This is a genomic window from Gemmatimonadaceae bacterium (genome assembly GCA_020852815.1).
Lineage (GTDB): Bacteria > Gemmatimonadota > Gemmatimonadetes > Gemmatimonadales > Gemmatimonadaceae > SCN-70-22.
Window position 1 is genome coordinate 173,015 of sequence record JADZAN010000010.1, and the last position, 57,671, is coordinate 230,685.

52 protein-coding genes and 1 tRNA gene (2 of these 53 running past the window's edge) are annotated in these 57,671 nt (G+C 69.3%); 50 read left to right on the forward strand and 3 right to left on the reverse strand.

What is annotated here, in order from left to right:
* The 22 genes from IT359_06085 to recG form a co-directional block, all read left to right on the forward strand.
* On the forward strand, positions 1 to 581 hold the 3' portion of the coding sequence (locus tag IT359_06085) for a tetratricopeptide repeat protein (protein MCC6928547.1). Its footprint begins 322 nt before the window's first position; 581 of the gene's 903 nt are visible here — the last part of the coding sequence; the start codon falls outside the window, past its left edge; the stop codon is at positions 579 to 581.
* A 62-nt stretch (positions 582 to 643) separates the two neighbouring features.
* Positions 644 to 1,609, forward strand: coding sequence for a hypothetical protein (locus tag IT359_06090; GenBank protein MCC6928548.1), 966 nt, complete (start codon positions 644 to 646; stop codon positions 1,607 to 1,609).
* Positions 1,610 to 1,673: 64 nt separating this feature from the next.
* A complete protein-coding gene (locus tag IT359_06095) occupies positions 1,674 to 1,844 on the forward strand; it encodes a hypothetical protein (protein MCC6928549.1) in 171 nt (56 codons plus the stop codon).
* A 17-nt stretch (positions 1,845 to 1,861) separates the two neighbouring features.
* Positions 1,862 to 1,935, forward strand: a tRNA-Val gene (locus tag IT359_06100).
* 67 nt (positions 1,936 to 2,002) lie between these two features.
* On the forward strand, positions 2,003 to 3,721 hold the full coding sequence (locus IT359_06105) for a hypothetical protein (protein MCC6928550.1): 1,719 nt from the start codon (positions 2,003 to 2,005) through the stop codon (positions 3,719 to 3,721).
* Between the two features lie 239 nt (positions 3,722 to 3,960).
* Positions 3,961 to 4,911 (forward strand): 16S rRNA (cytosine(1402)-N(4))-methyltransferase RsmH, encoded by a 951-nt coding sequence (gene rsmH / locus IT359_06110; protein MCC6928551.1) that lies wholly within the window; start codon positions 3,961 to 3,963, stop codon positions 4,909 to 4,911.
* Positions 4,912 to 4,925: 14 nt separating this feature from the next.
* Positions 4,926 to 5,201, forward strand: a complete 276-nt coding sequence (locus IT359_06115; GenBank protein MCC6928552.1) for a hypothetical protein — start codon at positions 4,926 to 4,928, stop codon at positions 5,199 to 5,201.
* 3 nt (positions 5,202 to 5,204) lie between these two features.
* Entirely contained in the window at positions 5,205 to 7,262 is a 2,058-nt protein-coding gene (locus IT359_06120; GenBank protein ID MCC6928553.1) for a hypothetical protein, read from the forward strand.
* 5 nt (positions 7,263 to 7,267) lie between these two features.
* Positions 7,268 to 8,809, forward strand: a complete 1,542-nt coding sequence (locus IT359_06125; protein MCC6928554.1) for a UDP-N-acetylmuramoyl-L-alanyl-D-glutamate--2,6-diaminopimelate ligase — start codon at positions 7,268 to 7,270, stop codon at positions 8,807 to 8,809.
* Positions 8,806 to 10,191 carry a UDP-N-acetylmuramoyl-tripeptide--D-alanyl-D-alanine ligase gene (gene murF / locus IT359_06130; GenBank protein MCC6928555.1) on the forward strand — a complete coding sequence of 462 codons (1,386 nt, stop codon included), beginning with the start codon at positions 8,806 to 8,808 and terminating at the stop codon, positions 10,189 to 10,191. The genes IT359_06125 and murF overlap by 4 nt, the downstream gene beginning before the upstream one ends.
* Positions 10,082 to 11,386 (forward strand): phospho-N-acetylmuramoyl-pentapeptide-transferase, encoded by a 1,305-nt coding sequence (locus IT359_06135; protein ID MCC6928556.1) that lies wholly within the window; start codon positions 10,082 to 10,084, stop codon positions 11,384 to 11,386. The genes murF and IT359_06135 overlap by 110 nt, the downstream gene beginning before the upstream one ends.
* Positions 11,383 to 12,762, forward strand: coding sequence for a UDP-N-acetylmuramoyl-L-alanine--D-glutamate ligase (gene murD / locus IT359_06140; GenBank protein MCC6928557.1), 1,380 nt, complete (start codon positions 11,383 to 11,385; stop codon positions 12,760 to 12,762). The genes IT359_06135 and murD overlap by 4 nt, the downstream gene beginning before the upstream one ends.
* Positions 12,762 to 13,919, forward strand: a complete 1,158-nt coding sequence (locus tag IT359_06145) for a cell division protein FtsW (GenBank protein ID MCC6928558.1) — start codon at positions 12,762 to 12,764, stop codon at positions 13,917 to 13,919. Before murD ends, IT359_06145 begins: the two co-directional genes overlap by 1 nt.
* Positions 13,920 to 13,938: 19 nt before the next feature.
* Positions 13,939 to 15,042: a glycosyltransferase gene (locus IT359_06150; GenBank protein MCC6928559.1), complete on the forward strand. Its 1,104-nt coding sequence runs from the start codon at positions 13,939 to 13,941 to the stop codon at positions 15,040 to 15,042.
* Positions 15,043 to 15,126: 84 nt separating this feature from the next.
* On the forward strand, positions 15,127 to 16,512 hold the full coding sequence (gene murC / locus IT359_06155; protein ID MCC6928560.1) for a UDP-N-acetylmuramate--L-alanine ligase: 1,386 nt from the start codon (positions 15,127 to 15,129) through the stop codon (positions 16,510 to 16,512).
* A 32-nt stretch (positions 16,513 to 16,544) separates the two neighbouring features.
* Positions 16,545 to 17,255 (forward strand): FtsQ-type POTRA domain-containing protein, encoded by a 711-nt coding sequence (locus IT359_06160; GenBank protein ID MCC6928561.1) that lies wholly within the window; start codon positions 16,545 to 16,547, stop codon positions 17,253 to 17,255.
* Positions 17,252 to 18,511 carry a cell division protein FtsA gene (ftsA, locus tag IT359_06165; GenBank protein MCC6928562.1) on the forward strand — a complete coding sequence of 420 codons (1,260 nt, stop codon included), beginning with the start codon at positions 17,252 to 17,254 and terminating at the stop codon, positions 18,509 to 18,511. The genes IT359_06160 and ftsA overlap by 4 nt, the downstream gene beginning before the upstream one ends.
* Before the next feature lie 367 nt (positions 18,512 to 18,878).
* Positions 18,879 to 20,177, forward strand: a complete 1,299-nt coding sequence (ftsZ, locus tag IT359_06170; protein ID MCC6928563.1) for a cell division protein FtsZ — start codon at positions 18,879 to 18,881, stop codon at positions 20,175 to 20,177.
* Positions 20,178 to 20,245: 68 nt separating this feature from the next.
* Entirely contained in the window at positions 20,246 to 21,418 is a 1,173-nt protein-coding gene (locus IT359_06175) for a M23 family metallopeptidase (GenBank protein ID MCC6928564.1), read from the forward strand.
* Between the two features lie 55 nt (positions 21,419 to 21,473).
* Entirely contained in the window at positions 21,474 to 23,312 is a 1,839-nt protein-coding gene (locus tag IT359_06180; protein ID MCC6928565.1) for a hypothetical protein, read from the forward strand.
* A gap of 68 nt (positions 23,313 to 23,380) precedes the next feature.
* Positions 23,381 to 24,313, forward strand: a complete 933-nt coding sequence (ftsY, locus tag IT359_06185; protein MCC6928566.1) for a signal recognition particle-docking protein FtsY — start codon at positions 23,381 to 23,383, stop codon at positions 24,311 to 24,313.
* A gap of 64 nt (positions 24,314 to 24,377) precedes the next feature.
* Positions 24,378 to 26,480 (forward strand): ATP-dependent DNA helicase RecG, encoded by a 2,103-nt coding sequence (recG, locus tag IT359_06190; protein ID MCC6928567.1) that lies wholly within the window; start codon positions 24,378 to 24,380, stop codon positions 26,478 to 26,480.
* A 90-nt stretch (positions 26,481 to 26,570) separates the two neighbouring features.
* Here recG and IT359_06195 read toward each other — a convergent pair whose 3' ends face one another.
* Positions 26,571 to 27,125 (reverse strand): hypothetical protein, encoded by a 555-nt coding sequence (locus tag IT359_06195; protein ID MCC6928568.1) that lies wholly within the window; start codon positions 27,123 to 27,125, stop codon positions 26,571 to 26,573.
* Positions 27,126 to 27,223: 98 nt separating this feature from the next.
* Positions 27,224 to 28,717 carry a HAMP domain-containing protein gene (locus IT359_06200; GenBank protein ID MCC6928569.1) on the reverse strand — a complete coding sequence of 498 codons (1,494 nt, stop codon included), beginning with the start codon at positions 28,715 to 28,717 and terminating at the stop codon, positions 27,224 to 27,226.
* 2 nt (positions 28,718 to 28,719) lie between these two features.
* Between IT359_06200 and asnS the strand changes: the two genes are divergently transcribed.
* Entirely contained in the window at positions 28,720 to 30,171 is a 1,452-nt protein-coding gene (asnS, locus tag IT359_06205) for an asparagine--tRNA ligase (GenBank protein MCC6928570.1), read from the forward strand.
* A gap of 10 nt (positions 30,172 to 30,181) precedes the next feature.
* Entirely contained in the window at positions 30,182 to 30,724 is a 543-nt protein-coding gene (locus IT359_06210; protein MCC6928571.1) for a DUF1572 family protein, read from the forward strand.
* A gap of 170 nt (positions 30,725 to 30,894) precedes the next feature.
* Here the strand turns inward: IT359_06210 and mazG are convergent, their stop codons facing one another.
* Complete coding sequence (gene mazG / locus IT359_06215; protein MCC6928572.1) at positions 30,895 to 31,683, reverse strand: nucleoside triphosphate pyrophosphohydrolase; 789 nt, start codon at positions 31,681 to 31,683, stop codon at positions 30,895 to 30,897.
* A 59-nt stretch (positions 31,684 to 31,742) separates the two neighbouring features.
* Here mazG and alr point away from each other — a divergent pair, with 59 nt between their 5' ends.
* The 26 genes from alr to IT359_06345 all read left to right on the forward strand — a co-directional run.
* The gene (alr, locus tag IT359_06220) at positions 31,743 to 32,813 is read left to right on the forward strand and encodes an alanine racemase (GenBank protein ID MCC6928573.1); all 1,071 of its coding nucleotides are present in this window, start codon (positions 31,743 to 31,745) and stop codon (positions 32,811 to 32,813) included.
* Positions 32,814 to 32,839: 26 nt separating this feature from the next.
* The gene (locus IT359_06225; protein MCC6928574.1) at positions 32,840 to 34,024 is read left to right on the forward strand and encodes a phosphopentomutase; all 1,185 of its coding nucleotides are present in this window, start codon (positions 32,840 to 32,842) and stop codon (positions 34,022 to 34,024) included.
* Positions 34,021 to 34,434, forward strand: coding sequence for a cytidine deaminase (cdd, locus tag IT359_06230; protein ID MCC6928575.1), 414 nt, complete (start codon positions 34,021 to 34,023; stop codon positions 34,432 to 34,434). Before IT359_06225 ends, cdd begins: the two co-directional genes overlap by 4 nt.
* Positions 34,431 to 34,718, forward strand: a complete 288-nt coding sequence (locus IT359_06235; protein MCC6928576.1) for a EutN/CcmL family microcompartment protein — start codon at positions 34,431 to 34,433, stop codon at positions 34,716 to 34,718. The genes cdd and IT359_06235 overlap by 4 nt, the downstream gene beginning before the upstream one ends.
* 4 nt (positions 34,719 to 34,722) lie before the next feature.
* Positions 34,723 to 35,982 carry a hypothetical protein gene (locus IT359_06240; protein ID MCC6928577.1) on the forward strand — a complete coding sequence of 420 codons (1,260 nt, stop codon included), beginning with the start codon at positions 34,723 to 34,725 and terminating at the stop codon, positions 35,980 to 35,982.
* Positions 35,982 to 37,139 carry a hypothetical protein gene (locus IT359_06245; GenBank protein MCC6928578.1) on the forward strand — a complete coding sequence of 386 codons (1,158 nt, stop codon included), beginning with the start codon at positions 35,982 to 35,984 and terminating at the stop codon, positions 37,137 to 37,139. The genes IT359_06240 and IT359_06245 overlap by 1 nt, the downstream gene beginning before the upstream one ends.
* Positions 37,140 to 37,145: 6 nt before the next feature.
* Positions 37,146 to 38,339 (forward strand): hybrid sensor histidine kinase/response regulator, encoded by a 1,194-nt coding sequence (locus IT359_06250; protein ID MCC6928579.1) that lies wholly within the window; start codon positions 37,146 to 37,148, stop codon positions 38,337 to 38,339.
* Positions 38,336 to 39,577 (forward strand): MiaB/RimO family radical SAM methylthiotransferase, encoded by a 1,242-nt coding sequence (locus tag IT359_06255; protein MCC6928580.1) that lies wholly within the window; start codon positions 38,336 to 38,338, stop codon positions 39,575 to 39,577. Before IT359_06250 ends, IT359_06255 begins: the two co-directional genes overlap by 4 nt.
* A complete protein-coding gene (gene miaB / locus IT359_06260) occupies positions 39,574 to 40,914 on the forward strand; it encodes a tRNA (N6-isopentenyl adenosine(37)-C2)-methylthiotransferase MiaB (GenBank protein MCC6928581.1) in 1,341 nt (446 codons plus the stop codon). Before IT359_06255 ends, miaB begins: the two co-directional genes overlap by 4 nt.
* A 162-nt stretch (positions 40,915 to 41,076) precedes the next feature.
* Positions 41,077 to 41,373 (forward strand): late competence development ComFB family protein, encoded by a 297-nt coding sequence (locus tag IT359_06265; GenBank protein ID MCC6928582.1) that lies wholly within the window; start codon positions 41,077 to 41,079, stop codon positions 41,371 to 41,373.
* A 22-nt stretch (positions 41,374 to 41,395) separates the two neighbouring features.
* Positions 41,396 to 43,645: a DNA internalization-related competence protein ComEC/Rec2 gene (locus tag IT359_06270; protein MCC6928583.1), complete on the forward strand. Its 2,250-nt coding sequence runs from the start codon at positions 41,396 to 41,398 to the stop codon at positions 43,643 to 43,645.
* A 90-nt stretch (positions 43,646 to 43,735) separates the two neighbouring features.
* On the forward strand, positions 43,736 to 44,131 hold the full coding sequence (locus tag IT359_06275) for a hypothetical protein (GenBank protein MCC6928584.1): 396 nt from the start codon (positions 43,736 to 43,738) through the stop codon (positions 44,129 to 44,131).
* A gap of 2 nt (positions 44,132 to 44,133) precedes the next feature.
* A complete protein-coding gene (fbp, locus tag IT359_06280) occupies positions 44,134 to 45,159 on the forward strand; it encodes a class 1 fructose-bisphosphatase (protein MCC6928585.1) in 1,026 nt (341 codons plus the stop codon).
* Positions 45,160 to 45,246: 87 nt separating this feature from the next.
* A complete protein-coding gene (locus IT359_06285) occupies positions 45,247 to 46,884 on the forward strand; it encodes a methylmalonyl-CoA mutase (GenBank protein MCC6928586.1) in 1,638 nt (545 codons plus the stop codon).
* Between the two features lie 77 nt (positions 46,885 to 46,961).
* On the forward strand, positions 46,962 to 47,363 hold the full coding sequence (locus IT359_06290) for a hypothetical protein (protein ID MCC6928587.1): 402 nt from the start codon (positions 46,962 to 46,964) through the stop codon (positions 47,361 to 47,363).
* Positions 47,360 to 49,003, forward strand: a complete 1,644-nt coding sequence (locus IT359_06295) for an arginine--tRNA ligase (GenBank protein ID MCC6928588.1) — start codon at positions 47,360 to 47,362, stop codon at positions 49,001 to 49,003. The genes IT359_06290 and IT359_06295 overlap by 4 nt, the downstream gene beginning before the upstream one ends.
* Before the next feature lie 153 nt (positions 49,004 to 49,156).
* Positions 49,157 to 50,074: a sugar kinase gene (locus tag IT359_06300; protein ID MCC6928589.1), complete on the forward strand. Its 918-nt coding sequence runs from the start codon at positions 49,157 to 49,159 to the stop codon at positions 50,072 to 50,074.
* Positions 50,071 to 51,120, forward strand: a complete 1,050-nt coding sequence (locus IT359_06305) for a phosphoribosylformylglycinamidine cyclo-ligase (protein ID MCC6928590.1) — start codon at positions 50,071 to 50,073, stop codon at positions 51,118 to 51,120. Before IT359_06300 ends, IT359_06305 begins: the two co-directional genes overlap by 4 nt.
* A gap of 76 nt (positions 51,121 to 51,196) precedes the next feature.
* Complete coding sequence (locus IT359_06310) at positions 51,197 to 52,225, forward strand: hypothetical protein (protein MCC6928591.1); 1,029 nt, start codon at positions 51,197 to 51,199, stop codon at positions 52,223 to 52,225.
* Positions 52,226 to 52,227: 2 nt separating this feature from the next.
* A complete protein-coding gene (gene ribD / locus IT359_06315; protein ID MCC6928592.1) occupies positions 52,228 to 53,436 on the forward strand; it encodes a bifunctional diaminohydroxyphosphoribosylaminopyrimidine deaminase/5-amino-6-(5-phosphoribosylamino)uracil reductase RibD in 1,209 nt (402 codons plus the stop codon).
* Positions 53,436 to 54,044 (forward strand): riboflavin synthase, encoded by a 609-nt coding sequence (locus IT359_06320; GenBank protein MCC6928593.1) that lies wholly within the window; start codon positions 53,436 to 53,438, stop codon positions 54,042 to 54,044. The genes ribD and IT359_06320 overlap by 1 nt, the downstream gene beginning before the upstream one ends.
* Positions 54,045 to 54,133: 89 nt before the next feature.
* Entirely contained in the window at positions 54,134 to 55,342 is a 1,209-nt protein-coding gene (locus IT359_06325; protein MCC6928594.1) for a bifunctional 3,4-dihydroxy-2-butanone-4-phosphate synthase/GTP cyclohydrolase II, read from the forward strand.
* A gap of 19 nt (positions 55,343 to 55,361) precedes the next feature.
* Positions 55,362 to 55,841: a 6,7-dimethyl-8-ribityllumazine synthase gene (locus IT359_06330; GenBank protein ID MCC6928595.1), complete on the forward strand. Its 480-nt coding sequence runs from the start codon at positions 55,362 to 55,364 to the stop codon at positions 55,839 to 55,841.
* Positions 55,822 to 56,271 carry a transcription antitermination factor NusB gene (gene nusB / locus IT359_06335; GenBank protein MCC6928596.1) on the forward strand — a complete coding sequence of 150 codons (450 nt, stop codon included), beginning with the start codon at positions 55,822 to 55,824 and terminating at the stop codon, positions 56,269 to 56,271. Before IT359_06330 ends, nusB begins: the two co-directional genes overlap by 20 nt.
* Positions 56,272 to 57,381: a glycosyltransferase family 4 protein gene (locus IT359_06340; GenBank protein ID MCC6928597.1), complete on the forward strand. Its 1,110-nt coding sequence runs from the start codon at positions 56,272 to 56,274 to the stop codon at positions 57,379 to 57,381. It begins immediately after the preceding gene.
* A 5-nt stretch (positions 57,382 to 57,386) separates the two neighbouring features.
* A protein-coding gene (locus IT359_06345) for an HPF/RaiA family ribosome-associated protein (GenBank protein ID MCC6928598.1) crosses the window boundary here: on the forward strand, positions 57,387 to 57,671 show its 5' portion. The gene runs 27 nt beyond the window's last position; 285 of the gene's 312 nt are visible here — the first part of the coding sequence; it begins with the start codon at positions 57,387 to 57,389; its stop codon lies beyond the right edge, outside the window.

Here is a 57,671-nt window from a genome sequence, read left to right on the forward strand (position 1 = left end):
ACCTCGAGAAGGGGTGGAGCCTGATGTCGTTAGGCGATCATGCCGGCGCCGAGGCGGCCCTCACCCGCGCGCTGGAACTCGCCCCCAACGATCCGCACGGCGAGTCGCTGCTCGGGTGGGCGCAGATGCTCCAGGACAAGCACGACGACGCACTCCTCAACTTCCAGAAGGTCCTCATGCGCCAGCCGCAGAACTCGCTCGCGCGCATCAACGTGGGCTACATCTGCCTCAAGAAGAAGATCTTCGGCGAGGCGATCGAGCACCTGTCCAAGGCCATCCGGCTCGACAACGATCGCAAGGCCACGCTCTACGCCCACTACTACCTCGGCCTCCTCTACCTCGAGCGCGAGATGTACGAGGATGCGCAGAACTTCCTGCGAAAGGCGATCGCCCTCGGCCCAAACCTCATCGAGGCCTATTACGAACTGGGGCGCGCCATCTTCTTTGCCGGCGATCGCGACGGGGCGCTCGGCGCGTGGCGCGACGGCGCGCGCCAGAACAAGTTCAATCCATGGGGGAAGCGCTGCGCCGAGCTGTTGCAGCACGTGGAGGGTGGCGGCGTCCCGCCGCGCTCCGCGTAGTCCGTCGATTCGCCGGTCGCCCGGGGAGCCTTGGCCGGGGCGGCGGTAGCGGTTGGAGCGTCATGGCCGTCCTGATCGCCGTCGCGCTCGCCGTTTGTGCCCGGAGCGCGGCGACCCAATCGCCCCCCGATCGCCTCGAGCGCGGGCGTGTGACCGTCGAGTCCTACCCGCAGGACGCCGCCCTCGCCCGGTCGCTCCTGAACGAAGCCATCCGGTTCGACACCTTTCCCGGTCTCCCGCGCCCCCAGTCGCCCCTCCTCATCCAGGTGGCGCCGGACCGGGAGACGTTCCGGTCATGGATAGGCCCGGGGGCGCCGGAATGGGGGGCGGCGTTTGCCATCCCCGGCGAGCGGCGCATCATCCTGCAGGGGCGTTCCGCCCCGTCGGATGCCGGCGATCCGCTGCGGGCGCTGCGGCACGAGTTGGCGCACCTCGCCCTGCATGAATACCTGGGCGATCTGGCGCCGCGGTGGTTCGACGAGGGGTATGCGTCTTATGCGGCGGGCGAGTGGGACCGGGAGCAGGTGATCGCGACCAACGTGGCGCTCGCTTGGCGTGGCGTGCCGTCGCTCGAGGCGCTCGATTCGGGCTTCTTTGCCGGCCCGTCCCGCGCCGATGCGGCCTACGCGCTGGCGCACCGCGCCGTCGCGGAGTTGGCGGCGCTGGACCCGCAGCGCGGACTCACGCTCCTCCTTGAGTATTGGAAGGAGGAAGGGGCGTTCGAGCCGGCGCTGCGCCGCGCCTACGGGATGACGCAGGGGCAGTTCGAGCAGCGGTTCCGGGCGCAGACGCGACGGCGCTACGGCGTGCTGGCACTGGCCGCCGACGTCATGATCGCCTCGACCCTGGTGGTGTTCTTCGTCGGGCCGTTCTGGCTGATTCGCCGGCGCAGGGACAAGGCGCGGCTGGCGGCGATGCGCGTCGCCGACCAGGAGGCCGAGCGTCGCGAGCGGGAAAGCGCGCTGGAACTGCTCCTGCGCGACGCGGCGCCGACCTCGTCGGAGGGACCAACATTGAAGGACGATTAAGCGTAAGCGCCGCGTAGATATTCGCTTGACACTGGGACTTGGGCGTCCGTATCCTTCCGGCCTTATGGCACAACCCAGCCCGGCGCCGCGTTCGCGGCCACTTTTGTTTTGGGGCATTGCACTCGCGGCCATCGTTGCAGGATTTGTGGACCTGTGGCGCGGTGGCGAGACGATCGCTCCGATTCTCCTGGTGATCGGCTACTGCGTCCTGGTGCCGATCGCAATCCTCAAGTAACGCGCACACCCGTCGGCGGGCGAATAGCTCAGTTGGTTAGAGCGCCTGCCTTACACGCAGGATGTCGGGGGTTCGAGTCCCTCTTCGCCCATTTCTGCAGGTATCCACGGACCCTGGTTTTCGGGGTGGTGTAGGCAATGAATAACCCCTTGGAGGACATGAGAGTGTCGGCTCGGCAGCGCCACGGTCGCTTCGTTGCGGCTATCCTGGTTGGATTGGCGATTCAGGGCTCCGTTTCGGAGCTCGGCGCCCAGCAGCAGACGTTGCAGCGCGGCCAGACCCCTGGCCCGCGCTTCATGGTCCCCGTACTTCGGAGCAATGAACGCGCGCTGGGGGCGCAGATCGCCGACCAGCTCCGCGAGCGCATGGGGGGCGACTTCATGATGCGCACCCTGTGGATCATCCCGAAGTCGGACATCGAAAACGCGCTCGAGCAGTCCGGCTATTCCAAGACGGAACCGCTCAACGCCAACGACGCGAAGCAGCTCGCGAACCTCATTCGCGCCGAAGAGTACGTCGAAGGAACGGTCAACAAGACGGGCGCCGGCTACGAGTTCGAGGGCTACCTCCTCCTCGTGCGCGGTGACGGCATGGTCCAGCCGCTCCCCAAGGTCGCGGGCGCCAAGCTTGGCGACATCGCCAAGGGCGTCTCGGGCGCCATCGACGATGCCCGCAAGCCGCTCGACGAGATCAAGAAGTGCACGCTCGACGCGCGGCAGTCCAAGTGGAACGACGCCATCACATCGGCCCAGAAGGGGATGAAGGACTACCCCAACTCGGTCATGGCCCGCGTCTGCCTCCTCGAGATCGCCAACTCGCAGAAGTGGGGCGCCGACTCGATCATCAAGTTCTCCGAGGACATCATCCGCCTGCATCCGCAGAACAAGCGCGCCCTCGCGCTCGTCTCGGATGCGTACGGTGAGAAGAAGATGGATGAGCAGCAGATCAAGACGCTCACCACGCTCCTCGCGCTCGACCCGACCAACGCCCGCCTCACCGAGACGGTCGTCAACATCATCGCCGCCAGCGGCAAGCCCGAAGTTGCCCGTCCCATCATCGACGAGGCGGTGAAGCAGAACCCGGGCGACCCCTCGCTCATCCGGCTCCAGTGGCGCATCTACCTCGCGCTCAAGGAGTACAAGCAGGCCGTCGCGATCGGTGAGGAGATGGTCAAGGCCGACACCGCCGTTGCCGACACGAACTTCTTCACGCGTCTCGCGTCGGCGTACCTCCTGTCGGGCGATACCGCCAAGGCGGCCGAAGCGGCCGGGCGCGGGACCGCGAAGTTCGCCAACAACGCCGGGCTCTGGATGCTGCAGGGACAGCTGGCGCGTCAGGCGGGGCAGGGGTCGCAGTCGCTCATTGCCCTTCGCAAGGCGGTCGCAATCGATCCCAAGATCGCCGGTGCGAACCTGATGATTGCCCAGGCCTTCGCCGACATGAACCTGCCGGACTCGATGGTCATGGCGCTCAAGGCCGCTGAGGCCGCGGGCGATTCCAAGGAGACCATCGGCGGCATGGCGCTTTCGCAGGGCAACAAGATGTACAAGGTATGGAACGCGCAGAATCCGAAGGTCCCGGAGGCTGCGGCGCCTATCCTCGACATTCTCGCCTACTCCGACAAGGTGGCGCCGTCGCCCACGTCCAAGTTCCTCCAGGGCGTCATCAACCTGCTGCTGGGGCAGACGTATCTGACCAACAACGCGCAGGCCAAGAGCTGCGAAGTCGCCAACAAGGCGGCCGACGCGCTGACCAACGCCAACATGCTCATCCCGGCGGGGGCGAAGGCCTTCCCCGATCAGGCGGGACAACTCATGCAGGCGCTGCAGCAGTTCACGCCGTACGCCGACAACCAGAAGAAGACGCTCTGCAAGTAGAGCTGCGTTGAGCGTCGGCACAGGGTGCCGGCACCGATGTCCGAGACGCCCGCTACCGATCCGGTGGCGGGCGTCGCTCGTTTGCGTCGGGACGGCGAGCAAGGGGGCGAGCAATCAACTGGAGCGCCTTCGCGACGTGTCGCGAAGCAATGCACGCGATGTGCATAACTCCGTTAGACACAAGCACTTGACGCACCGTTCAAGGCTCGGCTAGTATGACGCGTCCTTCAATCGGCCGCATGACCTGGGAGAGCGCCTACCATGCGCCGGTCCTCGCGCGCGAGGTGGCTGAGTTGTTAGGCAACGCACGGCATGTCCTCGACGGTACGCTCGGAGGCGGCGGCCATGCGTTGGCCCTGCTCGAGCGCGGCGCGCACGTGACCGGCATCGACCGCGACCCGGAAGCCGTCCGGGAGGCTCGGTCTCGCCTGTCGCGCTTTGTGGGCGCCGGGACGTTCGAGGCGTATCAGGCCAACTACGCCGATCTCGAGTCGATCACCGCGCTCAGCGCTTCCCGCTTCGATGGGATCCTGCTCGACCTGGGCGTGTCGTCGCACCAGTTGGACGATGAGCGGCGCGGCTTCACCTTTCGCCCGGGAGCGACGTTGGACATGCGCATGGGCGAAGACGCGACGCACACCGCCGCCGACTTTCTCAACACCGCGCCCGAGAGCGAACTGGCGTGGGTCTTTCGCGAATATGGCGACGAGCGCCGTGCGCCGCGCCTGGCGCGCGAGGTCGCGCGTCGGCGCGCCAACCGTCCCTTTGAGACGTCGGACGACTTCGTGGGTGCCATTCGCGGCGCCCTCGGCGCAACCTCGGGGCCGGCCGACTTCGCGCGCCTCTTCCAGGCCGTGCGCATCGCCATCAACGATGAACTCGCCGGGCTGGAGCGCGCGCTCCCGCTGTTGCGCGAACATCTTGCCCCTGGCGGCGTACTCGCCGTCATCGCCTACCACTCGGGCGAGGACCGCCTGGTGAAGCACGCCTTCCGCGAGTGGAGCACCGCCTGCACCTGCCCGCCGCGGCAGCCGGTGTGCACCTGCCGGGGTGTGGCGATGGGCACCCTGCTCACGCGTCGCGCTATCACGGCGTCGGACGATGAGATCGCGTCCAACGCGCGCGCGCGCAGCGCACGCCTTCGCGCCTTCCAGCGCAGCACGGAGTCGGCATGGCCAAGCGCCGCGTAGCCCGCCGGGGTCGCGTGCAAGTCGCCATCGCGCTCTCCGCCTTCGTTCTCGTGATGGTGGGGGTGGTCTGGCGACGCACACTGGGCTACGGGAAGGCGCTCGAGATGCGGCAGATGGAGGGGCGCGTGAAGGAACTCGAGGCCGATCGCGCCAAGCTGGTGAACGACATTCGCAGCGGCAGTTCGATCGCGCGGCTGGCGCCCATCGCCGAGGCGCGTCTCGGGCTGCGCATCGCCAGCGACTCCCAGACCATCCACCTTCCCATGCCCGCGCCGCGGGAGCGGAACTGACGCATGCAGGTCCCGACCCGCCTTCGCATCGTGCACGGCGTCCTCGCCGTCTTCGCCGTGGCGCTGGTGGCGCGTGCGGCGCAGGTGCAACTCTTCGAGCACGACAAGTGGGCGCAGCGCGCGGAGAGCCAGCACACCGCCGAGGCGTCGCTTCCCGCCCCGCGCGGCGAGATCGAGGATGCCACCGGGACCACGCTCGCCCGCAGCCGCGAGTTGGTCTCGCTCAGCTTTGCGCTCGACGTGATGAAGGATCGCAAGGGGCTGTATCGCTCCCTTGTGAAGCTTGGCGTCTCGCCGGCCAAGGCGCGCCCCGTGCTGGACAAGCAGCGCAAGTGGTACGACCTGCGCGAGCGTTTCCTGCCGTCGACGGTCAGCGCGCTGGTGAAGGTGCCCGGCGTCCGTTCGGCCGCCGCGGGAGAGCGCGTCTACGTCGTGTCCGACGGGTCGCGCCAGCTGCTGGGGCGCTACGACGCGGCTACCAACAAGGGGGAAGGGCTGGAGCAACTCCTCGACTCGCTCCTGCGCGGCCAGCCGGGAACCGCGCGCACGCTGCGCGCCGCCAACGGACGTCGTTTCAACACTCCCGACCTGCTGAGCGAACCGCCGCGCCCCGGGCACACGGTGCGCCTGACGATCAACCAGGTCCTGCAGGACATCTGCGACCAGGCCATCGCCGACGCCACGCGCCGCCTCGATGCCGACGGTGGCGACATCGTCATCCTCGACCCGCATTCCGGTGAGCTGCGCTGCCTGACGAGCTTTCGTCGCGGTCAGCGCGTCTTCTCCCCGCTCACGATCGTCGAGCCGTTCGAGCCCGGCTCCACGCTCAAGCCGTTTCTGGTAGGGAAGCTGGTGCAGACGGGAAAGGCATCACCGGGCGAAATGATCAACACGCGCAATGGCGTGTGGGAAGTGGACGGACGCCGGATCACCGACGTCCACAAGGCGAAGGCGATGAGTGTCGCCGACGTCATCCGGCACTCGTCCAACGTCGGGATTGCGACGCTGAGCGAGCGGCTCACGGACGGGGAGTTGTACACGCTGTATCGCGACCTGGGCTTCGGGACGCCGACCGGGATCTCGTTCCCGCGCGAGGCTGGCGGGACGCTGACGGAGCCGCGGCGGTGGACGAATCCCACGCACCACTCGCTGGCCATTGGCTACGAAGTGAGCGTGACGGCGTTGCAGCTGGCGCTGGCCTACGGCGCCATTGCCAATGGCGGCGAGCTCATGGCGCCGGCGCTCGTCAAGGAGATCCGTGACGCCGACGGCAAGGTCGTCTACACGCACCAGCCGCGGCACCTGCGGCGCGTCTACTCCGAGAAGACCACGCGCACCGTGATGGCGATGCTGGAGAGCGTCGTCGACAGCGGGACGGCGCAGGACGCGTCGCTGGCGACGTTCGACCTGGCGGGAAAGTCGGGCACGGCGCGCCGCACCGTTGGCGGGCGATACGGGCGCGGGGGCGTCCAGACCTACACGTCGTCGTTTGTCGGGCTCTTTCCGGCCCGCAAGCCGCAATACGTCGTGCTCGTCAAGCTGGACAACCCCCGCGGGACGTACTACGGCGGCAAGACGGCCGCCCCGGTCACCAAGGCGGTGATCACCGCCGCCCTCGCCGCGCGCAATGCGTCGCTGGACTGGGGGAACTTCACCCAGCGTCGCCCCTCGTACGTGGCGCCGCAGCAGCTGGCGGAGGACGCGCCCGCCGCCGCTGACGCGTCCCCCGCGCGCCAGGTGGCGGCCGGCGCGGTCGCCGCCGACTCGTCAGCCGCAACAGCCGCCCCGCTCCCGGTCGTCCCGCTCGTGGACACCACCCCCGAACCCGAACTCCGGGCGCCGACGCGCTTCGACATCTCGCGACCGCTCAAGGAGCAGGTCCGGCCCACGCGCGTCGTCTCGATCCCCGACGTGCGGGGGCTCCCGTTGCGCGTGGCGGTGCGCGAACTGCACCGCGCCGGCTTTCGCGTGCAGCTGACGGGTGGGAGCGGGAGCGTGACCGCCCCCCCACCCGGGGCCCCGGCGCGCACCGGATCCCTCGTCCGGCTCGCCCGCCCGTGAACGACATGGCACGGTCGACCGCCGCGACGCCAACGGTCGCACCGCCAACGGTCGCGCCGGACTCGGGCGTTGCCGTGGACGCGATCGTGCGCGCGCTGCGCGAGGGGGGCGAGTTGGTCGACGTGGTCGGGGAGCTGCCACCCTCCATCTCAGGCATCACCGACGATTCGCGCGCCGTCACGGCCGGCGCACTCTTCGTCGCCGTACGGGGGAGCGCGCGCGACGGGCACGACTTCCTCGACGGCGCCAGCGCCGCCGGTGCCGCCGTTGCCATCGTGGAGGATGCATCGCGCACCGCGCTGCCGCGACTCGTGGTGCGCGACGCTCGTCGCGGCGCCGCCATCGCCGCCGCCGCCTTCCACCACGACCCCTGCCGATCGCTGTCGATCGTTGGAGTGACGGGCACGAGCGGCAAGACGACCACGGTCTCGATGCTGCGCCACCTCCTCGACGCGCCCGAGGCGCCGGCGGCCTCCATCGGGACGCTCGGCGTCCTGGTCGGGAGCGAGGGAACTGCCTTCCCCGGCGGGAGCGGGCTCACGACGCCGGGACCCGTCGAGTTCCAGCGCGTCCTTCGCGCATTGGTCGACGCCGGCGTGCGTCGCGTGGCGATGGAGGTCTCGTCGCACGCCCTGGACCAGCGCCGCGTGGAAGGCGTCCCGTTCGATGCAGCCGTCTTCACCAACCTCAGTCGCGACCACCTCGACTATCACGGGACGCCCGAGGCGTACTTCGAGGCCAAGGCGCGCCTCGTCACGCAGCTGGCGCCGGGTGGCGCGGCCGTCGTCAATGACGACGTGGAGACCTGGCGCGCCCTCCCGGTGGCGCCGCGACTCGTTCGCTACGGGCTGCATTCCGTCTTTGCCGAGGTGCGGGCCAACGACGTCGCTGTCGGCCCGGGTGGAAGTGAGTGGACGCTGGCCACCCCCGACGGCAGCGCCGAGGTGCGGCTCCCGCTCATCGGGGACTTCAACGTGTCGAACGCGTTAGGCGCGGCGGCCGCCGCCTGGGCGCTGGGGCTCCCGGTGGAGCAGGTCGCCGAGCGGCTCTCGACGCTGCCGCAGGTGCCGGGACGCCTCGAGCGCGTGCTCGACGCGCCAGCCGTCCTGCGCGACTACGCCCACAAGCCCGACGCGCTGGAGCGCGCGCTGGCCGCGGTTCGCCCGTTCACCGCAGGACGCCTCATCGTCGTCTTCGGTTGCGGCGGCGACCGCGATCGAGGCAAGCGCCCGATCATGGGCGAGATCGCTGAGCGACTCGCCGACGTCGTCATCCTCACGAGCGACAATCCGCGCACCGAGGATCCGGAGCGCATCCTGGACGAGATCGAGCTCGGCATGCACCGCCCGCATGAACGCATCGAGGACCGCCGCATGGCAATCGCGCGGGCGCTGACCCTCGCCACGGCAGGCGACGTGGTGATGCTCGCCGGCAAGGGACACGAGACCTATCAGCTTCGCGGGACCACATACCATCCCTTCGACGAGAAGGCGATCGTGCGCGAACTCGCGGGCCACGCGCGCGGAGCCTCGGAGGGTGACCGATGAGCTTCTGGACGCTCGACCGCCTGACGCAGGCGCTGGGCGCGCAGCTCCGCGGCGCGCGCCCGGAAGGGCACGTGGCGCTGGGGCGCGTGGTGACCGACACGCGCATCGTTGCGGCTGGCGACGTCTTCGTGGCGCTCATCGGCGAGCGCTTCGACGGGCACGACTTCCTGGCTGAGGCGGTTCAACGCGGTTCGGTGGCCGTCGTGGTCGCCGATGCGCGGCGTGCGGTGGAGCTGAACGTGCCGGTGTTCGTGGTCGACGACACCACGCGCGCCCTGGGCGCGTTAGGCAGGTATCGCCGGCGCGCCTGGGGCGGGCCGGTGGTGGCGGTGGCGGGTTCCAACGGAAAGACGAGCACCAAGGAGCTGGTCGCCGCCGCACTCTCCAGCGCCTTTGATGTCCACGCCACGCGCGGGAACCTCAACAACCAGGTCGGGGTCCCGCTCACCCTGCTCGCCATTCCGGACGATGCCGGGATTGCCGTGGTCGAGGTCGGAACCAACCATCCGGGCGAGGTGGCCGCACTGCGCGCGATCGTGGAGCCGGATCTCGCGGTGGTGACCTCGATCGGCGAGGAGCACCTCGAGGGGCTGGGCGACATGGACGGCGTGCTGCGTGAGGAGTGCGCGATCTTCGTCGACGTCCCCATCGCCATCACGCCGGCCTCGCAGCCGGAGGTGGCGCGTGAGGCGCGCCTGCGCGCGCAGCGCGTGATAGCCGCCGGCACCGAGGGGGGCGACCTGCACCCCGATCGTTGGGGGGTGGGCGCGGATGGGCGCGGCTGGGCGGAGCTGGGGGACGTACGGTTGCAGCTGCCGATGCTCGGCGCGCACAACGTGCGCAATGCGATGCTGGCGCTCGCGGTCGCGCGCGCCTGCGGCGTCGACCTCGCGGCCGCCGCGCAGTCCATCGCCGCCATGCCCCAGCTCAGCATGCGCAGCACGTTGGAGTCGGTGGGCACGCTCACGCTGCTCAACGACGCCTACAACGCCAATCCGGCGTCGGCGCGCGAGGCGCTCGCGATGCTCGACGCCATCGGGGGGGAGCGACCGCGCGTCGCGGTGCTCGGCTCGATGCTGGAGCTCGGGCTCCACGCGCGCGAGCTGCACCGCGAGATCGCCGCACGCGCCCTCGCGTCGAAGGCCGAGGTCATCGCCGGCGTGGGCGACTTTGCCGACGCCTTGCAGTCGCTCGCCGCCAACGATCCCCGCGTGATCGTCGCCGCCGACGCCGAGTCGCTCTGGCCGCTGCTCGCGCCACGCCTCCCGATGGATGCCGTCGTCCTGCTCAAGGGCTCGCGCGGCACGCGCCTGGAGCGACTCGTTCCGCACCTCCGCCACTTTGCCGGCCTCCCCGCCGCCGACCCCTCACCCACTCACTGACCCGCGCCTCGTCTTCTCGTCTTCCCGTCTACCCGTCTTCTCCCCCAAGCGAGTGCTGCACTTCCTTCTTAGTCGCTTCGTCCCGGATTTCCCGCCGCTCCGGCTCATCAACTACATCTCGGTGCGCGCCGCGGCTGCGGCCGTCACCGCGTTGCTGCTGTCGTTCCTGATCGGCCCCCTCATCGTGCGCCGCCTGCAGGCCATGAGCATACGCCAGGTGGTGCGCGAAGGGACGCCGGATTCGCACCAGCACAAGGGGACGACGCCGACGATGGGGGGCTTGATCCTCCTGGCCTGCTCGATCATTCCCACGCTGCTCTGGACGCGTCTCGACAACCGGTACGTCCTGCTGGCACTTCTCGTGACCGTCTGGATGGGCGGCATCGGCTTTCTGGACGACTACCTCAAGCTCCGGCAAAAGCGGGAAGGGAAGAAGAACGAGGGGCTGGTGGAGCGCTACAAGCTGGCGGGGCAAGTCTCGATCGGGCTCCTCTTCGGCTTCATCCTCTGGAAGTTCCCGGTATCGACGCTCCCCGGGGCGTCGACCACGCTCCCGTTCCTCAAGTACGTGCTCATCGTCCCGGCGACGGCGGGACTCGCCTGGCTCTACGTTCCGTTCACGACCTTCATCCTCACCGGCGTCAGCAACTCGGTGAACCTCACCGATGGCCTCGACGGGCTGGCGGCGGGGCTGAGCGCGATTGCCCTCGTCACCTTTGCGCTGTTTGCGTACGTCATGGGGCGCATCGACGCCAGCGCCTACCTGCAGCTCTTCTACCTGCGCGGTGCCGGCGAACTCACCGTGTATTGCATGGCGCTGGTTGGGGCATGCATCGGATTCCTCTGGTACAACACGTATCCGGCGCAGGTCTTCATGGGCGACACGGGGTCGCTCGCCCTGGGCGGTGCGATCGGTGCGATCGCCATCCTCCTCAAGAGCGAGTTCCTCCTGCTCTTCATCGGTGGGGTCTTCGCGACCGAGACCGCCTCGGTGATCGTGCAGCGCACCGTCTTCAAGTATCGCAAGCGCCGATATGGGCTCGAGTACGCCCAGCAGCACCGTGTCTTCCTGCGGGCTCCGCTGCACCATCACTTCGAGTTGAAGGGATGGAAGGAGACGCAGGTCGTCGTCCGCTTCTGGATCCTCGGGATCCTGTGTGCCTTCGTGGCCCTCACCACCCTGAAGCTGCGATGATCCCTGCATACGACTGGTCCCGCGGCGAGGTTGCCGTCGTGGGCCTCGGGCGAAGTGGCTCCTCGGCAACGCTCCTGTTGCGCCGCCTTGGCGCGCAGGTCTACGCATCGGATGCCGGCACGGCCCCCGCCGTGGCCGTCTCGCGCGAATCGCTGCTGGCCGTCGGGGCGTCGGTCGACGTGGGGCGGCACGACCTGCCGCGCATCGCGCGGGCGTCGCTCGTGATTGCCAGCCCGGGCGTCCCGCCGACGGCGCCTCCGCTCGTCGCGGCGCGCTCGGCCGGCGTCCCGATCATCAGCGAGGTCGAACTCGCCCTCGCGGCCATGCCGGGGCTGCGCTACGTGGCGGTGACGGGGACCAACGGCAAGAGCACCGTGACCGCCCTCGTCGCGCACCTGCTGCGCAGCGTTGGAGTGAGCGTGGAGGCGGCGGGAAACATCGGCACACCGCTGAGCGAGGTGGCGCTGCGGGCGGCGCCGCCGGCGTGGGTCGCGCTCGAGGTCTCGTCGTTCCAGCTGCACGACACACCGTCCATCAACCCGACGGTCGGCGTTCTCACGAACCTCTCGCCCGATCACCTGGACCGCTACGACTCGGTCGAGGCGTACTATGCCGACAAGGCGCTCCTCTTCCGGCATGCGCACGCGGACTCCAACTGGGTGGTGAACGCCGACGATCCCGCCGCGGTGGCCATGGCGCGCGGGATCGAGGGGAAGCACTTCCGGTTCTCGGCATTTGGTCGGTTGTGCGATGCCTTCCTGGGCGGGAAGGGGAAGCACCAACTCATCGTGGACGACGAGATCCTGATGACGCGCGACCAGCTCCCCCTCCTCGGCAGCCACAACGTGGCCAATGCGCTGGCGGCGGTGATGGCCGTCATGGCCACCGATCCCGCGCACGAGAGCTTCGATGACCGCGCGCGCATGGTGGCGGCGCTCGAGTCGTTCCGGGCCCTTCCGCATCGCCTCGAGCCCGTCGCGGACCGGGAGGGCGTTCTCTGGATCAACGACTCCAAGGCGACCAACGTCGCCTCGGCGCTGGTCGCCATCGAGAGCATGCAGCGTCCCACGATCCTCCTGCTGGGCGGACGGCACAAGGGAGAGGCCTACACTTCGCTGCTGGACGCCATCGCGCGGCATTGCCGCATGGTGCTCGCGTTCGGTGAGGCCGCACCCATCATCGAGGGCGACCTCGCGGGACGCGCCGCGGTGCAGCGCGTCGACGGCTCCTTTGCGAACGTCATGGCGCGCGCGCACGAACTCGCCCGCAGCGGCGATGCTGTCCTGCTCGCGCCGGCCTGCTCGTCGTTCGACATGTTCCGCAACTACGAAGAGCGTGGCCGCGCCTTCGCGGCGGCCGCGCGAGGAGAGGGGTGATGCACGACCCCATGCGCGTGCGCGAGCGCTGGACGATGGGGCCCGAAGCGCGTGCCCTCGTCCTGGTCACCGCTGTCCTCACCGCCTTCGGCCTCGCCACGCTCTACAGCGCGAGTGCATTCGTGGCCATGCAGGCCGACCACGACTCGACGTACTACTTTCTCAAGCAGCTGGCGGGCGTTGCGGCCGGGATGCTGGCCTTTGCCCTCGCCGCCAAGTTCGATGCGGAGAAGCTGGAGAAGTACGCCTGGCCGGCGATGATCGCCACGATCGTCCTGATGCTCATCACGGTGCTCCCCTTCACGAGGGCCATCGCCCCCCCCATCAACGGGTCGCGCCGCTTCATCCTCGGCGCCTCGTTGCAGCCGTCGGAGTTCGGCAAGCTGGCGGTCGTGGTGTGGACCAGCATGCTCGTGCTCAAGAAGGGCGACCAGATGCGCCGCCTCACCAAGGGGCTCCTCCCTTTCCTGGTGGTCGTCGGCGTCCTCGACCTCCTGGCCTTCTTCCAGCCCGACCTCTCGGTGGCGATGATGTTCACCCTCATGATGGGGATCATCCTCTTCGCCGCCGAGGTGCGCATCGGGCACTTCATCCTCCTCGGGATGCTCGCCGCGCCGCTCCTCTGGCACGAGATCGAGAAGCGCCAGTACGCCATGTCGCGCCTCCTGTCGTTCATGGGATCGGGCGACGCCCCCGAGGCGATCAACTTCCAGTTGCGCCAGTCGCTCATCGCCGTCGGGTCCGGCGGGATCGTGGGGAAGGGGTTCGGGCAGGGATTGCAGCAGTACGGCTGGGTCCCGTTCGGCTACAACGACTTCATCGCCAGCAACATCGGCGAGGAGTGGGGATTCATCGGCATCACCTTCATCACGCTGGCCTTCGCGCTGTACGCCTGGCTCGGCTTCCGCATCGCGCGCCAGGCGCGGTCGCGCTTCTTGCAGCTGGTGGCCATCGGCCTCACCTGCACGACGGCCATCACCGCGTACCTGCACATCGGCGTCGTCATCGGGCTTCTCCCCACCACCGGACTCACGCTGCCGTTTGTCTCGTTCGGGAGATCGAACCTGCTGCTCAGCTTCGTCCTCACGGGGATCCTGGTGAACATCGGGAGCGCGCGCGAGAAGGTGTACGGGGCGGCGGCCACCGCCCCCGTCTGAGCGCGGGGCATCGTCAGGCGTGCGCGTTCTCTTCACGGGCGGCGGAACCGGCGGGCACCTGTATCCCGCGCTGGCCATCGCGCGCGCCCTGGTGCGCGTGCGCCCCGACGTGCAGCCGCACTTTGTCGGGGCCACGCGTGGCATCGAGCGCGTGATCCTCCCCGACGCCGGTTTCCCGTACACGCTGCTCGATCTCCACCCGCTGTATCGTTCCGCCCCCTGGCACAACTGGAAGACGGCGCGCGGACTGCTGCAGGGGTGGCAACGCCTCGCGGCGCTGTCGCGCGAGGGCGCACCGCGCCTCGTGGTCGCCACGGGCGGCTATGCGGCGTCGGGTGCGCTCGCCTTTGCCGCGTGGCGTCGCATCCCGTTCGTGGTGCAGGAACAGAATTCGTTCCCGGGACGGACGGTTGCCCTCTTCTCCCGGTGGGCGCGCGAACTCTACCTCGGCTTTCCCGAGGCAGCCGATCGCTTGCCGCCAGCTGCACGATCGCGTGCCATCGACACCGGCAACCCCATCGAGCCCCCCCCCGCGCTTCCCCCCGATCGCGCGGCGCAACGTCGCGCGTGGGGCTTCGGTGACGACGTGCGCCTCGTGGTGCTCGCCTTCGGCGGGAGCCAGGGCTCGGCCGCGCTCAATGCGCTGGTGGACGGATGGCTCGCGCTCGGCCTCCCTCCCGGCGTCGGGCTCATCTGGGGAACCGGGCGCGACCACATTCACCGCTACGAGGCACGCGCCAGTGCGCGCGTCGTCGTGCGCCCGTACCTCTCGCCGATCGCCGACGCATATGCGTGCGCCGACCTCGCCATTGCGCGCGCCGGTGCGATGACCACGGCGGAACTGTGCGCATGGGGGATCCCCATGTTCCTCGTGCCGCTCCCCACGGCTGCCGCCGATCACCAAACGGCGAATGCGCGCGCCCTCGCCGACGCGGGGGCCGCGCGCTGGGTGGCCCAGCGCGATGCCACGAGCGATGCGCTGGCGCAGGTGGTGAACGAGGCGGCCAGCGATGATGCGTGGCGGGCACGCTGGTCGCTCGCGGCGCGCGCGCGCGGCCGCCCGGATGCGGCGGCGCACATCGCGACGAGGATCGCGGCGTTGCTGCCGCCGGTGGGTTCCTGATGTCGTCGCCGATGCGCGAGGCGCGCGCCGCACTGGCTTGCCTTCCCGAATCCCTTTTCGCACCGTCGCACTAGATTGCGCCTCATGCCCCTCCTCGACACGACCGATCCCCGGCCGGTGCACTTCGTCGGCGTCGCTGGCGCGGGGATGAGCGCGCTCGCCGAGTTGTTCGTTAGGCGCGGCGTGCCGGTCACGGGGTGCGATGCGCACCTCGAGGATGGCGCCAGCCTGGCGAGGCTCGGCATTGCGTTGCGGGAGGGGCACGACCCCGCGCACGTGGCCGGGGCACGCGCGCTGGTGGTCACCTCGGCGATGCGTCGAGACCACCCCGAACTCGAGGCGGCGCGCGCCAGCGGGATGCCCATCGTCAGGCGCGCCGAGGCGCTGGGCGAGGCGGTGAGTGGCGGAACGCTCGTGGGAATCGCCGGGACGCATGGCAAGACCACCACGACCGTGATGACCACCGAGGCGCTCGCCGCGGCCGGATTGCACCCGACGGGCGTGGCGGGCGGTCGGGTGGGGGAGTGGGGCGGGAACCTGCGCTACGACGGCGACCGCCTCTTCGTCGTGGAGAGCGATGAGTATGATCGCTCCTTCCTCGCCTTGTCGCCTGCGGTTGCCGTGGTCACCAACATCGAGGCCGATCACCTCGACATCTACCGCGACCTCGACGACATCCGCGGCGCCTTCGAGCAGTTTGTCGCCCCGGCGCACACCATCGTCCTCTGCGCCGACGATGCCGGGGCCTCGTCGCTCGCTGCCCGCGGCGGGGCGGAATGCCTGCGCTACGGGACGGCATCGCCAGATGCCCGTCTCGTCGGGGTGCCGCGCCCCCTGGAGGATGGGCGCACCATGGTCGCCGTGACCTTCGATGGCGAGGGCATCGGCGACGTCACGCTCGCCGTGCCCGGGGTCCACAACGTGCGCAACGCACTCGCCGCGATCGGGAGCGGCTTGGCGTTAGGCGCGACGCTCGAGGCGATGCGTCCCGGGCTGGAGCGCTTTCGCGGTGTGGAGCGCCGCTTCCAGCGCCTGGGGACGGCGAGCGGCGTGGCGGTGGTCGACGACTATGCCCACCACCCCACCGAGGTCGCGGCTACCATTGCCGCGGCGCGCGCCGCCTTTCCGGGGCGGCGACTCGTCGTGGCCTTCCAGCCGCATCTGTACTCGCGCACGCGCGACTTCGCCGCGCGATTTGCCGAGGCGCTGGCCGCCGCCGATGCGTGCGCACTGCTGTCGCTGTATCCCTCGCGCGAACACCCCATCCCCGGCGTCTCCTCCGCCCTCATTGGCGACGTCATGGCGGCCGCCGGTCATGCCCCGGTGTGGAATGGCGATCGCGCCGATGCCGCACGGGCGCTCGCGGTTTTCGTGCGCGAGGGAGACGTGGTCGTCACGATGGGAGCGGGCGATGTCACGCGGGTCGGCCCTGAACTACTGCACCGCCTCGCGGCGGGGAGCGCAGCGTGAGCCGCGCGGCATCCCCTGCGCCCGCTCCCCCCGTGCCGGTCACGGGCTCCGGCGCCCCCCAAGCGCCGCGCCGCCGCAAGTGGGGGTGGTACATCGTCGCGCTCCTGCTCGTGGCGGCAGCGATCGCCGCGACGCCGTGGTGGGGACGAGATCTTGCCTTCTTTAGGGTCCAGCAGGTCGAGGTTCGCGGGACCCGGTTCGCGAGGCCCTCCGACATCGCCGCGCGCCTCCACATCGATACGACCTTCTCCATCTGGAACAAGTTCGACTCGCTCGAGGCGCGAGCCGCCTCGCATCCGCAGGTGCGAAGCGCGCGCGTCACGCGACGCCTCCCCAGCACGCTCGTCGTCACGATCGACGAGAACCTCCCCATTGCGCTGGTGCCGGCCGCGTCCGGGTTCAAGGCGTACGACGAGGGGGGGCGCGTCCTCCCGCTCGACCCCGCACGATGGGGCGTCGACCTCCCGATCGTGCCGCGTGTCGACACCGCGCTCTTCCGCCTGCTGGGCGACCTCAAGGCAGAGATGCCCGAGTACTACGGGCGGGTGAGCGAGGCACGCCGTGTGGGAAAGGACGAAGTCATCCTCCAACTCGTCGACATCCCGGTGCGCGCCATGCTGAACCTGCGCGCCGAGCGCCTTCTGCAGCTATCTTCCGTCGAGGCCGATCTCGCCAAGCGCCGACTCAAGGCGGTCGAGCTCGACCTGCGCTACAAGGACCTCGTCATCGCCCGACTCCCATGAATGTGGAACGACTGGTCGCTGGACTCGACATCGGGTCCGCCAAGACCACGGCCATCATCGCCGAGGTCGTTGGCGACCTCCCGCGTCACCCCGGCATCAAGATCCTTGGCGTGGGGCAGTCGCGCACCACGGGGCTGCGTCGCGGCGTCGTGGCCGACATCGAGGAGACGACGCAGTCCATCCGCAAGGCGGTGAGCGACGCGGAGCAGATGGCCGGCGTGAAGGTCGACGCGTGCTTCGTGGGGATTGCCGGTGAGCACGTGAAGGCGATGATCTCCAAGGGAATCGTCGCCGTCAGCAGCGACGAGATCACCCGCGGCGACGTCGAGCGTGCCAACGCGGTGGCGAGAGCGCAGGCCATTCCCCCCGAGCGCGAACTCCTCCACGCCATTCCCCAGGAATACACGGTCGACAAGAACGAGGGGATTCGCGACCCCCTCGGCATGGTCGGGACGCGCCTCGAGACCGAGATGTACCTGGTCACCATCGGGAGCTCACCGTCGCTCAACTTGCGCAAGGCGGTGGAACGCGCGGGGTACAAGCCGTTGCAGCTGGTGCTCGAGCCGCTGGCGAGCGCGCTGGCCGTGCTCACCGAGGACGAGAAGGAACTGGGCGTCGCGCTCATCGAGATGGGCGCCGGCACGAGCGACATCGCGCTCTTCCACGAGGCCAAGATCCGCCACCTGGGCACCGTGCCGTTCGGTGGGAACAACGTCACCAACGACATCGTCCACGGCCTGGGCGTCACCCAGGCCGACGCGGAGCGGCTGAAGGAACGCTACGGCTGCGCCTACGAGCCCATGGTCGACCCGTCCGAGGTGATCACGCTGCCGAGCACGGTCGCACAGGGCGAGCGGCAGATCCCGCGCGAACTCCTGGCGCACATCATCCACCAGCGCACCGACGAGATCTTCGACCTGGTGATGCGAGACATCGAGGCGGCCGGCTTTGCGGGGAAGCTGAGCGCGGGCGTGGTGCTCACCGGCGGCGCGGCGGCCATTCCCGGAATCACGGAGCTTGCGGCCGACGTGTTCGGGACGGGCGTGCGCGTAGGCGTGCCGACGGAGAACCTCAGCGGGTTGGTCGATGCGGTCGAGGCGCCACGCTTTGCCACCGCCGTCGGGCTCGCGCTGTATGCGGCCTCGCGTGTCGCGTTAGGGAGCGAGGCACCGGGCGGCCGTCGGCTGCAGCTCAATGCACCGAATGTGGATAAGTTGGCACAGCGCGTGAAGACGTGGTTGCAGGACTTCTTCTGAGTGCGGCGTGCGCCATGGGCACGCGCAGGAGCTGCGCGAACGGGAGTGAGTGAACGCGAGCGGGAGTGGCGATCGGTATCGTTAGGGTGCGACGGGCGGCGTCCGGAATGGGCGCCGCCCGTCGCGTTACAAACGTGATGTTCTCCTAGGGAATGTGGAGAAACATTGGTCGCACTCGCGTCGCGATCGCGGCGCAGAATCTTGCTTTCGCTCACACGTGGCCTGTACGGACAAACACGTTATATTCTGCGCGACTTGATCGACACGATGCGTGACGTTATGCAGTCACTCGCGTCGTTGGAGCGATCTCGCAATCACGGAATCCATCACGTCTGACGTCCTCGCCACGAGAGGAGCCGCGCGCGCCATGATCTTCGAATTCGAGGAGAACGCAATCCAGAACGCTCGCATGAAGGTGGTTGGTGTGGGTGGCGGTGGCGGGAACGCCGTCAACCGAATGATCGAGGAACGACTCGAGAGCGTCGAGTTCATCTCGATCAACACCGACTCCCAGGCGCTGTTGGCGTCGAAGTCGGATGTGAAGATCCAGATCGGGAAGAAGTTGACGCGCGGACTCGGCGCCGGCGCCCGACCCGAGATCGGGCGCTCGGCGATCGAGGAGAATCGCGACGAGGTGGGGCGCGTACTGCACGGCGCGGACCTCGTCTTCGTCACATGCGGCATGGGGGGCGGGACGGGGACGGGGGCGGCGCCGGTCGTCGCCGAGCTCGCGAAGGAGGCGGGCGCGCTCACCGTCGGCATCGTCACCAAGCCGTTCCTCTTCGAGGGGCGGAAGCGGATGCGGCAGGCAGACATGGGGGTCGCCGAGATGCGCAAGCATGTGGACACGATGATCATCGTGCCTAACGAGCGGCTGCTCGCGGTGGTCGGCAAGGGGATCCCCTTCCAGGACGCGCTCAAGAAGGCCGACGAGGTGCTGCTCCACGCCACGCAGGGCATCTCGACGCTCATCTCCAAGACGGGGCTCGTGAACGTGGACTTCGCGGACGTGCGCACCGTGATGCAGAACGGTGGGTCGGCGTTGATGGGAACCGGGATCGGGCGTGGCGAGAATCGCGCGATGGAGGCGGCGCAGCAGGCCATCTCGTCGCCGCTGCTCGACAACATCTCGATCAACGGCTCGAGCGGCGTCCTGCTCAACATCACCGGCGGCGGCGACCTGACGCTGGGCGAAGTGACGCAGATCTCCGAAATCGTGCATGACGCCGCGGGTGATGAGGCCGAGATCATCTTCGGTGCCGTCAATGAACCGGCGATGCAGGGCGAGATTCGGGTCACCGTCATTGCCACCGGTTTCGACAAGGCAATGGGACAATCTGCGTTCATCAGCGTTCCGGCCAACGTCACGACCAAGCCGGCGGCCGTCCCGTACGTGACGGCCGATCGCGGCGCGGTCGCCGGTGGTGCTCACGCGGCGGCGAGCGGTGCGAACCAGGCGCCGAGTGCTGCGCCCCAGTCGCCGACGCCGAACGTCATCCCCATTGGCGGCCAGCGCACGACCGCGCCGTTGCGTAGTATTCCCGGCGGCCAGTCGCGTCCCGCGGTCCCGAACGACCCGAACCGGAAGTTCGCGCGCCCGCCGCAGCCTGCCACGGAGATCAACCCGATGGATATCCCGACATTCATCCGGAGACAGATGGATTGAGACGCTGGGGCGCTCGATTGGCGGTGTCTACGGCGGTGGCGCTCCTTGCGTGGGGCGCCATCGCCGTCGTGCGTCCGATCCCTGAAAAGCGCGCCGGCGACGTGATCAACGGCACACGCACTCCCACGTGGCGCGTGCGCGTCGACTCCCTCTCGCGTGGCGAGACATTGAGCGGACTGCTCTCGCGCGGCGGGCTCTCGACCGAGGAGGCGACCTCCGCTCTTGGCGCGGCCACCGCACTCGACGCGCGGCGCCTTCCGGCGGGGATGCGCGTCACCCTGGGCGGGCACGAGGGGCGGCGCCCCACGCAGATCATCTTCCAGCTCGCGATCGACCGCGTCTTGCACCTGACGAAGACCGACAGCGGCTGGGTCGGGCGTGAGGAGCGCATGCCGTGGACGACCGACACCATGGTCGTGCATGGCAACATCGCGCGCACCCTGTACGATGCCGTCGACGAGGGGGCGCCCACCCTTCCGTCGCGCGCGCGCGCCGAACTCGCCTGGACCGTCGCCGACATCTACGAGTATCGCCTCGACATGAGCCGCGACTTGCAGCCGGGCGACCAGTTCAGGGTCCTCTTCGAGCGCGAGTCGGGGCCGCAGGGGGCCGTTCGCATCGGGCGCATTCTCGCTGCCTCGTACGCATCCGGTGCGACGAGCATCGATGCCATCCGCTACGAGGGGCCGGATGGGAAGGGGCGCTACTACGACGCCACCGGAAAGTCGCTGCAGGCGATGTTCCTGCGCGCCCCGCTCGAGTTCCGTCGCATCTCCTCCATCTTCGGGATGCGGCGGCATCCCATCCTTGGCGTGTGGCGCGCCCATCGCGGCACCGACTACTCGGCCGGGTCGGGCACTCCCGTGCGCAGCGTTGGCGACGGCGTCGTGGTGCGGGCTGGCCGCATGCGCGGCTATGGCAACGTGGTCGACGTTAGGCATGCCAACGGCTTTGTTTCCCGCTACGGCCACCTGCGCGGCTTTGCGCGCGGGGTGCGCGCCGGGCTCCGCATCGGGATCGGCGAGACGATCGGCTATGTCGGCATGACGGGGCTCGCCACCGCGCCCCACCTCCACTTCGAGGTCCTCGTGGGCGGGGTGCAGCAGAATCCGCGCACCGCGCTTGCCTCCACCGGTGGGGCACCGCTCGCCGCGGGCGAGGTGGCCGATTTCGCCCGCGTGCGTGAGTCGGTCCTCGCCCTGCTGCAGCACGCGACGACGCAGGTTGCCGACTCCAACTGAGGCGACTCGTCCTCGACGCACAGCGCCCACACAGGCTCGGGCGTAGATTCCCGACATGATTTCCTGGTTGATTGTCCTCGCCGCCGGCGTGACCGGGGCGGTCGCTGCATATGCGCACGTCCGTGCCAAGCGACGCTGGTGGGCTGCGGGATTGCGAGCCGTCTCGGTCGCCAGTCTCGTGGCGCTGGCGTTGAACACCGCGATTGGAGCGCGGCGCACTCCCTCGCCGCTCGTGGCGCTCGACGTCTCATCCTCATGGCGACGCGGGCGCGATGCCTCGGCGTTCGACTCGGTGGCCAGGCGCGCGCGCGATGTCGCCGGCGACTCGCTCTACCTGTTTGGCGATTCGCTGCGGCTGGCGGGCGATTCGGTGGCGGCGGGGGACAAGGCGTCGCGCGTTCGGCCAGCGGCCGAGCGCGCGATGGCGGCGGGGCGCCCGCTCGTCCTCTTCACCGACGGCGAGCTGGATGATCCCGACGCCTTGCGGTCGCTCCCGGCGGGGTCGCGCATCGAGCTTGGTGGCGCGACCGATCGCCCCGATGCCGCGGTCCTCGACGTGCGCGCCCCGCGCGTTGCCACGGCCGGGGACTCCGTGGAGGTTCGCGTGACCATTGGTGCGGGGAGCGGCGGGGCGCCGGCGGGGACGCTCACGCTCGACCTGGGAGGCCGCTCCGTGGCGATGCAGCGGTTCGATTCGCTCCCCGCCCTCGGCGAGCGAACCGTGACCATGCGCTTCGTTGCACCTGCCGGACAGGCGCCGACCGAGTTGCGGGCCGCGATCAACGTGCCGCAGGACGGCGAGCCTGGAAACGACGCGTCGTCGGCCGTCGTCGAGCTCACCGCCGGTGCGGCCGCGGTCCTCGTCTCGACGTCGCCCGACCTCGACTCGCGCGAGTTGGCGGCGCTCCTGCGCGGCACCGTCCTCCTCCCCACGCGCGCCTACTTCCGCGTGGCACCTGGCGAGTGGCGCGACGACGTCAAGCTGCAGGCGGTGAGCGAGGACGTCGTGCGCCGCGCGGTGCGCGAGGCGCCGGTCGTGGTCATTCATGGTGACACGGCGCTCTTCGGGGCTCCGCGCGCCGCCACGCGCGGGGCGCTTGCCCTCGTCGCTCCCCCGCAAGCGACGCAGGGGGAGTGGTTCGCCACCGGGGCGCCGATCTCGCCGGTGAGCACGCCGCTGAGCGGAACGGCATGGGACTCGCTCCCGCCGCTCGACGTGAGCGCGGGTGTGCCGGCGGATGCGGAGTTCGAGATGCTCGTGACGCGTAGGTCGCGCCGCCTCGATGCGCGCGTGGCGATCGTTGGCTGGGAGCGGCCGCGGCGAATCGTTGTCGCGGCCGCCTCTGGTTTCTGGCGCTGGCGCGTGCGAGGCGGTGTCGGGAGCGACGCCTTCACGGCGGTGTGGGGGAGCATTCTCGACTGGCTGGCGGGTGAGCGGGCCGACGTGCGGGCGGCATTCCCGGTGGAGGCGGCGGTGCGCGCGGGCGAGGGGGTACAGTGGCGGCGCGGCGCCACCGGCGATTCGCTGGTACGGGCGGTGCTCGTTAGGCGCGGGACGGGCACCTCGGCGCAACCGTCAGCGTCCGGCGCGGCAACATCTGGGGGGGCGGACTCGATCGACCTTCGGTTCGGTGCGGGGGCGAATGTCACGCAGGCGGTGGCCCCGCCGCCGGGGGTCTACGACGTGCGAACCGCGGGTGGCAACTCGCTCCTCGTCGTCAATCCATCGGCGGAGCTGCTGCCACGCCGGCGAACAGTCCAGGCGGGGGCGATGGGGAGCGGTGCAACGCTGGGCGAGGCGCCGCGTGCGCGCGATGTCTCGTGGCTCTTCGCGATTGCCCTCGTGGCGCTGTGCGCCGAGTGGCTGCTGCGCCGACGCATCGGGCTCCGCTAGCGAGCGCGCTACGTCGGTAGCGACGGGGCGCTGCCCGGGTCGCGCGGCGATGCGCTAAGTTTGGGACCATGGCCAGGCTCTTCAAACGCTCAGACGACCTCCCGAAGCGCTCGCTGTGGCAGCGCATCAAGGACATTGCGCTCACCGATGTGTCGGCCCTGGTCCGCAAGGGGACGCGCGAGGGGTCGCTCGAGCAGCTGGAGGAACTCCTCCTCGAGTCGGACTTCGGCGTGGCGACCACGTTGCGGCTGGTCGAGGACGTGGACCGGCTCGCGCAGCGCGGGAAGGTGAAGACGCACGACGAGTTCCTGGCCGCGCTTCGCGACGGGGTGGAGTCGGCGTTGCGCGCGGGGAACGCCGATCCGGCGCTGCGCCTGGCGGCGAGCGGCCCCACCGTGATCCTGGTCATCGGGGTGAACGGGGCGGGAAAGACGACGTTCATCGGCAAGCTGGCGGCGCGACTCCGGCAGCAGGGGTTGCGCGTCATGGTTGCAGCTGGCGACACGTTTCGCGCCGGTGCGATCGACCAGTTGCGGGTCTGGGCGGAGCGCACCGGGGCGGAGTTCATCGGGGGGAGGGCGGGAGGTGATCCCGCGGCGGTCGCGTTCGACGCGATCGATGCCGGCGTGACGCGCGGGGCCGACGTCGTGATCGTCGACACCGCCGGCCGCCTGCACACGAGCGACAACCTCATGGAGGAACTCAAGAAGGTGGCGCGCGTGATCAAGCGCCGCATGCCCGAGGCGCCGCACGAGACGCTGCTCGTCCTCGACGGAACCATCGGGCAGAACGCGGTCGTGCAGGCGCGGACCTTCTCCGAGGCCGTCCCGGTGACGGGGCTGGTGGTGACCAAGCTGGATGGAACCGCGCGCGGTGGGATCGTGGTCGCGGTGCACGAGGCGCTCGACGTCCCCGTCAAGTTCGTCGGGGTGGGGGAGCAGCTGGGCGACCTCGAGCCGTTCGATGCCGGGGAGTTCGCCCGGGAGTTGCTGGAAGAGTAAGCGCGTCAGGTGCAACGGCGGGTCGCGGTCGTCGGGCCGCGCCGCCCCTCTCGCTGGAGCGCCCGTGGCCGTTCGTCGCGACGATCGACTCGCACGTCCCGCACGCATCACCCTCGACATGCCCGTGCAGTTCCTCAAGGGCGTGGGGGAGCGTCGCGCGCAGCTGCTGCGCAAGCTGGGGATCGAGACGGCGCGCGACCTCCTGTACCACATCCCGCATCGCTATGAAGATGCGAGCTCGATCGCCCCCATCGCGGGCGTCGCCGCGGGAATGGACGTGACGATCATGGGGCGCGTGGTCTCCAAGGGAATCATTCCCACGCGCAAGGGGCTGCGGATCTTCCAGGCGGTGGTCAAGGACGCGAGCGGGATGCTGGAGGTGTCGTGGCCGGGGCAGCCGTTCCTCGACCGCACCATCGAGAAGGATGACGTCCTCCTCCTGTCCGGGCCGGTGCGCTTCTACCACGGCCGGCAGCTGCAACCGCGCGAGTTCGTCAACCTCGGCGCCGACGATTCCGGGAACGCCCAGGGGCGCGTCCTGTCGGTGTACCCGGCCACCGAGGGGATGACCGCCCGGCAGATCCGCGCGCTGGTGGAGTTGCACCTGACCGCACTCCTCGCCCTGGTCGAGGAGCACCTGCCGGCGGCCATGCGCGACGCGGCGGGGGTGGTGGGCCTCGCCGATGCGCTGCGCATGATGCACCGCCCGGACTCGGTGGCCGAGGCCGAGGTGGGGCGCGATCGCCTCGCGTTCGACGAGCTCCTGTTCGTGCAGCTCCTGCAACGGCGCGCCAACGCCCTGGCCCGCGAACCGCGACAGGGCGTCGTCTTCACCAACCGGCGCACGCTCACCTCGCAGCTCCGCGCCGCGCTCCCCTTCACGCTCACCGGGGCGCAGGTGCGCGCGCTCAAGGACGTCGCGGGCGACATGTGCTCGCCGCGCCGCATGCATCGGTTGCTGCAGGGCGATGTGGGGAGCGGGAAGACGGTGGTGGCGCTGTTCGCGGCGCTCCTGGCGGTGGAGAACGGCTTCCAGGCGGCATTGATGGCCCCCACCGAGCTCCTGGCCGAGCAGCACGCCCGCACCATCACCCGGCTGCTCGAACCGTTAGGCATGCGCCCGGAGCTGCTGACGGGAAGCCTGGGGGCGGCCGAACGCCGGCGCGTCGACGACCGGCTCGCCTCGGGGGCGCCGCTCCTCGTGGTGGGCACGCACGCCTTGGTCACCGACCAGACCCGCTTTGGAAAGTTGGGGCTCGCCGTCATCGACGAGCAGCACCGCTTCGGCGTCGAGCAGCGCGCCGCATTGGGCGCCAAGGGGGCGGCGCCGGACATCCTGCTCATGAGCGCCACGCCCATTCCGCGTTCGCTCGCCCTCACGCTCTATGGCGATCTCGACGTCTCCACGCTCGACGAGCGACCGCCGGGACGAAAGCCGGTGACGAGCGCCCTTCGCCCGGAATCGGCGCGCGAGCGGGTCCTGCAGTTCGTCGATGCGCAGGTCGGCAAGGGGCGTCAGGCGTACATCGTCTACCCCGTCATCGAGGAGTCGGAGAAGACCGACCTCAAGGCGGCGACGACAATGCATGCCGCGCTCGCCGCCGGTCCGTTCGCTCAGCGCCGGGTCGCGCTGCTGCACGGTCGGGTGCCGGCCGACGAGCGCGACGCCATCATGCGCGAATTCCGCGACGGCGCCATCGACATCATCGTGGCGACAACGGTTATCGAGGTCGGGATCGACGTCGCCAACGCGACGGTGATGCTCATCGAGCACCCGGAGCGATTCGGCCTCTCGCAGCTGCACCAGCTTCGGGGGCGCGTGGGGCGTGGCGCCGAGGAATCGTTCTGCATCCTGCTGGGTGATGTGGGAGAGGAGGCACGGGAGCGGCTCACGCTCTTCACCAGCACGGAGGATGGCTTCGAGATCGCCCGCGCCGACCTGCGGCTGCGCGGCATGGGCGATCTGTTCGGCAAGGCGCAGAGTGGCGACGCCCACTTTCACGTGGCCGACGTGTTGCGCGACGAGGCGCTCAACGACCGCGCGCGCGCCCTCGCGCAGCGCCTGCTCGAGGCCGACCCTAACCTCTCACAGCGAGAGCACGCGGGGATCCGTACCGTGCTCACGTCCCGCTACCAGCACGCGCTCGAGCTGTTTCGCGTCGGGTGAGCGGGCGATACGCCGCGGCTCGTGCCCTCCCGTGCTCCCCCGTGACGGGGGCCGCGACTCGGGCGATGTCGGCCGCACGGCAGGTTGATGCTACTGCGGCTTTGGCGTGAGGCGGCGCTTGATGCGCTCCAGCTCTGCGGTGGTGCGGTCCAGCGCGTCATTGAGGCGACGGATCTCGTCGTCGCGTCCCTTGTCGCGCGACTCGAACGAGGCGCGGAGGGTGGAAACGAGCGTGCGCGTCGAGTCGAGCGCCTCCACGACGCGGCGCAGCATCTGCGCCTCTGCATAACGAGGCATGCTGGGCCCGCCGCTCAGGTAGGCGTCGTACAACGCCATCGACTCGCGGGGCGTCGCCTTCCGGTTGTTGGGGTCGGTCTTGAGCAGGGCGCGCCAGAAGTCGGACTCGGCCCCGTCTGGTGTTCCTGCGTGCTCGACCGAGAACTGCGAGAGCACCCCCTCGGCGTCGTCGAACTTCCCGGCTTCGGCGGCGCGCAGCGCGTTGGCGAGCGTCCCGGGCCAGGGCGAAATCGGGGGGGCCGCCACCGGCGCGATGTGGACGACCGTCGGCGGTGGGGGAGCGGGGCGCCGGCAGCTCACGGCGAGCAGCGCGACCACGAGCCACCCGACGTGCCGAGCAGGGGCCAAGCGGGTGTGACGACGAGCCAGGGACGATCCGCCGCTTGCACGCGCGCGACGTGCCTCGCGCCGCGCGTTCGCCAATCGGCCAGCGCCGTGCCAGTGCGTCATCCGACCGTGACCTCTTCTTCCATGTGCAGTGGCGTCATGCGAGTGGCCGTGGACTTGATCGGGAGGTGCAACACGAAGCTCGTGCCCACGCCCACGGTGCTTTCTACCCCGATGGTCCCGCCGTGCGCCGTGACGATTCCCTTCGCGATCGCAAGGCCGAGCCCGGTCCCCTTGATCCCGGTCGTCTGATTGTTGGCCTGGTAGAACTTCTCGAAGACGTAGGCCAGCTCCGTCGCGGGGATCCCCGCGCCGGTGTCGTGCACGCGCATGCGGACGCCGGCGTCGTCGCGCGAGACGTCCAGTTCGACCTGGCCGCCGCCGGGGGTGAACTTGAAGGCGTTGGAGAGGAGGTTGCCGAGCACTTCGTTGATGCGCTCCGGGTCCCAGCGCACCTCGTGCGGGAGGTCGTCGGAGCGGGTGACGGTGAACTTCACGTTCCGCTGGATGGCGAGGACGCGGAACGTTCGCTCCAGGTCGCCAAGGAAGGCGGGGAGGGGGAAGGTGCGCGGTTCCACCTTGCCGCCGCCCGCCTCGAAGCGCGAGACGTCGAGGAGTTGTCGCACGAGGCGCGAGAGCGACTTGGACTGTGCGGTGAGCGTCTTCACGATCTCGAGCTGTCGCTCGTTGAGCTCGCCGTAGACGTTCTCCTGCAGCAGCTGCAAGTAGCCCATCACGACGTTGATCGGCGTCTTGAGCTCGTGCGAGGCGACCGAGATGAACTCCGCCTTGAGGCGATCGAGTTCGCGCAGCTGCGTCGCCATCGAGTTGTACGACTTGGCGAGGCGCCCGAACTCGTCCTGTCGCTGGGGCGCCAGCTGCAACGGGTGGCCGAAGTCTCCCTCGGCCACGGCACGCATCCCGGCGTCGAGTTCGTCGATGGGGCGCGACACCGACTGCGTGAGCCAGAGTCCGATGAGGACCGCGAGCACCGCGGCGGCCGCCAGGAGACGCAGCGACGTGTCGCGCGAGCGCTCCGAGGCGACGGCGATGTCGTTGACGCGCTCCCGCGTCCGGTCCTGGATGGTCTGTTCCGAGAGGGAGACGATCCGTTCGATGTCGTCGATGGTGGGGCTGATGGCGCGGTCGATGACCGAATCGGCCGTGGCCGTGCGTCCTGCTGTGGCGAGTTGGTGTGCGTGGTCGGCCTCCTCGGCGATCAGGCGCAGCGCGGCCCGCACGCGGCTGATTCCCGCCATCCCGTTGGCCTGCTCCAGCGAGTCGACGAGTGTGGTCACGGCGTCGAGCTTCTGGCGCACCTGCGTGAGCGTCGCTTCCTCGGGGAGGATCGAGAGGTAGTCCTTGGACTGATCCAGCTCCTGCACGGCGGCGCGGACCTTTCCCAGGACCACCGTGGCGCGGAACTCCTGGTCGCGAATGCGTTCCGTGTCCTCCCGCAGTTGCCGCATGGAGAGGAGGGAGAGGACGACGGGGACGAGCATCAGCGTCACGATGCCGCCGATTCCCACGGCGAGTCGCGTGCGGAGCATCATGGATGGGCGCCCTCGGTTCGGCGTTCCTCGCGGCGAACGGTGCGGGACGCGCGCCGGTGCGCCGCGCGTACGCGGCCCTGTCGCGCCTCCGTTGCACGCCCTCCGGACCACCCGTAGCTTACGCGGCTCATCGTCACCCCTTGTTCCCCCTCGTGACCATTCCGAACGCTATCATCTCGTCGCTTCCGAAGCACGTGGGCCAGGTCGTCACGGTCCGCGGCTGGGCGACGCATCTTCGCTCGTCTGGCAAGATCGCCTTTGTCGTGCTCCGCGACGGTACGGGGACGATGCAATGTGTCCTGGTGAAGAACCAGCTCGACCCCGAGGTCTGGGGACGGTACGCAACGTTGACCCACGAGACCAGCCTGGCCGTTACCGGCGAAGTTCGTGCCGAGCCGAGGTCGCCGGGAGGGTACGAGATGGGCGTGACCCATCTCGAGGTGATTGGCCACTCGCCCATCGATTACCCGATCCAGCCCAAGGAGCACGGGATCGACTTCCTCCTCGATCACCGGCACCTGTGGCTGCGGTCCGCGCGCCAGGTGGCGATCCTCCGCATCCGTCACGAGATCGAGCAGTCGATTCACGACTTCTTCTACGAACGGGGCTTCGTCCACGTCGACACGCCGATCCTGACAGCGGCGATCGGCGAGCGCTCGGGGCTCTTCTCCACGGAGTATTTCGACGAAGGGAACGCGTACCTGGCGCAAACGGGGCAGTTGTACGGGGAAGCTGCGGCGGCGGCGCTCGGGCGGATCTACACTTTCGGCCCGACCTTTCGTGCGGAGAAGTCGAAAACGCGGCGTCACCTCACCGAGTTCTGGATGATCGAACCGGAGATGGCGTTCTACGACACGCACGATAACATGCGGCTGCAAGAGGAGCTTGTGACGCACATCGTCAGGCGTGTCCTCGAGCGCTGTCAGGCGGAATTGAAGGAGTTGGAGCGCGATGTTTCGCGCCTGGAAAAGATCGTCACGCCGTTTCCCCGTATCGACTATTCCGATGCCGTCCGGACGCTGCAAGCAAAGGGGAGCAGCATCCAGTGGGGCGACGATCTTGGCGCCGAGGACGAATCGCTCCTCGTGGCCGACCATGACACACCCATCTTTGTCTGCAACTATCCCAAGGAGGCAAAGGCCTTCTACATGAAGGAGAATCCCGCCGACCCGCGCACCGTGCTGTGCAACGACTGCCTGGCGCCGGAGGGATACGGTGAGATCATTGGCGGGTCGCAGCGCGAGGATGACCACGACAAGCTGCTGCATCGCATCCGCGAGGAGGGGCTCCCGGAGGATGCCTACGGGTGGTACCTCGACCTGCGGAAGTACGGGACGTTCGTTCACTCGGGCTTCGGGATTGGCCTGGAGCGGACCATCGCCTGGGTCTGCGGATCGCCGCACATTCGCGAGTGCATCCCGTTCCCGCGCATGATGCACCGCCTGCGCCCGTGAGCGAGCGCTCGTGACCGTCGACGTGGGAGTGCGGTTCCTCGAGCGGAGTCGCTACTACCTCGGGCTGGAGTACCCGGCCAAGTTGCGCTCGGCGGTGCTCGCCGTTCCGGCCGCGAAGCTGTGGTGGCGACCGCATCCCACGTGCAACAGTGTGGGGAACCTGGTGCTGCACCTGGCGGGGAACGTGCGGCAGTGGGTCGTGAGCGGGATTGGCGGTGCGCCGGATGTGCGGCAGCGCGATGCGGAGTTTGCAGCCGACGGCGGGATGGATGCGGTGGCGCTGCTGGAGCACCTGGAGAAGGCGCTGAGCGACGTGGACGCGGTGTTGGCGCGACTGGGACCGGAGTCGCTGGGAGAGGTACGTCGGATCCAGGGGCGCGAGACGACGGTGTTTTCGGCGCTGTACCATGTGGTGGAGCACTTCAGTGGCCACGTGGGGCAGGTGATCCTGCTGGCCAAGATGTACGCGCCGGGCGAGATCCGTTTTTACGACGACGCGAACGGGTTGGCCCGGCCGACGTTTTTGGGGGATGGGCGGGGGGATATCGAGTGAGGCGGGGAAGGAGAGGGGGGCGAGAGGGTTGGTGCACACATCTGCATAACTGACTGTTCAGTTACTTGCTGGTGCACCCCTGCAATCTCCCTCTCCGCACCTCACCCCTCCACACCACGCCGCCCCCCCCCGATCACCCCCCCCCCCGCCCGCCCGCTCACACCCTCACCCTACCGCCCCTCCCCCCGCTTCACCTCCTCCCACAGCTCATCCAGCACCGCCAACCCCGCCGTCTTCACATCGATTCCCCGCGACGCCGCCAGCCGCTCGATCCCACCGAATCGCCGCGCGAACTTCGCATTCGCCTTGTCCAGCGCGAGCGACGCGTGCACCCCCGCCTTCCGGCAGAGATTGACCACCGCAAAGAGCAGGTCGCCCAGCTCGCCCTCCACCAGCGCGTGCGCCTCGTCGTGCTGAGGCGCGCCGTGCGGCGATCGCACCACCGGCGTCGCCTCGATCTGAGCCCGTACCTCCGCGAGCTCCTCGGCGACCTTGTCCGCCGGACCGTCGATACCGTCCCAGTCGAAGCCGACCCCCGCCGCGCGATCCTGCAACCGGTGGGCGCGGTGCAGGGCAGGGAGCCCGGCCGGCAGCCCCTCTTCGAAGGAGCTCCGCTTGCGCGCCTTGAGCGCTTCCCATGCTACCCGCTCGCCATCGCTGTACAGGTGCGGGTGCCGCGCATGCATCTTCCCGATGAGACCGGCCGCGACGTCGCCGATGTCGAAGTCGCCGTTCCGTTCCGCGACGACCGAGTGAAAGAGGACCTGCAGCAGGAGATCGCCAAGTTCCTCCCGAGTCGACGCCACATCGCCTTCGCGCAGCGCGTCGTCGAGTTCGTGCGCTTCCTCGATCAGGTACGGGCGCAACGACTCGTGCGTCTGCGCGGCGTCCCACTCGCAACGGGCGCGAAGATCCCTCATGAGTGCGAGCGTATCTTCAAGTGTGGCTTTAGCTTGCATAGTCTCCTCCGAAGGCCTATACTACCCGCCCCGCACGCCCAAGGTCAATGGACGCCGACATGCGACGCGCCTGGGTCGATATCGACCTCGGCGCGTTACGACACAATGCCCGCACGATGGCCGAGCGCGCCGGGCGGCCGCTCCTTCCGATGGTCAAGGCCGACGCCTACGGCCTCGGGGCCGTCGCGGTGGCGCGGGCCCTCGAACCCCTCGACCTGTGGGGGTTCGGCATCGCCGCGGTCAGCGAGGGAGAGGTGCTGCGCGCCGCCGGGATTCGCCGCCCCATCCTCGTCTTCACTCCGCTTCTGGCATCGGAGTTCGCCGAGGTCCGCCGTCTTGGCCTTACCCCGACCTTTGGGGATCCGGTAGCGATATCTGCATGGATCGAGAGCGGCGGCGGCCCCTGGCATCTCGCAATCGACACCGGGATGAGCCGCGCGGGAATAGCCTGGCGTGAGGTGGGGACGATCGCCGATCTGGTGGCGGCGCACCCGCCCGCCGGCGCCTTCACGCACTTCCACTCTGCCGAGCGGAACGACGGCTCGATGGCGGTGCAGCAGGAACGGTTTCGCGCGGCGCTCGAAACGCTGGCGACGCCAATCCCGATCCTGCACGCCGAGAACAGCCCCGGGCTCGAACGCCAGTCCCCTTCGCCATGGTCGTTCGCGAGACCCGGGGTCTTTCTCTACGGCGTGGGAGGTGACGAAGGGTCCGGCGTTGTGCCCCAACCAGTTGCGTCGCTCCGTGCACGCATCGTCGAGTTGCGGCTGCTGGAGGATGGCGACAGCGTGAGCTATGGTGCCACCTATCGCGCCCACGGCCAGCGACGCATTGCAACCGTCGCCTGCGGCTATGCCGACGGATACCGGCGCTCCTGCGGCAACCGCGGCGTCGCGCTGGTGCGGGGGGTGCGCGTTCCCGTGGCGGGGATGGTGACGATGGACATGACGATGCTGGACGTGACGGGCGTCGCCTGTCATGTCGGTGACGTGGCAACGCTCATGGGGCGCGACGGTGACGAACTGGTCGACGTGAACTCCCTGGCGCGCCTGGCGCAACTCTCGCCTTACGAGATCCTGGTCGGACTCAAGCTCCGCGTCCCCCGCCGATATTCGGGGGGCGAGGAATGAGTGCGCCCGGCGTCGACGCGGAACGCATGCCCGCCCAGGCGCGCAGAGCTCGGCGGTGTGCGGTCATCGTCCTCGATGGCGTCGGGATTGGCGCAGCGCACGACGCGGCCGACTATGGTGATGAAGGGAGCAACACGCTCGCGAATACGGCGCGCGAGGTAGGGGGCTTCGACCTCCCCAATCTCGAGGCGATGGGGCTCGGGGGGCTGGAGCAGCTGGCGGGAATGCGCCCCGACGCGATCGCCACGGCGGCGCACGGGACCATGCAGCCTGCCTCGGCCGGGAAGGACAGCACCACGGGGCACTGGGAGCTGTGTGGCCTTTCGCTCCCGACGCCGTTCCCGACCTATCCGCACGGTTTCCCCGCCGAGGTGATCGCACCCTTCGAGCGCCTAACGGGGCGCCCCGTCATTGCCAACGTCGTGGGGAGCGGGACGGCGATCATCGAGCGATATGGGGACGAGCAGGTGCGGAGCGGGGGGCTCATCGTGTACACCTCGGCAGACTCCGTCTTCCAGGTGGCCGCGCACGAAGGGGTGGTGCCGCTGGACGAGTTGTATCGCGCGTGTCAGGTGGCGCGGCGACTCCTCGTGTCGCCGAACGATGTGTCGCGCGTGATTGCGCGCCCGTTCGAGGGAGAATCGGGGGCGTACCGGCGCACTGCCAACCGGCGCGATTTCTCGCTGGAACCCGTGGGCGAGACGTTGCTCGACGCCCTGGCGGCGGCGGGGATCGGCCGGGATGGGGTGGGGAAGGTCGATGACCTGTTTGCGGGGCGCGCCATCTCGTCGCGGCACACGGTGGACAACGCCGCCGGAATCGCGTTGATCCACGACTGGTTGCAGAACGCGGAGAGTGGGTTCCTCTTCGCCAACCTAGTAGATTTTGACCAGCTCTTCGGGCACAGAAACGATGTCGCGGGGTTCTACGGGGCTCTGCGGCAGTTCGATCGTGCCCTGCCATCGCTGCGGACTGCCCTTCGCGAGGACGACCTGCTGTTCATCACTGCCGATCACGGGAACGACCCCACGACCTGGTCGACCGATCACGCGCGCGAGCGCGTGCCGGTGCTCGTGGCCGGGGACGCGGTGAGGCCGGTCCATGTGGGCGAGCGCGCGTCGTTCGCTGACCTGGGGGCGACGGTGGCGGAGTGGTTCGGCATCTCCTTCCGGGGAAGCGGAACGTCGTTCCTGCCGGAGATCGTCGCGTGAGCGCGACGAATGCCGTGGACGCTGGGCTCGTGGCGGTGGCGCGCGAGGCCATGCGCTGTGCGTATGCGCCGTACTCGGGCTTTCGCGTCGGGGCAGCGCTGCAGGCCGAGGATGGGCGGATCTTCGCCGGCTGCAACGTGGAGAACTCCTCCTATCCGGCCGGCATCTGCGCCGAGCGTGGCGCGGTGGCCGCCGCGATTGCGGGGGGAGCGCGGAGCTTCTCGACGATCGTCGTTGCCACTGAGGCCGATGAACCGACGCCGCCCTGTGGGATGTGTCGGCAGGTGCTGGTGGAGTTTGCCCCCGCGCTGTCGATCGTGAGCGTCACCGGCAACGGCGCCACGGCCTCCTGGAGCCTGCGGGACCTGCTCCCGTCGCCGTTCACTCCCGACTCACTCGCCCACGCATGAAGCTCGGCAAGGTGATCGGGAGCGTGGTGTCGACGCGGAAGGATCCGTCGCTCGAATCGCTGAAGCTGCTCATTGTCGAGAACCTTGCGCCCTCGCTGGAGCGCGAAGGCGGCTATGTGGTGGCCATCGACAGCGTTGGCGCGGGTGTGGGAGAAGTCGTGTTGTACGCGACCGGAAGCTCGGCGCGCCTGACGGCGGTCACGAAGGATCGCCCGGTGGACGCCGTGATCATGGCCATAGTGGACAGTTTCGACATAGATGGAAGCGTTACTCGACTGGCATAGCCGCGTGAACCGGCGCCTTCGCGCCCTTGCCCTCTTCGTCGCGTTAGGGGGGGGCGTGGCGGCGTGCAATGAGGACCTGGAAACCGGCGCCGCATGCCCGATCCTCTGCCCGGGGCAGAACGTGAGTGTCTTCGACACCACGTTCGAGGCCGTCGCGCTCGACTCCACCGTGGGCGGGATTCCCGGCTTCGGGACCGAGGATGCGCTCTTCCTCGCCGATCGCGGCGACACGCTCGACGTGCGCGCGGTCGTTCGCTTCGACACGCTGCCGTCCACGTTCACCAAGAACTCGGGCGACTCGACGATCAATCGACTCGACAGTGCGGTGGTGACCTTCACGGTGATCGATACCGTGACGAAGGTGAAGGGGAGCGTCCGCTTCGACCTCTTCGACGTCGACACCGCCGACGCCGATACCGTCTCGTCGGTCGTGCGATCGCTATTCCGCGGCGATCGCAAGATTGGCGGCGTCACGCTCGACTCGGCGGCGGTGAAGGACTCCATCCGCATCCCGATCGACAACGTCGTCGTGCTGCGCAAGCTGACGGCCAAGGCGCGCCTGCGCCTCGGGGTGAAGATGACGACTGCAGCTGGCGGTGAGGTCGTACTCGGTTCGCTGGACGGCGGGGCGACGCCGCAGCTGCACTTCCGTCCGGCGCCGGAAGACACGTCCATCAAGTCGCTCTCGATCACGCCGACGTCGGGAACGCCGGCGGCGGATGCGAATGTCGCCGCCGATTTCTCCGACTACACGCTCGTCTTCAAGGCACCGGCGATACCGACCGATGCGCGCCTGAGCGTTGGCGGGATCCCGAACCGTCGCATCCTGCTGCGCTTCGATGTCCCGTCGCGCATCCTCGACTCGGCCACCGTGCTGCGGGCGTCGCTCCTCATGTCGCAGCTCCCCAACCGGGCGGTGGCGGCGAAGGACACGGTCGACGTCGTCCCCGAGTACTCGACGGCGGCGGCGGACCTCACGGACGTCACGCGCTCGGCGCTGCTCACGTCCGGCTTCTCGTTCGACACGTTGCGCGTGGCGCCGGGCGACAGCGGGCTCCGCGTGTTCGAGGTGGCGACGGCGGTGCGGGCGTGGGCGGCGGCGCAGTCGTCGAGCATCAAGCTGCAGAATGCCCTCGTGCTGCGCTCCACGCGCGAGGCGAGGAGCCCTTTCGAGTTGCACTTCGCTTCGCGGGAGGCGCCGGCGGCGCTTCGGCCGCGGCTGCGCGTGAGCTACGCGTTGCGCACCAGCTTCGGGATCCCGTGATGCGCGTGTGTCTTGTTGCCTCGATGTGGCGCGTCGGAGTCGCCGTGGCGTCGGTGCTGGCCATGGCGGCACCGCTTGGTGCGCAGGGGACGATCAGCACCCAGGGCTTTGGCTACCCGCTGGGTGGGCTGAGCACGCGGGCGGCGGCGACGGGCGGGGCGCTGGGCGAGTTCGACCACCTGTCGGCACGCAATCCAGCTGCAACGGTGGGGTGGGCACGCTCGGGGCTCTACTTCGAGTTCGACCCCGAGATGCGCACCATCAACACCGCGAATGCATCTGACCGGACGACGACGTCGCGCTTTGGCGTGCTGGCGGCCGGGTTCACGGTGGGGCAGCGCTGGACGATCGGCGTCTCGAACCACGCCTTTCTCGATCGTTCGTGGGCCACGACGGTGCGCTCGGGGCAGCGCCTGGGCGACGACTCGGTGTCGTATCTCGAGTCGTTCTCCTCGAGCGGCGGCATCGGCGAGAACCGACTCGCGGTCTCGTACACGCTGCATCCCAAGCTCGTGCTCGGGGCCGGCCTGCACCTGTTCTCGGGCGAGAATCGCGTGAAGCTCCTTCGCCAGTTCGACGACAGCGTGCGCTACGGGTCGCTCTCGCGGGACCTCACGCTCTCGTACACGGGGACCGGGGCCTCGGCCGGCGCCATTCTCACCCCCGTCAAGTGGCTGTCGCTCGCCGGCTCGTATCGCCACGGCGGAACGATGCGCCTGCGCGTCGTCGACACGCTGCGCACCGAGGCGAGCGTCCCCACGCGCTACGGCGTGGCGATGCGCCTCGACGTGATTCCCGGGCTCTCGCTGATGGGGAGCGCCGACCATAACGAGTGGTCGAAGCTCAGCGGCCTGGGCTCGACGACGGCCAGCGGGATCGACGCGTGGGAGTATGGCGGCGGGGCGCAGTTCACGGGACAACGCACGCGCAACGTGCCGTGGACGTACAGCGTCGGCTACCGGCGCCGCGACCTGCCGTTTGCGGCGGCGGGGTCGCTGGTGTCGGAGAAGATCATCTCGGGCGGCGTCTCGGTCCCCATCAGCGGGCCGCGGGCGATGCTCGAGATGGCGGTGCAGCGGGCGGCGCGCGACGCGGCCGCGGGCGGCACGTCCGAGCGGGCGTGGCTGCTGAGCTTTGGGCTCTCCGTGCGTCCATGAGGCGAGATGACCGCCCCGGCGCTCGATGCTCCGCTCATCCTCGTGGCCGATGACTCGGACGCCAACTGCGAGCTGCTGCGCGAGCAACTGCATTCGTTAGGCTTCCGGACCGTCGTCGCGCACGACGGTCCGTCGGTGCTGGAACAGACGCTGCTCCAGCGCCCGCACCTCGTGATCCTCGATGTGCACATGCCGGCCGGCGAACTGAACGTCGAGGACGGCGCGACGGGGTTCGAGGTCTGTCGCCGCCTCAAGCGCGACCCGCGCACCGCCAGCACGCCGGTCATCTTCATCACGGCGCTCAACGACACCGACGATCGCCTGCGCGCGGTCGAGGCCGGGGGCGACGACTTCCTCGCCAAGCCGCACAACCGGCTCCTCCTCGGCGCGCGGGTGCGCTCGCTCCTCAAGCTCAAGGCGGCCACCGACGCGCTGGAGGAATCGTTCCGCCGCCTGCGTGAACTCGAGCGGGTGCGCGACGACCTCATGAAGATGATCGTGCACGACCTCAAGACGCCGCTCACCTCCATCCTGGCGACGCTCGAACTGCTGGGCGATGGCGACCTGGGGCCGCTCTCCGATCGGCAGCGTGGGGCCGTGCACGACACGCACGGCAAGGCGGAGGAACTCCTCACGCTCATCGATGACCTGCTCGAGGTGCGCCGCATCGAGGAGACGTCGATCGCCCTGCACGTGGAGTCGATCGAGCCGGGAGAGCTGCTCGAGGAGATGCTGCGCGACTGGGCGCTCCGCTTCCAGCAGGAGCATACGGTCGCGGCGGCCGACGTGGCGGCCGGCGCGCCGTCGTTCCGGGGCGACCGCGGGATGCTCAAGCGCGTCTTCGGGAACCTCATCCAGAACGCGCTGGTGCACTCCGGCGTGCCGATCGAGCTCACGCTGGTCGCGCGTCCCGATCCGTTCGGGATCCGGTTCACGGTCATCGACACCGGTCCCGGCATTCCCCCCGAGTATCACCACGTGATCTTCCAGAAGTTCGAGCAGGTGCGAGCCGCCCACGCGCCGCGCGTGCGCACGTCGGGCCTCGGGCTCACCTTCTGCCGGCTCGTGGTGGAGGCGCACGGCGGGCGCATCTGGGTGCAGAGCGCGGAGGGGCGCGGGAGCGCGTTCCACTTCATCCTCCCGCTCGACGTGAAGCCCGCGGCGATCGGCAGTGGTCCACCGGCCGACAGCACGCGATGAGGGTCTTCCTGCGCACCTTTGGCTGTCGCGCGAACCAGTACGATTCGGAAACGGTGCGAGCGATGGTGGAGCGAAGCGGCGGAGAAGTTGTCGCATCGCCCGATGACGCGGACGTTGCGATCTTCAATTCGTGCGCCGTGACCACCGAGGCCGAGGTCGAGCTGCGCAAGGGGATTCGCCGTGCCGCACGACAGCGCCCGGAGCTGCGCACGCTCGTGATGGGGTGCGCCACGGCACGCGACACCGGCGGGTTGCGCGTGCTGCCAACGGTCCAGCACGTGGTGGCGGGCGCCGACTTCGAGGCCATCGCCGCGGCGCTCCAGCTTTCGCCGGACTCGTTAGGCGCGGCGGTGGCGCAGCACGGCACGCGCGCCCTCCTGCGCATCCAGGACGGGTGTGACGAACATTGCACCTTCTGCGCGACGACGCAGGCGCGCGGGGCCAACCGCTCCCGCCCGGCCGACGCGCTCGTCGAGGAAGCGTTGCAGCTCGCGGAGCGCCACCCGGAAATCGTCCTCACCGGCATCCACATCGGAAGCTACGGCCACGACATCGGCTCGTCGCTGGGGCGGCTCGTCGCCCGGCTGGTGCGCGACGTCCCCACCGTGCGCTTTCGTCTGTCGTCGGTCGAGGCAACGGAGGTCGACGGGCAACTGGCCGAGCTGTTCCAGGCCCCGCGCCGGCTCGTCCCCCACCTGCACGCGCCGCTGCAGTCGGGGAGCGACCGCGTGCTGAGGCGCATGGGGCGACACTGGTACACCGCGCGCCGCTACGCCGAGTCGATCGAGGCGCTGGCCGCCACGCTGCCGGTGTTTGGACTCGGCGCCGATGTCATCGCCGGCTTCCCCGGCGAGACCGACGACGACCACGCCGCGACGGTGGCGCTCCTGGCCTCGCTCCCGTTCACCTACCTGCACGTCTTTCCATTCTCCATGCGCCCGGGGACGGCGGCCGAGAAGCTCGATGGGCCACTGGCGGCCGATGTGGTGCAGCGGCGCGCGCGCGAACTGCGGGCGCTGGGCGACGCCAAGGGGCGGGCCTATCGCGCCCGACGCGTCGGGGCGGTGGCCGACCTCGTGGTGGTGCGCAACGACATTCGGGAAGGGATGACCGAGGATTACCTTTCGGTCTCGATCGTCGACCCACCGCCACCGCGTGGCACGCGCATCCCCGCGCGCCTGGACGGCGATGCGTCGGGGCTCGTCGCCCATCCCCTCGTTCAGGTGTCCGCCGCATGACGGTCGACTCGCGCGCCACGGTCTACATCGAGACGTACGGTTGCCAGATGAACGTGAGCGATTCCGAGTTGATGCTCGGGAAGCTCGCCACCGCCGGCTATGTGGCGGTCGACACCCCGCACCTGGCCGACGTCATCCTGCTCAACACGTGCGCCATCCGCGATCACGCCGAGCAGCGGGTGATCGGGCGACTCGGGGAACTCAAGCGCGCCATGAAGCCCGGGACGGTGGTCGGTGTGGCCGGGTGCATGGCGCAGCGCCTGGGCCCCGAGTTGCTCACCAAGGCAAGGCACGTCTCGCTCGTGATTGGCCCTGACGGCTATCGCGCGCTCCCCGAGCTGGTGGAGAAGGCACGCCTGGGCGAGCGCGCCGTGCAGGTCACGTTCGACCTGGAGGAGCACTACGAGGACTTTGCCCCGCAGCGCTTCGACAAGGTGAAGGCTTGGATCCCCGTGCAGCGCGGCTGCGACTACCGCTGCACGTACTGCATCGTACCCTACACGCGTGGTGCAGAACGAAGCCGCCGCCTGGACGACGTGGTGCGGGAGGCGGCGCAGGTGGTTGCGGAGGGGATCAGCGAGATCACGCTGCTGGGCCAGACGGTGAACTCCTACCACGATGGCGACCACGATTTTGCCGCCCTGCTGCGTGCAGTTGGGGCAGTGCCGGGCGTGCGGCGCCTGCGCTTCACCTCGCCGCACCCCAACGACTTCAGCGACGCGGTAATCGCCGCGATGGCCGAGGTCGAGGCGGTGTGCGAGCACGTGCACCTGCCGATGCAGTCGGGATCGACCAGCATGCTCAAGCGCATGCTGCGCCGCTACTCGCGCGAGGAGTACCTGCGGTGCGTGGAGCGCCTGCGCGCCGCGGTGCCCGGCATCAGCCTCACCACCGACATCATCGTCGGCTTTCCCGGCGAGACGGAGGAGGAGTTCGAGGAGACGATGTCGGCGGTGCGCGCCGTCGGCTTCGACGACGCGTTCACCTTCAAGTTCTCGGCGCGCGAGGGGACACCCGCCACGCGGATGCCCGCGGAGTGGACCGTTGCGGATGAGGTGTCGGCGGAGCGCCTGGGGCGGCTCATCGAGGCGGTGCGCGCCGGCGCGCGGGACAAGAACCTCCGCCTGTTGGGCGAGCGCCGAGAGGTGCTCGTCGAGAAGCCGGCCAAGCGCGGCGAGTTGATGCAGGCTCGTTCGCGCGACTACAAGACGGTGCTCATGCCGGGAGACGAGTCGCTCGTGGGGAGCTACCAACTCGTGGAGCTGACCGGTACCACGGGATCGACCTTCACGGGAACCGTGGTGAAGGAGCGCTCGCCGCTCCCGATTGCGTCGTAGCAACGGCGGTGGCGCGCGCCGGGGTTGCGCTCTCGCGTGCGCTTCGCTTCGTGTGACTCGCGTCACGTCGTCGGACAGTGCGTGAATCGCGCAGCCTCGCCGGTCGTCCTAGTGACGGCGGCGTCCGCCTCGGCGCCGGGCCCTTTGCCCTCCGGATCCAGGATGCACAACGCACTCGAAGAAGTGGTGGGGGAAGTCTTCGAGCAGCTGGCTCGGCGTCATGCGCACTTTCGGTCCTGTGCGCAATGCCGTGATGACGTCATCACGCACACACTCAACCAAGCTCGTCCCAGGTACATCAGCGGGTCGCTGATTGGATCAGCGGTCACGCGCGTGGCGCTCTCGCACGGACAGGCACGGGCCGAACTGGCGGTGCTGGTGCTCGACGCCATGCGGAAGGTGACCGCGCGCCCGCGCCATTCGCGCCTCAAGGGGGCGGAGGAGTGCGCGCCGGGCTGAATCGTGTGCTGCGGGAGGGGAGATGCCCCTCGTCACCTGGTCGTTCATCAGTTACGCCGCCGGTCTCCTCCTGGGATTCGGCGGCGTCGTCGTGGCGGGAGCTGTGGTGGGGGCGTGTGCGGGCTTGGCGGCGCTCGCGCGCCGCGCCTGGGTGCATGCGGTCGCCGCGCTCGCACTCGTGGGGGGCGTGGCGGTTGGGGCGCAGTCGCGCCGCGCCGACGCCGCGTGCGCGCGTGACGTGCGCCAGCACGGGCGCGCGACAATCCTGCTGCGCAGCGACCTGGCCCCCGGGCGCGCGGGGCGCGGCATCGTGCAGCGGGACGGATGCGCAGTGCGTGTCCGCGTACGGGTGCGCCGCGGTGGTGCGGCGGCTGGCAGCGCGATCGACGTCGATGGGACGTTCGCGCAGCGCGGCGACGTGCTCGACGTCGTCGACGGCAACGTCCAGCTCCTGCGTCCGCCCGGGGCGCTGGCGCGCTGGCGTGCGTGGACGGCCTCACGCATCGACCGGCTCTATGGCCGTGACGCGCCGCTCGCGCGCGCCCTCCTCCTCGCCGACGCCGATGACCTCGACCGCGAACTTCGCGATCGCTTTGCCGAGGCGGGGATCATCCACATGCTGTCGGTGTCGGGGCTGCATGTGGGGATCATCGCCGCCGCGGTGCGGACGCTGGCCATCGCGGCGCGCGCCGGGAGCCTGGCGGCCGACCTCGTGTCGTTAGGAACGACGCTGGCATTCGTGGGCTTCATTGGCGTGCCGCCGCCGGCGGTGCGTTCCGCGGCCATGCTGGGGCTGTCGGTGGTTGCGCGACTGCGCCAGCGCCCCACGGCGCCGTGGGGGATCTGGGCGGCGTCGTGCGCCTTTCCCCTCCTGGAGCCGCACGTGGTGCTCGACCTGGGGTGGCAGTTGAGCGTGGTGGGAATGGCGGGGCTCCTGGCCAGTGCGCGGGCGGTGCGGCGCGCAACGCGTGACCTCCGCGGCTGGCGCCGAACGGTGGTGGCGTCGATGGTGGCAACCACCGTGGCGTCGGCAACGACGGCGCCGCTGGTGGCGTGGGTCTTTGGCCGAGTGAGCCTTGCGGCGGTGCTGACGAACGTCGTGGCGGCGCCGCTGTTCGGCGTTGCGCAGCCACTCCTCTTTGCCTCGCTGGTGGCGCTGCCGTTGCAGGCGCTGGCTCGCCCGCTGGCGGAGGCGGCGCGAAGTGCGCTCTGGCTTATCGACCTCGTGGCGCGTGCGGGGGCGGCGCTCCCGTGGGCGGCTGTTCGCGCCGAGCCGGACGTGATGACGGCGTGCTTCCTTGGCGTTGCCGCGGTCGCTGGCATGGTCGCCCTCGTGGGGCACTGGTGGCGCCGGCCGGCGTGTCTCTCGTTAGGCGCGGTGGCACTGGCGACGTGGTGGCCCATGCTCCGGCCCGGGCCCGGGCGCCTGGAGCTGCACATGATCGACGTGGGGCAGGGGGACGCGCTGGCGCTGCGCACGCCGCGCGGGCGATGGCTCGTGGTGGATGCGGGCGGTGGATGGCGGGGCGGGGATGCGGGAGCAACCATCGTCTGGCCGTACCTGCGGCGCATGGGCGGCGACGTGGTGTACCTGACCATGACGCACCCTCACCTGGACCACATTGGTGGTGCGGCGAGCGTCCTGTCGCGTTCCGGGGCAGACACGGTCTGGGACGGTGCCTATGTCTCGGCAAACCCGTCGTATCGTGACTTGCTGCGTGAGGCGCGCCGGCGTGCACGAGCGTGGCGGCGCGTTGCGGCTGGCGACTCGATCGTCTTCGACGGTGTGGTGGTGCGAGTCCTCGCCCCCGAGGCGGCGTGGATCGCGACGCTCGACGCCGCACGCGGCGGCTCGTCAGGCGGCGATCCCAACGAGGCAAGCGTGGTGCTGCAAGTCGAGCTCGGGGCGCGCCGATTCCTGCTCACCGGCGACGCCGAGGCGGGGGAGGAGGCGTGGCTGCTCGCGCGCTACGGCGAGGCGTTGCGGAGCGACGTGCTCAAGGTGGGGCATCACGGGAGCAACACGAGTTCGACGCCGGCCTTTCTCGATGCGGTGCATCCGCGCGTGGCGCTCGTGTCGGTCGGGGCGGGAAATCGGTACGGCCACCCCGCCGATCACGTGTTGCAGTCGCTCGACGAGCGCGGTGTTCACCTGTTGCGCACCGACGACGATGGGACGATAGTCGTATCGACCGATGGCAGCGATCTCGAGGTGCGCTCGGGGGCATCGCGATGGCGTGACGCTTCCGCGGGGCCTCCTGCAGGGAGGTAGGGGCGAGGCAGCGCCGAGGGCGCCGCGCCGCCGATTTCTCCCCGGAATCGTCGCGAAGGCGAACAACGGTGGAACTTTTTGGGAGTCGCGATGGTGGGATGGCTGCTGAAAACGATTGCAGGAGAGCGCGAAGCGATTTCGCCGGAGTTGCTCTCCGCGTTTCCCGAGTTGGGCCGTGTGCGACTGCGCCGCGGAGGGGTGCTGCCACGCGTGGGTGGATGGAGCCTGGGGCGGTCGACGGTCGCCGGGATCACTTTCGGGCGCACCGTCTGGCTCGGCACGAATGCCCGGGCGTCGGCGGAATTACTCTTGCACGAGCTTCGGCACGTTCATCAGTTTGAGTCCGTCCAGGCCTTCCCGCTTCGATACGTGTGGGAGTCGCTGCGGCGCGGCTACCACCACAATCGGTTCGAAGTGGACGCGCGCCAGTTCGCGATGGAACGCGTGCGTCCCAACTCCGGTCTCCCATCCAGCGAGGGCGCGTAGACGTGGTCAAGCATACTGCCACCTCCGTCGTCACGATCGAGCGGTTCATCATCGAGCAGGAGCGGCTGTTTCCCGAGGCCACGGGCTCGCTCTCGGCCATCCTCTACGACATCGCGCTCGCCGCGAAGATGATCGCCAGCAAGGTGCGACGCGCCGGGTTGGTCGACATCCTCGGCTCGATGGAATCCGAGAACGTGCAGGGCGAGATCCAGCAGAAGCTCGACGTCTTCGCCAACGAGACGATCATCAAGGCGATGGACCACACCGGGCGGCTCTGCGCGATGGCGTCGGAAGAAGAGCCCGACATCATCCACATCCCCGAGCAGTTCAAGTGCGGGAACTACGTCCTGCTCTTCGATCCGCTCGACGGCTCGTCGAACATCGACGTGAACGTCCCCGTCGGGACGATCTTCTCCGTGATGCGGAAGATCACCCGCGGCCCGCACGGCGAAATGGAGGACATGCTGCAGCCCGGGCGTCGCCAGGTGGCCGCCGGCTACATCATCTACGGCTCCAGCACGATGCTCGTGTACACCACCGGCCAGGGGGTGCACGGCTTCACGCTCGACCCGTCCATCGGCGAGTTCCTCCTGTCGCACGTCGACATCAAGATCCCGCAGCGCGGGCGCTACCTCTCCGTCAACGATTCGTACGAGAAGTACTGGGACGACAACGTGAAGGCGCTCATGCGGCGCTATCGCGGGCTCGATGGGGAGCAGAAGGCGATGAGCGTCCGTTACGTCGGGTCGCTCGTGGCCGACTTTCATCGCAACCTGCTTGGCGGCGGCGTCTTCGTGTATCCCGCCAACTCGCAGTCGCCGCGCGGCAAGTTGCGCCTGCTGTATGAGGCCAATCCGCTGGCGTTCATCGCCAAGGAAGCGGGTGGCGCCGCCATCGACGGCGTGCAGGACATCCTGGATGTGCAGCCGCTCGAGTTGCACCAGCGTGTTCCCCTCTACATCGGGAGCCGCGACGAGATCAACACCGCCCGCGACCTCCTGTCGCGCCAGTTGGCAGCAGTCGGATAGTTCGCTCCCCCCAGGGCAGCGCCGAACGGGATGGCCGCACGCGGTCGTCCCGTTCGACGTTCGGGGCGGGGGATGTACCTTTCGCGCATGTCCAATCCCTCCGAGTCCCGCCGGTCGCCGTCAGGCATCGACGTGCACGCCGTGTACCGCCCCGCCGATGCAGCGGGCGACTATTCGCAGTCGTTAGGCGACCCCGGCACCTTCCCGTTCACGCGTGGCGTCCAGCCCACCATGTACCGCGGGCGCCTGTGGACCATGCGGCAGTACGCGGGCTTCGGGACGGCGGCAGAAACCAACACGCGCTTCCGTCACCTCCTCGCCGCCGGGCAGACCGGACTCTCCGTCGCCTTCGACCTTCCCACGCAGATGGGGATCGATAGCGATGCTCCGCGCGCGCTGGGCGAAGTGGGGCGCGTTGGCGTGGCGATCGACACCGTCGAGGACATGCACGCGCTGCTGCTCGACCTCCCGCTCGACAAGGTGTCGACGTCGATGACGATCAATGCCACCGCCGCCACCCTGCTGGCGATGTACATCGTGGTGGCGGAAGAACGCGGCATCGCGCGCGCGCAGGTGAGCGGGACGATCCAGAACGACCTACTCAAGGAGTACATCGCGCGCGGGACCTACATCTACCCGCCCGGCCCCTCGCTTCGACTCATCGCCGACATCTTCCGCTTCTGTGCGGCCGAGGTGCCCAACTGGAACCCCATCTCGATCTCGGGCTACCACATTCGCGAGGCGGGGGCGACGGCGGTGCAGGAGCTGGCGTTCACCTTTGCCAACACGCTCGAGTACGTGCGCCAGGCCATCGCGGCGGGGTTACCGGTGGATCGCTTCGCACCGCGCCTCTCCTTCTTCTTCGCGGCGCACAACGACCTGTTCGAGGAGGTGGCCAAGTTCCGCGCCGCGCGCCGCATCTACGCGCGCCTGATGCGCGAGCGCTTCGGCGCCAGCGATGCGTCGTGCCGCCTGCGATTCCACACGCAGACGGGGGGCGTGACGCTCACGGCGCAGCAGCCGCTCAACAACGTGGTGCGGGTGGCAGTGCAGACGCTGGCCGCCACGTTAGGCGGGACGCAGTCGCTGCACACCAACGGCTACGACGAGGCGCTCGCCCTCCCCACGGCCGAGGCGGCGACACTCGCGCTGCGCACGCAGCAGGTGGTGGCCTACGAGTCGGGGGTGGCGTCGACGGTCGATCCGCTGGCGGGGTCGTACTACGTGGAGGCGCTGACCGACGAACTCGAGCGGCAGACGCTCGAACTCCTGGCCAAGGTGGACGAGATGGGAGGCGCCGAGCGCGCCATTGCCGCCGGCTTCTTCCAGGACGAGATCGCCCGCAGCGCGTACGCGCACCAACTGCGCGTGGAGTCGGGAGAGACGGTGGTGGTGGGGGTGAATCGGTTCGACGACGGGCGCGACCCTCCCATCATAGCGTCGCCCGACTTTTCACGGCTCGAGCTCGAGCAGGTGCAGCGGCTGCGCGCGGTGAAGGCAACGCGCGACCGGGAACGAGTCGACGCCTCGCTCGCGGCGTTGTCGGCGGCGGCCGCCCCCTACGCGGACCGGTCGGACGGAGCGTCCGGCGGCTGGGGCCCTGAGGGGGCGGGCGTGCTGCCGACGCTGATGCCGCTCATCATCGACGCCGTTCGCGCGCGTGGCTCGGTTGGGGAAATCAGCGATACGCTGGAGCGAAGCTGGGGGCAGTTCCGGCCGGCGTGATGCGGCGGGCGGTTGAGCCGCGACCTTCGCGCGGCTAAGTTATTGACGCTGTAACGCTTGCATTCCTCCAACGACGCATGCCGACTTACGAGTTTCGCTGCCCCGACGGGACGATCATCGAACGGTCCTTCAAGATCTCGGAAGTGCCCGACCAGATTCCCGCCCCCGACGGCTCGGGGATGGCCGTGCGCCTCATCTCCGGTGGCGCTGGGCTGATATTCAAGGGTTCCGGCTTCTACATCACCGACTACGGCAAGGACGGGAAGAAGGACCAGCGCGCGAATGCCGCGTCGTCGGGTGGCGACGCCAAGTCGGGCGAGTCGAAGTCCGGGGACGCGAAGTCCGGCGAGTCGAAGTCCGGGGATTCGAAGTCGGGTGGGAGTAGCGCGTCGGGCGGTGGAGGATCGTCATCGTCGTCGTCCTCCTCTTCATCGTCGTCGGGATCCGGGTCGTCCGGCAAGTCGAGCGGCGGCGAATGACGCCGGAAACGATCCTGCGCGACGCGCTGCGCGAGGCGGCGGTCGCCCTGGGTGCTCCCGCCGACTTCCAGCCGCAACTCGAGCGCCCGCGTGACCCCTCGTTCGGGGACTGGGCGAGCAACGCGGCGATGAGCCTGGCGCGAGCGCTCAAGCGCAAGCCGCTCGACATTGCGCACGATCTCGTGGCGCGACTGGACGTGGCAAAGGCGGGCGTATCGGAGGCCTACATCGCCGGTGCAGGGTTCATCAACTTCCGCCTGGCGGCGGGGGCGGAGGCCAAGGGGCTCGTGGAACTGCTGGCGGCCGGTCGCGCCTACGGACGGACGGCCGAAGGGGCGGGGCGGGTGGTGAACGTCGAGTTTGTCTCCGCAAACCCTACCGGGCCGCTGCATGTGGGGCACGGGCGGCAGGCGGCGTTAGGCGACGCGATCTCCACGCTGTTGGAGTGGACCGGGTGGACGGTCACGCGCGAGTTCTACTACAACGACGCCGGGGTGCAGATCGCGAACCTCGCGCGCTCGGTGCAGGCGCGGGTGCGCGAGCTGGCGACCGGGGTGGCGGAGATCCCCGAGGGGGGCTACCACGGCGAGTACATCCGCGACATCGCGCGCGACTACGTGGCGCAGCATGCCGCCGACGCCGCCGGCCACGACCTCGAGGCGATCCGCGCCTTTGCCGTGGCCTACCTGCGCGGCGAGCAGGACAAGGATCTGCAGGCATTTGGCGTCACGTTCGACGTGTACTACCTGGAGTCGTCGCTCTATAGCGAGGGGAAGGTCGACGAGACGGTGCAGATGCTGCGCGCGGCCGGGCAGACGTTCGACAAGGACGGCGCGCTCTGGCTGCGCACGACCGAGTATGGTGACGACAAGGACCGCGTGATGCGGAAGTCGGACGGGACGTACACGTACTTCCTCCCCGACGTGGCGTATCACCTGGCCAAGTGGCGGCGCGGCTTCACGCGCGCCATCGACGTGCAGGGGGCGGACCATCACAGCACCGTGACGCGCGTGCGCGCTGGGCTGCAGGCGTTAGGCGTGGGGATCCCGCAGGGGTACCCCGAGTACGAGCTGCACCAGATGGTGACGGTGATGAAGGGGGGTGAGGAGGTGAAGATCTCCAAGCGGGCCGGCGCCTACGTCACCGTGCGCGACCTGATCGACGAGGTGGGGCGCGACGCGGTGCGCTACTTCCTCCTCATGCGCAAGTCGGACTCGCAGCTCGTCTTTGACGTCGACGTGGCGCGCGCGCAGAGCGAGGAGAACCCGGTGTACTACATCCAGATGGCGCATGCGCGCGTCTGCGGGATCTTCCGCGTGGGCGAGATCGATGCCGCGACGCTCACCGGCGAGGGGGTGGATTGGCGGGCGCTGGTGGAGGACGATGAGCGAGAGCTGGTGAAGTCGTTGTTGGGCTTTCCAGGGTTGGTCACCGCCGCGGCGCGCACCCTCGCCCCGCACCTCGTGGCTTCGTACCTCCTCGACACCGCCCGCCAGGTGCACACATGGTACCACAAGCATCACGTGCTGGGTGAGCCCGAGCCGATTCGTTCCGCCCGCCTGGCGCTGGCCAGGGCGGCGCAGGTCACGCTGGCCAACGGCCTGGCGATTCTCGGGATCGCGGCGCCGGAACGCATGTAGGAAGGGCAAACGGGTGACGGGAGACGGGGGTGCGCGCTACGCGCGCGGTTCGTCGACCACTCACGCCGCTCATCCCCCCGGACTTTGCAGGGCTCACTCGCACTCGCGTCGGTTCAACTCCCGTCTCCCGTCTCCCGTCTCCCGTCTCTCGGTATGTCCGTTCTCGTCGTAGGCTCCGTCGCGCTGGACTCCGTCGAAACTCCCTTTGGCAAGGCCGATGAGGTGCTCGGTGGCTCGGGGACCTTCTTCTCGGCTTCGGCCAGTCACCTGACGACCGTCAAGCTGGTTGGGGTGGTGGGGAGCGACTATCCGGTGGAGAAGCTGGCGCCGTTAGGCGCGCGGGGGGTGGACCTGTCGGGGGTGGAGCAGGCGGAGGGTGAGTCGTTTCGCTGGCGGGGGCGCTACCGGCACGACCTCAACTCGGCGGAGACGCTGGAGACACGGCTGGGGGTCTTTTCGCACTTCCGTCCCAAGATTCCCGATCAGTTCCGCCGAGCGCCGTACGTCTTCCTGGCCAACATCGACCCGCGATTGCAGCTGGACGTGCTGCGCCAGGTGGAGAAGCCGGAGCTGGTGGCGTGCGACACGATGAACTTCTGGATCGAGAGCCGGCGCAGCGACCTGATGGAGCTGCTCACGCACGTCGACGTGCTCCTGCTCAACGACAGCGAGGCGCGGCAGCTCACCGAGCACTCGAACCTGGTCAAGGCGTCGCGGTGGATCCTGGGGCGTGGCCCGCGCGTCGTGATCATCAAGAAGGGGGAGCACGGCGCCTTCATGTTCACCGAGCGCTCCGTCTTCTTCGCGCCCGCGTACCCGCTGGAGGATGTCTTCGACCCCACGGGGGCTGGCGACTCGTTCGCCGGCGGTTTCATGGGATACCTCGCGCGGACCGGCAAGCTCGACGAGGAGCACATGCGGCGCGCCGTGGTGTATGGCTCGGCGATGGGATCGTTTGCGGTCGAGAAGTTCTCGATCGAGCGCCTGCTCGAACTGGACCAGGCGGTGATCCACGAGCGGCTCAATGAGTTCCGCCGCCTCGTGGCATTCCAGGAGGAGTTGCCGAGGTGACCAACGGGGGACAGCAGGCGGGGCTGAGCTATCGGGCGGCCGGCGTCGACATCGAGGCGGCCGACGACGCGAAGACGCGGATCGGCAAGCTGGTCGAGTCGACGCGCACGGCCGGGTGCCTGGGGGCGTTTGGCGCCTTTGGCGGGATGTTCCGCGCCCCCACTGGCGGCGCGCCGATCCTGGTGGCCAGCGCCGACGGCGTGGGCACCAAGATCAAGGTCGCGATCGAGGCCGGCCGGCACGACACGGTTGGGCACTGCCTCGTGAACCACTGCGTCAACGACATCCTGGCGCAGGGGGCGACGCCGCTCTTCTTCCTCGACTACGTCGCCTTCGGGGCGTTGCAGCCGTCGGTGGTCGAGGCGGTGGTGGCGGGGGTGGCTGCCGGCTGCCGCGAGAACGCCTGCGCCCTGATCGGTGGCGAGACGGCCGAGATGCCGGGGCTGTACACGCCGCCCGACTACGACCTGGCGGGCTTCATCGTGGGCACGGTGCAGGAAGGGGAGACGTTAGGCGCCGACCGCGTGCGCGCGGGCGACGTCCTCATCGGTTTCGAGAGCTCGGGGCTGCACACCAACGGCTACTCGCTGGCGCGTCGCATCGTGGGCGAACGCATGCAGCTGACGGTGAACGATCCGTTTCCCGGCGAGGCGGGGGCGACCGTGGCCGACGTGCTGCTGCGCGTGCATCGCTCCTACCTGTCGGCGGTGCGCCCGGTGCTGGGGCGCGTTCGTGCGCTGGCGCACATCACGGGGGGCGGGCTTCCCGGCAACCTCAATCGGGCGCTCCCCGCCACGCTCGACGCCATTGTCGACACGCGCAGCTGGGAAATCCCGAATGTCTTCCGCGTCCTCGAGGCGGCGGGAGGGGTGGCGCGCGACGAGATGTTCCGCGCCTTCAACATGGGGGTGGGGCTGGTGGTCGTTGCCGATCCCGCCGACGCGTCGTCGGTCCTCCAGTCGGCGGCCGATGCCGGCGTGCGGGCCTGGCACCTCGGGCACGTGGCGCCGGGGAGCGGCCAGGTGCAACTCGCAGCGGCGCCGTAGCGGCGCCGCTCGCGTCCCTCGCTGGAGGTTGGAGATGTCAGGTCGCGCAGTTCCCCGCCAGTTCGCACCATGCATCGTGCGCCGCCCGCAATGGCTGGCAGCGCGCGCCGTCGTGTTCGCGGCGGCGCTGGCTGTGGAGATCTTCGCTGCCGCGCCGTGTACCGCCGGCGCACAAGGCGGGAGCATCGATGCGCAGTGCGGCACGGCAACGCTCAACGAGCGCGTGACCCAGGACGCCTGCCAGAAGGCGATCGACCTGTTCCAGTTCATGGCCCCCCAACTCGGCGCTGCGCTCTCCGGGGGGAACGCCGTGCTGGGGGAGCACTCCGCGCTCCGCGGGTTCGGCCACTTCTCCCTCGGCCTTCGCGCCAACGCGGTGCAGGGACGGCTCCCGCGTGTCGACGAGCGCACGCCGTCGCTCACTGGCGCGGTGTCCAGCAGCTACACCACGACAGCGGAGTTCATCCCCGCACCGGTGGTGGACGCCGCAGTGGGGCTCTTTCGCGGATTTCCGTTCGCGGGGAGCTACGCGTTAGGCGTGGACGCCCTGGTCAACATCGCCTACATCCCGTCGGTCGATGCCACCGGGCTCTCCGTGAATGTTCCCGATGGGTCGCTCAAGTTCGGTTTCGGCGGCCGACTTGGCCTCCTGGCCGAGACGTTCGTGACCCCGGGTATCTCGGTGACTGTCATCCGGCGCGAACTCCCGACCGTGAACGTACGCGGGCGCGTGTCGGGAGATGACATCCGCGTCGACGACGTGCAGGTGCGGACCACCGCCTGGCGCGTGGTGGCGGGAAAGAACCTCACCGTCTTCGGTCTCGCCGTCGGAGCGGGGCAGGACAGCTACGATACGCGCGCCGATGCCCAAGTGACCGTCAACCGCACGTCGCCGGCGGTGACGTCGGGGGTGATGCACGCGCGCCAGACGCTCACGCGCACCAACATCTTCGCCAACGCCTCGCTCAACCTCGCCTCGGCGCGCCTGGTGGCGGAGATCGGGCGGGCCAGCGGCGGCACGCTGTCGACGTTCAATACCTTCGACGCTCACCGCGCCGACGATCCGCGCAGCTACGCGTCGTTGGGGCTGCGCGTGAGCTGGTAGCGATGGCCCGGCGCAAGACGCCCCCCGCCACCGCGGCGGGCCTTGCCGACGAGGCGCGCGACGGGGCGCGCGACGGGGCGCGCGACGGGGCGCGCGACGATACGCGCTTCATGCGACGCGCCCTGCTCCTCGCGGCGCGCGGATGGGGACAGGTCTCGCCCAATCCGCTGGTGGGGGCGGTGGTCGTGAAGGACGGGGCGATTGTCGGCGAAGGGCACCACGCGGCATTCGGGCGCGACCACGCCGAGGTGGTGGCGTTAGGCAGGGCGGGGACGCAGGCCCGCGGCAGCACGGTGTACGTCACGCTGGAACCGTGCAACCACCACGGGAAGACGCCGCCGTGCACCGAGGCGCTGATCGCCGCCGGCGTCTCGCGCGTGGTCGTCGCCGTGCGCGACCCGCACCCCATTGCATCTGGCGGCGCGGAACGGCTGCGCGCCGCGGGGCTCACGGTGGACATCGGGACCTGTGCCGCCGAGGCGCGCGAACTCATCGCCCCCTTCCTCCACGCCACCGCTTCCGACCGCCCGTTTGTCACGCTCAAGCTGGCCGTCTCCATCGACGGTGCGCTCGCCGATCACACCCGCAAGACCGGGTGGCTCACCGGCCCCGAGGCGCGCGCCGAGGTGCATCGGTGGCGCGCGCAACACGACGCCGTCGGCGTCGGCATGGGGACCGTCCTCGCTGACGATCCCTCGCTCACCGTGCGCGACGCCAACGCGCCGCGCATCCCGCCGGTGCGCGTCGTCTTCTCTCGTTCGGGGCGGCTCCCGGTCACCAGCGTCCTGGCGCGCACCGCGCGCGACATCCCGGTCGTCGTCCTGGCGCACGACCCCGACCCGGCCTACGAGGCGACGCTCAACGAGATGGGCGTGGATGTCGTCCCGGCGTCGTCGCTGGGCGAGGCGCTGCGTGCGCTGCGTGCGCGCGGCGTTCACTCCATCCTGATCGAGGGAGGGGCGCGCCTCGCCGGCTCGTTCCTCTTCGATCGCCTCGCCGATCGGCTCATGGTCTTCACGGCACCGGTAATCCTCGGCACTGGCTCGCTCAACGCCTTTGTTCTCGCCCCCGCGCAGCGCGCCGACGGAGCGTCGCGGCTGCGGGTAATCGAGCGTACTTCATTCGGCGACGACGTCATGACGATCTACGCGCTGGACGGCGCCGCCGGCGCCCCATCGCCCACCCCCGACGCCCCAAACGGAGGGCCGTGATGTTCACCGGCCTGGTGGAAGACGTCGGCACGATTGTCGGCGTGGAGACAAACGAGGCGGGGCGCGAGTTCCGCATCGCCTGTCGACACGACGACCTGTCGCTGGGCGAGAGCATCGCGTGCGCGGGCGCCTGCCTCACGGTGCGCGACTGCGGTCCGGGATGGTTCACCGTAGCTGCCGTGACCACGACGCTGGGGCGCACCACGATCGGGGAGTGGGGAGAGGGGCGCCGGCTCAACCTCGAGCGCTCGCTGCGGGCCGGTGACAGGCTGGGAGGGCACATCGTGCAGGGGCACGTGGACGGCGTGGGAGAGGTCGTTGCGACGGTGCGGAGCGGCGACGCCTGGCTGATCGAGATCGCAGTCCCCGCGGAGATCGCGGAGCTCCTGGTGCCGCATGGCTCGGTCTGCGTGGACGGGGTGAGCCTGACGGTGAACGAGATCCCGCGCCCCGGGATTCTCCAGGTGTCGATCATCGAGTACACCCTTCGGCACACCACGCTGGGCGAGCTGTCGGTGGGCGATCGTGTCCACCTCGAGGGCGATGTGGTCGGGAAGTTCGTGCGCACACTCGTGCGCCCGTACGTCTCGGGCGGGGGAGGCGTGTAGCGGGGAGGCGCGAGGGGGGCACGGCGCGCACCCCGCTCGGAGGCGACCACAAGCTTTGGGCAAGCCCACCAACGGGTTACGTTTTACCCATGGCATTCGGAACTGTACAGCAGGCGATCGAGGATCTCCGCAACGGCAAGTTCGTCGTCGTGGCGGACGATGAGGATCGGGAGAACGAGGGCGACCTGGTCTGCGCCGCGGAGCTGGTCACGCCCGAGATGGTCAATTTCATGCTCAAGGCCAAGGGGATGATCTGCGTTGCCCTCCCGGCCGAGCGTGTGTCGCAACTGGGTCTCTCGATGCAGGCCCGCGAGAACACCGAGTCGATGAAGACCGCGTTCACGGTCTCGATCGACGGCGCGCCGAAGTACGGCGTCTCCACGGGGATCTCGGCCTCCGATCGCGCCATCACCATTCGGCTCGCCGCCGATCCCACCAAGGGGGCCGACGACGTGCGAACCCCCGGGCACGTGCACCCGCTCAAGGCGCGGCATGGCGGGGTGCTGCAGCGGGTGGGGCACACCGAGGCGGCGGTCGACCTGTGCCGCCTGGCCGGGATGCAGCCCGCCGGGGTGATTTGCGAGATCCTCAACGAGGACGGGCTCACGATGAAGCGTGACGAGCTCGACGCCTTTTCCAGCGCGCACGGCCTCACCTTCATCACCGTTGCCGACCTGGTGGCGCACCGCCTCACGAACGAGCGGCTGGTGCATCGCGCCGCCGACGCCCGGCTGCCTAACGATCTTGGTGGCGATGCGTGGCGCATCGTGGGCTATCGCAACGACGTCGACGATCGCGAGCACGTGGCGCTGGTGTACGGCGACGTGGGGAACGGCGAGAACGTCCTCGTGCGCATGCACTCCAAGTGCCTTACCGGCGACGTCTTCCACTCGCGGCGCTGCGATTGCGGCTGGCAGTTGCACAAGGCGATGGAGATGATTGCCGAGGAGGGGAAGGGGGTCATCGTCTATCTCGACCAGGAAGGGCGCGGCATCGGCCTCATCAACAAGCTGCGCGCCTACGAGCTGCAGGATCAGGGACACGACACGGTCGAGGCCAACGAGAAGCTCGGCTTCAAGTCCGACCTGCGGAACTACGGCGTGGGGGCGCAGATCCTCCTCGACCTCGGGGTGAAGTCGATTCGCGTGATGACCAACAACCCGATGAAGCTGGTCGGGCTCAAGGGGTACGGCCTCGAGCTCGTGGACCGGGTGCGCATCGCGGCGCCGAGCAACGAGGAGAACGCCTCGTACCTCGAGACCAAGCGCACCAAGATGGGCCACCTCCTCAATACCTGATCCCAACCGGTTCCGCGGCATGCCCGAATACACAGGTGCGAGCGAGGGGGCGCATCGACGAATCGCCGTCGTCGTCTCGCGCTTCAACGAGACCATCACGCAGCGGCTGGTGGAGGGGGCGCTGGACGCGCTCACTCGGCACGGGGTTGCCTTCGACGACGTCGATGTCTTCTGGGTCCCCGGGGCGTGGGAGCTGCCGTTCGCGGCGCGGCGCGTCCTGGCCAGCGATCGCTACGACGCCTGCGTGGCGTTAGGCGCGGTGATCCGCGGCGATACGCCGCACTTCGACATCGTGGCCAACGAGAGCGCGCGCGGGCTGATGCAGGCCAGCGCGGAGCTGGACGTTCCCGTCGCGAATGGCGTACTCACCTGCGACACGATGGAGCAGGCCGAGGCGCGAGCTGGCGGGGCACACGGCAACAAGGGATGGGACGCGGCGATGGCGGCGCTGGAGATGGCGGACCTCTTCGGGCGACTCGATGCCGCTGACGAAGGCTGACCAACGGTTGCGGCGCCGCGCGCGCGCGCGGACGCTGCAGGCGCTCTACGCGTGGGACGTGGCGCACGAAGGCGCGATTGCCGGCGTGACGCAGCGCATGTGGGACGACATGGCCCTTGGCGCCGGCGAGCGCGCCTTCGCCACCCCGCTCATCCGCATGGTCGAAGCGCATGGTTCGCGCATCGATGCCACGCTCGCCGACCTCACCACCAACTGGCGCCTCGAGCGCGTGGGGGCCATCGAGCGCGCGGCGCTGCGCCTCGGGGCCGCGGAGCTGATGTACGGCGGGAGCGACGAGCGTGAGCCCACGCCGCCGCGCGTCACCATCCAGGAGACGGTGCTGCTGACGGAGCGCTTCGGGAGCGCCGAGAGTGCGCGCTTCGTGAACGGCGTCCTGGACGCGCTGGCGCGAAAGCTCGGGAGGATCTAGTTGCGCCTCCTGCTCGTGAACTGGCAGGATCGGGAGAACCCGCAGGCCGGGGGCGCCGAGATCCACCTGCACGAGATCTTTGGGCGCCTGGCGGCACGCGGGCATGAGGTGACGCTGCTCTGCGGCGGGTGGCCCGGCTCCCCACCGGAGGCACAGCTCGACGGGATGCGCGTCGTGCGCGTCGGGACGCGCTACACCTTTCCATTCCTGGCCCGGCGCGCCTACCGCGAGCGCTTCGCCGCGGGTGCGTTCGACGCGATCGTCGAGGACATCAACAAGGTCCCGCTCTTCACCCCGCGCTGGGGAACGACGCCAGTGGTCGGCGTGGTCCCGCACCTGTTTGGGGGGACGGCGTTCCAGGAGGTGCCAGCGCCACTGGCGGCGATGGTCTGGCTCGCCGAGCGCCCGATCCCCGTCGTCTATCGCGGCGTCCCGTTCCAGGTGATCAGCGAGAGCACCGCCGACGACCTGGTGCAGCGCGGGATCCCGCGCGCCCTGATCCGCGTGATCTACTGCGGGATCGATTCGGTGGCCTACACACCGGCGGCAGGGACGCGATCGCCGAGCCCCCTATTCGTGTACCTGGGGCGGCTCAAGCGGTATAAGCGAGTCGACCTCATCATTCAGGCATTCGCCCGACTCGGGGATCCCCGCGCACGGCTCGAGATTGCCGGGGGAGGGGATTCCCGCGGCGAGTTGGAACGGCTCGCGCATTCGCTTGACCTTGGCGATCGCGTGCGGTTTCTTGGGCGCATAAGCGAGGACGAGAAGCTGGCCCTCATGCGACGCGCGTGGGCGCTGGCGTTCACGTCTCCGAAGGAGGGGTGGGGGATCACCAACCTCGAGGCGGCCGCGTGCGGGACGCCGGTGATCGCGTCGAATTCGCCGGGGATCCGGGAGTCGGTCCGGGACGGCGAGACGGGTTACCTGGTCCCGCATGGAGACGTCGAGGCGTTGAAGGGGGCGATGGCGCGGATCGTGGCGTCGCCCGCCCTGGTCGAGGTGCTCGGAGCGGCGGGGCGCCGCTTCGCCGAACAGTTCACGTGGGAGCGCTCAGCGAACGAGACGGAGGCGCACCTCGCCGGTGTACTGCAGCCGAATGGAGGATAATCGTCGTGGAAGTCGTCTATCACGCGCATAACGCGGTCATCTCCGACCGCATGAAGGAGCGGGCCACGCGTGGCCTGTCCAAGTTGTCGCAACGCCTCGATCGCGCCGTCGATGCCACGGTGCGCTTCCACCAGGATGGCCCGACGCGCCGCGTCGAGATCCGGCTCAATGCGCCGGGACAGCGCGACCTGGTGGCCGAGGGCTCGGCCCGCTACTACGGACCGGCGCTGAAGATCGCGCTCGCCCACCTGTCGACCCAGGTGGGACACGTGAAGCGGAAGCCGAAGGAA

Excerpts from the sequence above, each read along its gene's own strand:
- IT359_06090 (MCC6928548.1), top strand. The coding sequence starts at position 644 with ATGGCCGTCCTGATCGCCGTCGCGCTCGCCGTTTGTGCCCGGAGCGCG.
- IT359_06095 (MCC6928549.1), top strand. The coding sequence starts at position 1,674 with ATGGCACAACCCAGCCCGGCGCCGCGTTCGCGGCCACTTTTGTTTTGG.
- IT359_06105 (MCC6928550.1), top strand. The coding sequence starts at position 2,003 with ATGAGAGTGTCGGCTCGGCAGCGCCACGGTCGCTTCGTTGCGGCTATC.
- rsmH (MCC6928551.1), top strand. The coding sequence starts at position 3,961 with ATGACCTGGGAGAGCGCCTACCATGCGCCGGTCCTCGCGCGCGAGGTG.
- IT359_06120 (MCC6928553.1), top strand. The coding sequence starts at position 5,205 with ATGCAGGTCCCGACCCGCCTTCGCATCGTGCACGGCGTCCTCGCCGTC.
- IT359_06125 (MCC6928554.1), top strand. The coding sequence starts at position 7,268 with ATGGCACGGTCGACCGCCGCGACGCCAACGGTCGCACCGCCAACGGTC.
- murF (MCC6928555.1), top strand. The coding sequence starts at position 8,806 with ATGAGCTTCTGGACGCTCGACCGCCTGACGCAGGCGCTGGGCGCGCAG.
- IT359_06135 (MCC6928556.1), top strand. The coding sequence starts at position 10,082 with ATGCCGTCGTCCTGCTCAAGGGCTCGCGCGGCACGCGCCTGGAGCGAC.
- murD (MCC6928557.1), top strand. The coding sequence starts at position 11,383 with ATGATCCCTGCATACGACTGGTCCCGCGGCGAGGTTGCCGTCGTGGGC.
- IT359_06145 (MCC6928558.1), top strand. The coding sequence starts at position 12,762 with ATGCACGACCCCATGCGCGTGCGCGAGCGCTGGACGATGGGGCCCGAA.
- murC (MCC6928560.1), top strand. The coding sequence starts at position 15,127 with ATGCCCCTCCTCGACACGACCGATCCCCGGCCGGTGCACTTCGTCGGC.
- ftsA (MCC6928562.1), top strand. The coding sequence starts at position 17,252 with ATGAATGTGGAACGACTGGTCGCTGGACTCGACATCGGGTCCGCCAAG.
- ftsZ (MCC6928563.1), top strand. The coding sequence starts at position 18,879 with ATGATCTTCGAATTCGAGGAGAACGCAATCCAGAACGCTCGCATGAAG.
- IT359_06180 (MCC6928565.1), top strand. The coding sequence starts at position 21,474 with ATGATTTCCTGGTTGATTGTCCTCGCCGCCGGCGTGACCGGGGCGGTC.
- ftsY (MCC6928566.1), top strand. The coding sequence starts at position 23,381 with ATGGCCAGGCTCTTCAAACGCTCAGACGACCTCCCGAAGCGCTCGCTG.
- IT359_06200 (MCC6928569.1), bottom strand. The coding sequence starts at position 28,717 with ATGATGCTCCGCACGCGACTCGCCGTGGGAATCGGCGGCATCGTGACG.
- asnS (MCC6928570.1), top strand. The coding sequence starts at position 28,720 with ATGGGCGCCCTCGGTTCGGCGTTCCTCGCGGCGAACGGTGCGGGACGC.
- mazG (MCC6928572.1), bottom strand. The coding sequence starts at position 31,683 with ATGCAAGCTAAAGCCACACTTGAAGATACGCTCGCACTCATGAGGGAT.
- alr (MCC6928573.1), top strand. The coding sequence starts at position 31,743 with ATGCGACGCGCCTGGGTCGATATCGACCTCGGCGCGTTACGACACAAT.
- IT359_06225 (MCC6928574.1), top strand. The coding sequence starts at position 32,840 with ATGCCCGCCCAGGCGCGCAGAGCTCGGCGGTGTGCGGTCATCGTCCTC.
- IT359_06235 (MCC6928576.1), top strand. The coding sequence starts at position 34,431 with ATGAAGCTCGGCAAGGTGATCGGGAGCGTGGTGTCGACGCGGAAGGAT.
- IT359_06245 (MCC6928578.1), top strand. The coding sequence starts at position 35,982 with ATGCGCGTGTGTCTTGTTGCCTCGATGTGGCGCGTCGGAGTCGCCGTG.
- IT359_06250 (MCC6928579.1), top strand. The coding sequence starts at position 37,146 with ATGACCGCCCCGGCGCTCGATGCTCCGCTCATCCTCGTGGCCGATGAC.
- IT359_06255 (MCC6928580.1), top strand. The coding sequence starts at position 38,336 with ATGAGGGTCTTCCTGCGCACCTTTGGCTGTCGCGCGAACCAGTACGAT.
- miaB (MCC6928581.1), top strand. The coding sequence starts at position 39,574 with ATGACGGTCGACTCGCGCGCCACGGTCTACATCGAGACGTACGGTTGC.
- IT359_06265 (MCC6928582.1), top strand. The coding sequence starts at position 41,077 with ATGCACAACGCACTCGAAGAAGTGGTGGGGGAAGTCTTCGAGCAGCTG.
- IT359_06270 (MCC6928583.1), top strand. The coding sequence starts at position 41,396 with ATGCCCCTCGTCACCTGGTCGTTCATCAGTTACGCCGCCGGTCTCCTC.
- IT359_06275 (MCC6928584.1), top strand. The coding sequence starts at position 43,736 with ATGGTGGGATGGCTGCTGAAAACGATTGCAGGAGAGCGCGAAGCGATT.
- IT359_06285 (MCC6928586.1), top strand. The coding sequence starts at position 45,247 with ATGTCCAATCCCTCCGAGTCCCGCCGGTCGCCGTCAGGCATCGACGTG.
- IT359_06290 (MCC6928587.1), top strand. The coding sequence starts at position 46,962 with ATGCCGACTTACGAGTTTCGCTGCCCCGACGGGACGATCATCGAACGG.
- IT359_06295 (MCC6928588.1), top strand. The coding sequence starts at position 47,360 with ATGACGCCGGAAACGATCCTGCGCGACGCGCTGCGCGAGGCGGCGGTC.
- IT359_06300 (MCC6928589.1), top strand. The coding sequence starts at position 49,157 with ATGTCCGTTCTCGTCGTAGGCTCCGTCGCGCTGGACTCCGTCGAAACT.
- ribD (MCC6928592.1), top strand. The coding sequence starts at position 52,228 with ATGGCCCGGCGCAAGACGCCCCCCGCCACCGCGGCGGGCCTTGCCGAC.
- IT359_06320 (MCC6928593.1), top strand. The coding sequence starts at position 53,436 with ATGTTCACCGGCCTGGTGGAAGACGTCGGCACGATTGTCGGCGTGGAG.
- IT359_06325 (MCC6928594.1), top strand. The coding sequence starts at position 54,134 with ATGGCATTCGGAACTGTACAGCAGGCGATCGAGGATCTCCGCAACGGC.
- IT359_06330 (MCC6928595.1), top strand. The coding sequence starts at position 55,362 with ATGCCCGAATACACAGGTGCGAGCGAGGGGGCGCATCGACGAATCGCC.
- nusB (MCC6928596.1), top strand. The coding sequence starts at position 55,822 with ATGCCGCTGACGAAGGCTGACCAACGGTTGCGGCGCCGCGCGCGCGCG.